At 71.9% G+C, this 55,053-nt stretch carries 57 protein-coding genes (1 of these 57 running past the window's edge); 24 read left to right on the top strand and 33 right to left on the bottom strand.

Annotation, left to right across the window (positions count from 1 at the left end):
- Window positions 1-451: the 3' portion of an SDR family oxidoreductase gene (locus ACWD0F_RS12520; protein ID WP_449874675.1), read on the top strand. The gene continues 437 nt to the left of window position 1, outside the view; the window shows 451 of its 888 coding nt (coding positions 438-888); its start codon lies off the left edge, out of view; the stop codon is at window positions 449-451.
- A 112-nt stretch (window positions 452-563) separates the two neighbouring features.
- Here ACWD0F_RS12520 and ACWD0F_RS12515 read toward each other — a convergent pair whose 3' ends face one another.
- Together ACWD0F_RS12515 and ACWD0F_RS12510 are read right to left on the bottom strand one after the other, a co-directional pair.
- Entirely contained in the window at window positions 564-2,075 is a 1,512-nt protein-coding gene (locus ACWD0F_RS12515) for an FHA domain-containing protein (protein ID WP_449874673.1), read from the bottom strand.
- A 340-nt stretch (window positions 2,076-2,415) separates the two neighbouring features.
- Entirely contained in the window at window positions 2,416-3,552 is a 1,137-nt protein-coding gene (locus ACWD0F_RS12510) for a site-2 protease family protein (RefSeq protein ID WP_449874671.1), read from the bottom strand.
- Between the two features lie 185 nt (window positions 3,553-3,737).
- On the opposite strand from ACWD0F_RS12510, the gene ACWD0F_RS12505 reads away from it, so the two are divergent.
- From ACWD0F_RS12505 to ACWD0F_RS12495, 3 genes are all read left to right on the top strand, one after another.
- On the top strand, window positions 3,738-4,598 hold the full coding sequence (locus ACWD0F_RS12505; RefSeq protein ID WP_449874669.1) for a RecB family exonuclease: 861 nt from the start codon (window positions 3,738-3,740) through the stop codon (window positions 4,596-4,598).
- Between the two features lie 80 nt (window positions 4,599-4,678).
- Window positions 4,679-5,863 (top strand): sensor histidine kinase, encoded by a 1,185-nt coding sequence (locus ACWD0F_RS12500; RefSeq protein ID WP_449874668.1) that lies wholly within the window; start codon window positions 4,679-4,681, stop codon window positions 5,861-5,863.
- Window positions 5,860-6,543 (top strand): response regulator, encoded by a 684-nt coding sequence (locus ACWD0F_RS12495; protein ID WP_449874666.1) that lies wholly within the window; start codon window positions 5,860-5,862, stop codon window positions 6,541-6,543. Before ACWD0F_RS12500 ends, ACWD0F_RS12495 begins: the two co-directional genes overlap by 4 nt.
- A 19-nt stretch (window positions 6,544-6,562) precedes the next feature.
- On the opposite strand, the gene ACWD0F_RS12490 is transcribed toward ACWD0F_RS12495, so the two are convergent.
- The 8 genes from ACWD0F_RS12490 to metH all read right to left on the bottom strand — a co-directional run bounded on the left by ACWD0F_RS12490 (window position 6,563) and on the right by metH (window position 17,680).
- Window positions 6,563-7,582, bottom strand: a complete 1,020-nt coding sequence (locus ACWD0F_RS12490) for an ABC transporter ATP-binding protein (protein WP_449874664.1) — start codon at window positions 7,580-7,582, stop codon at window positions 6,563-6,565.
- Window positions 7,579-8,607, bottom strand: a complete 1,029-nt coding sequence (locus ACWD0F_RS12485; protein WP_449874662.1) for an ABC transporter ATP-binding protein — start codon at window positions 8,605-8,607, stop codon at window positions 7,579-7,581. Before ACWD0F_RS12485 ends, ACWD0F_RS12490 begins: the two co-directional genes overlap by 4 nt.
- Window positions 8,604-9,617 (bottom strand): ABC transporter permease, encoded by a 1,014-nt coding sequence (locus ACWD0F_RS12480; RefSeq protein ID WP_449874660.1) that lies wholly within the window; start codon window positions 9,615-9,617, stop codon window positions 8,604-8,606. The genes ACWD0F_RS12485 and ACWD0F_RS12480 overlap by 4 nt, the downstream gene beginning before the upstream one ends.
- A 93-nt stretch (window positions 9,618-9,710) precedes the next feature.
- Complete coding sequence (locus ACWD0F_RS12475; protein ID WP_449874658.1) at window positions 9,711-11,483, bottom strand: ABC transporter substrate-binding protein; 1,773 nt, start codon at window positions 11,481-11,483, stop codon at window positions 9,711-9,713.
- A 57-nt stretch (window positions 11,484-11,540) separates the two neighbouring features.
- Window positions 11,541-12,539: an ABC transporter permease gene (locus ACWD0F_RS12470; RefSeq protein WP_449874656.1), complete on the bottom strand. Its 999-nt coding sequence runs from the start codon at window positions 12,537-12,539 to the stop codon at window positions 11,541-11,543.
- Window positions 12,540-12,873: 334 nt separating this feature from the next.
- Window positions 12,874-13,368, bottom strand: coding sequence for a cellulose synthase (locus tag ACWD0F_RS12465; protein WP_449874654.1), 495 nt, complete (start codon window positions 13,366-13,368; stop codon window positions 12,874-12,876).
- 95 nt (window positions 13,369-13,463) lie between these two features.
- Window positions 13,464-14,108 (bottom strand): HAD family hydrolase, encoded by a 645-nt coding sequence (locus ACWD0F_RS12460; protein ID WP_449874652.1) that lies wholly within the window; start codon window positions 14,106-14,108, stop codon window positions 13,464-13,466.
- Window positions 14,109-14,215: 107 nt separating this feature from the next.
- Window positions 14,216-17,680: a methionine synthase gene (metH, locus tag ACWD0F_RS12455; protein WP_449874650.1), complete on the bottom strand. Its 3,465-nt coding sequence runs from the start codon at window positions 17,678-17,680 to the stop codon at window positions 14,216-14,218.
- Window positions 17,681-17,781: 101 nt separating this feature from the next.
- On the opposite strand from metH, the gene ACWD0F_RS12450 reads away from it, so the two are divergent.
- From ACWD0F_RS12450 to ACWD0F_RS12440, 3 genes are all read left to right on the top strand, one after another.
- On the top strand, window positions 17,782-18,240 hold the full coding sequence (locus ACWD0F_RS12450; protein ID WP_449874648.1) for a universal stress protein: 459 nt from the start codon (window positions 17,782-17,784) through the stop codon (window positions 18,238-18,240).
- A 330-nt stretch (window positions 18,241-18,570) separates the two neighbouring features.
- Window positions 18,571-19,425 carry a PAC2 family protein gene (locus ACWD0F_RS12445; protein WP_449874646.1) on the top strand — a complete coding sequence of 285 codons (855 nt, stop codon included), beginning with the start codon at window positions 18,571-18,573 and terminating at the stop codon, window positions 19,423-19,425.
- A gap of 166 nt (window positions 19,426-19,591) precedes the next feature.
- Window positions 19,592-20,143 carry a hypothetical protein gene (locus ACWD0F_RS12440; RefSeq protein ID WP_449874644.1) on the top strand — a complete coding sequence of 184 codons (552 nt, stop codon included), beginning with the start codon at window positions 19,592-19,594 and terminating at the stop codon, window positions 20,141-20,143.
- Here the strand turns inward: ACWD0F_RS12440 and ACWD0F_RS12435 are convergent.
- Complete coding sequence (locus ACWD0F_RS12435; protein WP_449874642.1) at window positions 20,044-20,826, bottom strand: sirohydrochlorin chelatase; 783 nt, start codon at window positions 20,824-20,826, stop codon at window positions 20,044-20,046. The two genes, ACWD0F_RS12440 and ACWD0F_RS12435, sit on opposite strands and share 100 nt — an antisense overlap.
- The gene (locus ACWD0F_RS12430) at window positions 20,823-21,989 is read right to left on the bottom strand and encodes a uroporphyrinogen-III synthase (protein WP_449874640.1); all 1,167 of its coding nucleotides are present in this window, start codon (window positions 21,987-21,989) and stop codon (window positions 20,823-20,825) included. Before ACWD0F_RS12430 ends, ACWD0F_RS12435 begins: the two co-directional genes overlap by 4 nt.
- Before the next feature lie 199 nt (window positions 21,990-22,188).
- Between ACWD0F_RS12430 and ACWD0F_RS12425 the strand changes: the two genes are divergently transcribed.
- Window positions 22,189-22,704 (top strand): peptide deformylase, encoded by a 516-nt coding sequence (locus ACWD0F_RS12425; protein ID WP_449874638.1) that lies wholly within the window; start codon window positions 22,189-22,191, stop codon window positions 22,702-22,704.
- On the opposite strand, the gene ACWD0F_RS12420 is transcribed toward ACWD0F_RS12425, so the two are convergent.
- Genes ACWD0F_RS12420 through ACWD0F_RS12410 form a run of 3 tightly spaced genes read right to left on the bottom strand, consistent with a single transcriptional unit; the run spans window position 22,640 to window position 24,457 of the window.
- The gene (locus ACWD0F_RS12420) at window positions 22,640-22,921 is read right to left on the bottom strand and encodes a WhiB family transcriptional regulator (protein ID WP_449874636.1); all 282 of its coding nucleotides are present in this window, start codon (window positions 22,919-22,921) and stop codon (window positions 22,640-22,642) included. The two genes, ACWD0F_RS12425 and ACWD0F_RS12420, sit on opposite strands and share 65 nt — an antisense overlap.
- Window positions 22,922-22,949: 28 nt before the next feature.
- On the bottom strand, window positions 22,950-23,870 hold the full coding sequence (locus ACWD0F_RS12415; RefSeq protein ID WP_449874634.1) for a glycosyltransferase: 921 nt from the start codon (window positions 23,868-23,870) through the stop codon (window positions 22,950-22,952).
- Complete coding sequence (locus ACWD0F_RS12410; RefSeq protein ID WP_449874632.1) at window positions 23,867-24,457, bottom strand: D-glycero-alpha-D-manno-heptose-1,7-bisphosphate 7-phosphatase; 591 nt, start codon at window positions 24,455-24,457, stop codon at window positions 23,867-23,869. Before ACWD0F_RS12410 ends, ACWD0F_RS12415 begins: the two co-directional genes overlap by 4 nt.
- A 173-nt stretch (window positions 24,458-24,630) precedes the next feature.
- On the opposite strand from ACWD0F_RS12410, the gene ACWD0F_RS12405 reads away from it, so the two are divergent.
- The 9 genes from ACWD0F_RS12405 to ACWD0F_RS12365 are packed head-to-tail and all read left to right on the top strand — an operon-like array spanning window position 24,631 to window position 34,195.
- Window positions 24,631-26,262, top strand: a complete 1,632-nt coding sequence (locus ACWD0F_RS12405) for a carbamoyltransferase family protein (RefSeq protein ID WP_449874630.1) — start codon at window positions 24,631-24,633, stop codon at window positions 26,260-26,262.
- On the top strand, window positions 26,259-27,425 hold the full coding sequence (locus tag ACWD0F_RS12400; RefSeq protein WP_449874628.1) for a glycosyltransferase family 2 protein: 1,167 nt from the start codon (window positions 26,259-26,261) through the stop codon (window positions 27,423-27,425). Before ACWD0F_RS12405 ends, ACWD0F_RS12400 begins: the two co-directional genes overlap by 4 nt.
- Window positions 27,422-28,600: a glycosyltransferase family 9 protein gene (locus ACWD0F_RS12395; protein WP_449874626.1), complete on the top strand. Its 1,179-nt coding sequence runs from the start codon at window positions 27,422-27,424 to the stop codon at window positions 28,598-28,600. Before ACWD0F_RS12400 ends, ACWD0F_RS12395 begins: the two co-directional genes overlap by 4 nt.
- Entirely contained in the window at window positions 28,597-29,787 is a 1,191-nt protein-coding gene (locus ACWD0F_RS12390) for a glycosyltransferase (RefSeq protein WP_449874624.1), read from the top strand. The genes ACWD0F_RS12395 and ACWD0F_RS12390 overlap by 4 nt, the downstream gene beginning before the upstream one ends.
- A 5-nt stretch (window positions 29,788-29,792) precedes the next feature.
- Window positions 29,793-30,341 carry a D-sedoheptulose-7-phosphate isomerase gene (locus ACWD0F_RS12385; protein WP_449874622.1) on the top strand — a complete coding sequence of 183 codons (549 nt, stop codon included), beginning with the start codon at window positions 29,793-29,795 and terminating at the stop codon, window positions 30,339-30,341.
- Window positions 30,338-31,714, top strand: a complete 1,377-nt coding sequence (locus tag ACWD0F_RS12380; protein WP_449874620.1) for a PfkB family carbohydrate kinase — start codon at window positions 30,338-30,340, stop codon at window positions 31,712-31,714. The genes ACWD0F_RS12385 and ACWD0F_RS12380 overlap by 4 nt, the downstream gene beginning before the upstream one ends.
- A complete protein-coding gene (locus ACWD0F_RS12375; protein ID WP_449874618.1) occupies window positions 31,711-32,385 on the top strand; it encodes an SDR family oxidoreductase in 675 nt (224 codons plus the stop codon). Before ACWD0F_RS12380 ends, ACWD0F_RS12375 begins: the two co-directional genes overlap by 4 nt.
- Window positions 32,376-33,248, top strand: coding sequence for a glycosyltransferase family 9 protein (locus ACWD0F_RS12370; protein WP_449874616.1), 873 nt, complete (start codon window positions 32,376-32,378; stop codon window positions 33,246-33,248). Before ACWD0F_RS12375 ends, ACWD0F_RS12370 begins: the two co-directional genes overlap by 10 nt.
- Window positions 33,245-34,195, top strand: coding sequence for a UDP-glucuronic acid decarboxylase family protein (locus ACWD0F_RS12365; RefSeq protein ID WP_449874614.1), 951 nt, complete (start codon window positions 33,245-33,247; stop codon window positions 34,193-34,195). The genes ACWD0F_RS12370 and ACWD0F_RS12365 overlap by 4 nt, the downstream gene beginning before the upstream one ends.
- A 38-nt stretch (window positions 34,196-34,233) precedes the next feature.
- On the opposite strand, the gene ACWD0F_RS12360 is transcribed toward ACWD0F_RS12365, so the two are convergent.
- The 6 genes from ACWD0F_RS12360 to ACWD0F_RS12335 form a co-directional block, all read right to left on the bottom strand.
- Window positions 34,234-35,202, bottom strand: coding sequence for an NAD-dependent epimerase/dehydratase family protein (locus ACWD0F_RS12360; RefSeq protein WP_449874612.1), 969 nt, complete (start codon window positions 35,200-35,202; stop codon window positions 34,234-34,236).
- 176 nt (window positions 35,203-35,378) lie between these two features.
- Window positions 35,379-36,602 carry a cysteine--1-D-myo-inosityl 2-amino-2-deoxy-alpha-D-glucopyranoside ligase gene (gene mshC / locus ACWD0F_RS12355; protein WP_449874610.1) on the bottom strand — a complete coding sequence of 408 codons (1,224 nt, stop codon included), beginning with the start codon at window positions 36,600-36,602 and terminating at the stop codon, window positions 35,379-35,381.
- 10 nt (window positions 36,603-36,612) lie between these two features.
- Window positions 36,613-37,263, bottom strand: coding sequence for an NRDE family protein (locus tag ACWD0F_RS12350; protein WP_449874608.1), 651 nt, complete (start codon window positions 37,261-37,263; stop codon window positions 36,613-36,615).
- A 165-nt stretch (window positions 37,264-37,428) separates the two neighbouring features.
- Window positions 37,429-38,193, bottom strand: a complete 765-nt coding sequence (locus tag ACWD0F_RS12345) for an SCO1664 family protein (protein ID WP_449874605.1) — start codon at window positions 38,191-38,193, stop codon at window positions 37,429-37,431.
- Window positions 38,190-38,738: a DUF3090 domain-containing protein gene (locus tag ACWD0F_RS12340; RefSeq protein WP_449874603.1), complete on the bottom strand. Its 549-nt coding sequence runs from the start codon at window positions 38,736-38,738 to the stop codon at window positions 38,190-38,192. Before ACWD0F_RS12340 ends, ACWD0F_RS12345 begins: the two co-directional genes overlap by 4 nt.
- 9 nt (window positions 38,739-38,747) lie before the next feature.
- Window positions 38,748-39,434, bottom strand: coding sequence for a histidine phosphatase family protein (locus tag ACWD0F_RS12335; protein WP_449874601.1), 687 nt, complete (start codon window positions 39,432-39,434; stop codon window positions 38,748-38,750).
- A 64-nt stretch (window positions 39,435-39,498) separates the two neighbouring features.
- Between ACWD0F_RS12335 and ACWD0F_RS12330 the strand changes: the two genes are divergently transcribed.
- A complete protein-coding gene (locus tag ACWD0F_RS12330; RefSeq protein WP_449874599.1) occupies window positions 39,499-40,446 on the top strand; it encodes an aldo/keto reductase in 948 nt (315 codons plus the stop codon).
- Window positions 40,447-40,639: 193 nt separating this feature from the next.
- Window positions 40,640-41,464, top strand: a complete 825-nt coding sequence (locus tag ACWD0F_RS12325) for a hypothetical protein (protein WP_449874597.1) — start codon at window positions 40,640-40,642, stop codon at window positions 41,462-41,464.
- 128 nt (window positions 41,465-41,592) lie between these two features.
- Here the strand turns inward: ACWD0F_RS12325 and fabI are convergent, their stop codons facing one another.
- The gene (fabI, locus tag ACWD0F_RS12320; RefSeq protein WP_449874595.1) at window positions 41,593-42,357 is read right to left on the bottom strand and encodes an enoyl-ACP reductase FabI; all 765 of its coding nucleotides are present in this window, start codon (window positions 42,355-42,357) and stop codon (window positions 41,593-41,595) included.
- Window position 42,358: 1 nt separating this feature from the next.
- A complete protein-coding gene (gene fabG, locus ACWD0F_RS12315; RefSeq protein ID WP_449874593.1) occupies window positions 42,359-43,054 on the bottom strand; it encodes a 3-oxoacyl-ACP reductase FabG in 696 nt (231 codons plus the stop codon).
- Window positions 43,055-43,131: 77 nt separating this feature from the next.
- Between fabG and ACWD0F_RS12310 the strand changes: the two genes are divergently transcribed.
- Window positions 43,132-44,625 (top strand): TldD/PmbA family protein, encoded by a 1,494-nt coding sequence (locus ACWD0F_RS12310; protein ID WP_449874592.1) that lies wholly within the window; start codon window positions 43,132-43,134, stop codon window positions 44,623-44,625.
- A 47-nt stretch (window positions 44,626-44,672) separates the two neighbouring features.
- A complete protein-coding gene (locus ACWD0F_RS12305; RefSeq protein WP_449875019.1) occupies window positions 44,673-46,028 on the top strand; it encodes a metallopeptidase TldD-related protein in 1,356 nt (451 codons plus the stop codon).
- 138 nt (window positions 46,029-46,166) lie between these two features.
- Here the strand turns inward: ACWD0F_RS12305 and ACWD0F_RS12300 are convergent, their stop codons facing one another.
- On the bottom strand, window positions 46,167-46,724 hold the full coding sequence (locus tag ACWD0F_RS12300) for an arsenate reductase/protein-tyrosine-phosphatase family protein (protein WP_449874590.1): 558 nt from the start codon (window positions 46,722-46,724) through the stop codon (window positions 46,167-46,169).
- 49 nt (window positions 46,725-46,773) lie between these two features.
- Window positions 46,774-46,986: a dodecin gene (locus ACWD0F_RS12295; protein WP_449874588.1), complete on the bottom strand. Its 213-nt coding sequence runs from the start codon at window positions 46,984-46,986 to the stop codon at window positions 46,774-46,776.
- Between the two features lie 99 nt (window positions 46,987-47,085).
- Here ACWD0F_RS12295 and ACWD0F_RS12290 point away from each other — a divergent pair, with 99 nt between their 5' ends.
- Window positions 47,086-47,400: a DUF3099 domain-containing protein gene (locus ACWD0F_RS12290; protein ID WP_449874586.1), complete on the top strand. Its 315-nt coding sequence runs from the start codon at window positions 47,086-47,088 to the stop codon at window positions 47,398-47,400.
- A 313-nt stretch (window positions 47,401-47,713) separates the two neighbouring features.
- Here ACWD0F_RS12290 and ACWD0F_RS12285 read toward each other — a convergent pair whose 3' ends face one another.
- The 5 genes from ACWD0F_RS12285 to ACWD0F_RS12265 all read right to left on the bottom strand — a co-directional run bounded on the left by ACWD0F_RS12285 (window position 47,714) and on the right by ACWD0F_RS12265 (window position 50,950).
- Window positions 47,714-48,559 carry an NTP transferase domain-containing protein gene (locus ACWD0F_RS12285; protein ID WP_449874584.1) on the bottom strand — a complete coding sequence of 282 codons (846 nt, stop codon included), beginning with the start codon at window positions 48,557-48,559 and terminating at the stop codon, window positions 47,714-47,716.
- Between the two features lie 14 nt (window positions 48,560-48,573).
- Entirely contained in the window at window positions 48,574-49,563 is a 990-nt protein-coding gene (gene moaA / locus ACWD0F_RS12280) for a GTP 3',8-cyclase MoaA (RefSeq protein WP_449874582.1), read from the bottom strand.
- Between the two features lie 99 nt (window positions 49,564-49,662).
- On the bottom strand, window positions 49,663-50,205 hold the full coding sequence (locus ACWD0F_RS12275; protein ID WP_449874580.1) for an SRPBCC family protein: 543 nt from the start codon (window positions 50,203-50,205) through the stop codon (window positions 49,663-49,665).
- Window positions 50,205-50,516: an ArsR/SmtB family transcription factor gene (locus ACWD0F_RS12270; protein ID WP_449874578.1), complete on the bottom strand. Its 312-nt coding sequence runs from the start codon at window positions 50,514-50,516 to the stop codon at window positions 50,205-50,207. Before ACWD0F_RS12270 ends, ACWD0F_RS12275 begins: the two co-directional genes overlap by 1 nt.
- Before the next feature lie 65 nt (window positions 50,517-50,581).
- Window positions 50,582-50,950, bottom strand: coding sequence for a winged helix-turn-helix transcriptional regulator (locus ACWD0F_RS12265; RefSeq protein ID WP_449874576.1), 369 nt, complete (start codon window positions 50,948-50,950; stop codon window positions 50,582-50,584).
- Between the two features lie 105 nt (window positions 50,951-51,055).
- On the opposite strand from ACWD0F_RS12265, the gene ACWD0F_RS12260 reads away from it, so the two are divergent.
- A complete protein-coding gene (locus ACWD0F_RS12260; protein ID WP_449874574.1) occupies window positions 51,056-51,703 on the top strand; it encodes an NAD(P)-dependent oxidoreductase in 648 nt (215 codons plus the stop codon).
- Window positions 51,704-51,781: 78 nt separating this feature from the next.
- On the opposite strand, the gene ACWD0F_RS12255 is transcribed toward ACWD0F_RS12260, so the two are convergent.
- Together ACWD0F_RS12255 and ACWD0F_RS12250 are read right to left on the bottom strand one after the other, a co-directional pair.
- Window positions 51,782-53,110: an MFS transporter gene (locus ACWD0F_RS12255; protein WP_449874572.1), complete on the bottom strand. Its 1,329-nt coding sequence runs from the start codon at window positions 53,108-53,110 to the stop codon at window positions 51,782-51,784.
- Window positions 53,107-54,027, bottom strand: a complete 921-nt coding sequence (locus ACWD0F_RS12250; RefSeq protein ID WP_449874571.1) for an NAD(P)/FAD-dependent oxidoreductase — start codon at window positions 54,025-54,027, stop codon at window positions 53,107-53,109. The genes ACWD0F_RS12255 and ACWD0F_RS12250 overlap by 4 nt, the downstream gene beginning before the upstream one ends.
- Before the next feature lie 56 nt (window positions 54,028-54,083).
- Between ACWD0F_RS12250 and ACWD0F_RS12245 the strand changes: the two genes are divergently transcribed.
- On the top strand, window positions 54,084-54,569 hold the full coding sequence (locus ACWD0F_RS12245) for a MerR family transcriptional regulator (RefSeq protein WP_449874569.1): 486 nt from the start codon (window positions 54,084-54,086) through the stop codon (window positions 54,567-54,569).
- On the opposite strand, the gene ACWD0F_RS12240 is transcribed toward ACWD0F_RS12245, so the two are convergent.
- Window positions 54,538-55,038 carry a hypothetical protein gene (locus ACWD0F_RS12240; protein WP_449874567.1) on the bottom strand — a complete coding sequence of 167 codons (501 nt, stop codon included), beginning with the start codon at window positions 55,036-55,038 and terminating at the stop codon, window positions 54,538-54,540. The two genes, ACWD0F_RS12245 and ACWD0F_RS12240, sit on opposite strands and share 32 nt — an antisense overlap.
- Window positions 55,039-55,053 lie beyond the last annotated feature (15 nt).

Raw genomic sequence — 55,053 nt, 5'->3', positions numbered from 1 at the left:
ACGGACGTCGCTGATCCTCGGGCACGGTGACTCACCGCATGAGAGGCGGGTGCGGGCGCTGGCCACGGGAGCCGATCAGGGCGTGCTGTTCACCGACGACGTCCGGTGTCCGATCCACGTCGGCGATCTGGCGGCGGCGCTGCTGGAGCTGGCGGTCAGCGGACATCCGGGCGTGTGGCACGTCGCGGGCGCGGACGCCGTGACCCGCTACGAGCTGGGCGTGCTCATCGCCCGCCGCGACGGTCTCGACGCGGATCGCCTGCCCGCCGGCCGCCGGGCGGACACCGGTCTGGCCGGGCCGCTCGACGTACGCCTGGACTGCACGGCGACCCAGCGGCGGCTCCGGACACGACTTCGGGGCGCACGAGAGTTCCTGACCCCGAACAGCACTCCCGGCGAAGCCCCTGCCCCCGCCTCTGACCCGCGTCCCTGGCCCAGAGACAGCCTCTGATCACGGCACGCGATCATGGCGTTCCTGGGGCGTTCCTGGCCCTGCGGCGCTCCAGGAGGACGACGGACGCCCGCGCTCGTGGCCGCGGAGCGCGAGCGTCGTGGCGGGCCGGCTACCCCCGGTGGGCCTCGAAGCGGAGCGTACGTGAGACGCCGACCCGCACCGTGGTCCCCGGCGCGATGGTGACGGGCTCGTTGGGCGGGATGTCGTAGAAGTTGGGATCACCGGGCGGCTGGATCTGGGTGCCGTTGACCGAGCCCAGGTCCACCAGGTTGACGTCCCACCCGTCCAGCGCCACCCGCAGATGCCGCCGCGACACCGAGCCGTCGGGGCTGGTCACCTTGGCGGGCCTGGCGCTGCCGCCGGCCACCTCCGGCGCCCGCTCCGGGTCCCGCCCGAGCAGGTAGTCGCTCTCCAGGGGCAGGGCCGTGCCGTCGTCCAGGACGAAGACGCCGAGCGACGGGCGCGGGCCCTTGTAGGGGACGAGGGTGCGCTGCACCAGGGCGATGCCGCAGACGGCGCAGTAGGGCACCCTGGGGTCGTTGAAGTGGTCGTTCTTGCAGTCGACCCCGTAGACGAGCAACCGGTCGCCGTGGTCGGGCTGCTGGTCCTGCTGGGGCGGGCCCTGGTGGTCGTAGTGGTCGGGCGGACCGAGCAGGGGCGGCGCGGGCTGGTCGTAGTGGTCGGGCGGGCCCATGTGCTGCGGCATCGGCTGGTCGGCGCCGGGGGGCGGCTCGTCGTAGGAGGGGAACTGCTGCTGCGGCTCCAGCAGGGGCGGCGGCTCCTGGAGATAGGAGGGCTGCTCCTGGGCGTAGGAAGGCTGCTCCTGCTGCGGGTGGTAAGGCGAGGGGTCCTGCGGGGTGTGATGGTAGGGCGGCTGATCCTGCGGGGTGTGGTAGGGCGGCTGCTCGTGGGGCGCGTGGTAGGGCGGCTGCTCCTGCTGCGGGACGTAGGGCGGCGGCTGGTCCAGGGAGGGGGCGCCCTGCGGGCCCGAGGGCACGCCCTGCGGCATCGGCGGCTGGTCGGCCAGCGGATAGGGCGGGCGCTCGACCTGCGGCTGCGAGGGCGGCTGGATCAGGTCGGCCTCAAGGTGGAAGGCCGTGGCGGGCATCTCGCTGGTCAGCGGGCGGGAGACGGCGGGAGCCGAGGGCTGGCCGGCGAGGTCGCCGATGAGGCCGCCGCCGTGCACGACGCCGCCTTCGAAGCGGACCGCGGGGTGGGGACTGCCGGCGCCGGGCAGGCTGAGCTCGACGCGCTCGACGGGACCAGTGACGAGCCGGTCGGCCCAGGTCAGCGAGTCGCTGCCGGCCAGCCGCGTCTCGCCGGCGGAGCCGCCGATGATGGCCGCGGCCGAGCCGCTGACCAGGACGGCCACCCCGTCGCCGACGGGGCCGGCGACGGCGCACGTGGCCGGGTCGCCCGCCATGTTGGCCGCCAGCACCTGGGCGGCGCGCCGGGCGAGCGCCCTGCCGTCGCCACCGGAGGCGGCGGTCTCACGCAGCGCCTTGAGCAGGTCGTCGGCGGCACGCTCGCCGGCGTCGCACACGAGCAGCAGGCCGCCGATATAGGCGACGAGCCCGTTTCCGGGAAGCGGACGCACCACTCCGAAACCATGGCCGGTCATGCGTCCTCCCTCATGACGACCGTGCTGCGCTCATTGGTGCCCTCGCTGCGCTCGGTCACTCAACTCTCCTCCCCGGAAGCCGGCGATGTTTCGGCACCCGCACTGCCGTGCCGGCCCCCAGCCATACGCATACCCAGACGACGAGGCCGTGCCGCGGTCCGGTCGTCTCGATTCGGTGAACCGGTGGACCGCAACAAACCTCTTAACTGTTGCAAGTTTGGCCAAACAGCACACTATCGGCCAGTCCTCGCATCGCAGAATCGCCAGAGTGGGCTTCGGTCACCCGAAACCGCTGGACACGACCCTATCCGGGGCTCGACCGTTAAACGAGTGGGACAAATCAGACGCCGGTGAACGCCCGGTTCACGTCGGCCGTCGCGAGCACCCCGTAGATCTCGCCGCCGTCCTCCACGAGCAGGTATTCGCTGCCGGGAGACTCGCGCATGGCGTCGATGAGCGGCTCACCCGTCAAGGCGGCGGCCAGCACCATGGAGGGCTCCAGGGACTTGGCCAGGGAGCCGACGTTCACCCAGGGACGGCGGTGCTCGGGGGTGGCCTGCACGGCGGCCTCGTTGACGATGGCCAGGGGGTTGCCGTCGTGGTCGACCACCACGATGGCGCCCGCCCTGCGCTCCCCCGCCTGCCGCAGCGCCTCCGCCAGCGGCGTCTCGGCGGGCACCGGGATCGCCCTGCGGGCCAGGGCGCGCGCGTTGATCCGCGGGATCTTGGCCCGGATCTTGGCCGCGCGCAGCGACTGGCTGGCGCCGAGCCAGATGAACGAGGCCAGCACCAGCGGCCACACCAGGTCGAGCATGTCGAGCTCCTGGCCGCTCAGCAGGGCGGTGCCGACCGGCAAGGCGACCACCAGGACGGCCAGCACCCGGCCGCCCCAGGCGGCGACGACGGTGCCGGAGCTCGCGTCGCCGGTGAGCTTCCACACGCCCGCGCGCAACATCCGGCCGCCGTCGAGCGGCAGCCCCGGCAGCACGTTGAACACGCCGACGATGAGGTTGGCCACCCAGAGCTGCCAGACGAGCACTTCGAGGATGCCGCCGTTGTTGATCAGGTAGACGTCGGCGGCCTTGCCGATCCCGGCCAGTCCCAGTGAGAGCGCGGGACCGGCGGCCGCGACCAGGAACTCCTTGCCCGGCGTGGGCGGCTCCTTCTCGATCTCGGAGACGCCGCCGAGGAGGTAGAGGGTGATCCTGCGGACCGGCAGGCCGTACCCCTTGGCGAGGACGCTGTGGGCCAGCTCGTGCAGCAGCACCGAGACGTAGAGCAGCACGGCGAACACGAACGCCACCGCGTAGGCGGCGGTGCTGCTGAGCTCAGGCAGCATCTGCCCCATCTGCGGCCCGAACATGATCGTGATGAAGCCCGCCACGAGGAACCATGTCCACGAGACGTACACCGGAATGCCGAACGGCTTCCCCATCCGAAATCCGGAGAATCCCTGTCGCGGGCCCTGCTCGCTCACCGCACTCCTCGAACGTCCTTGCCAGTGGGGAACACGCTGCCCCCTCTCCTGCCCGGAGAGGCGGAACCTATGGCGGATCTCCCACCGGCACGTGCTGTTGCTGCCTTGATGCTACGCGCCGGTTCAGGTGTTCCTCGTCGTGACGGGAGCCTATTCTGTCGGGGTGTTGACCTAGAGTGCGGTGCATGACGTTGACCGAACCGGTGATCATCGGAGCCCTTTCCCCGTCCCGGGCAGGCGACTTCATGACATGTCCGCTGCTCTACCGCTTCCGGGTGATCGACCAACTGCCCGAGAAACCCTCCCAGGCGGCGGTGCGGGGCACGGTGGTGCACGCGGTTCTGGAGCGCCTCTATGACCTGCCGGCGCCGCGGCGTTCGGTGGCGGCGGCGCTGGAGCTGCTGGAGCCGCAGTGGCAGCGGCTGCTGGCCGACGACGCCCAGTATGCGGCGATGTTCGCCGACGAGACCGAGCAGGCGGAGTGGCTGGCGCAGGCGCGCGGCCTGCTGGAGCGCTACTTCACGCTGGAGGACCCGACGCGGCTGGAGCCCGCCGAGCGCGAGCTCTACGTGGAGGCGGTCCTGGACGGCGGGCTGATGTTGCGGGGCTACGTCGACCGGCTCGACGTGGCGCCGACGGGCGAGGTCCGGGTGGTCGACTACAAGACGGGCAGCGCGCCCGGGCCGGACTTCGAGGCCAAGGCGCTGTTCCAGATGAAGTTCTACGCGCTGGTGTTGTGGCGGCTGCGCGGGCAGGTGCCGCGGCTGCTGCAGCTCGTCTATCTGGGCGGCAAGGGCGAGGTGCTGCGTTACGCGCCTGACGAGTCCGACCTGCTGGCCACCGAGCGCAAGGTGATGGCGTTGTGGGCGGCCATCGAGCGGTCGCTGGAGACGGGCGAGTGGCGGGCGCGCCGGAGCCGGCTCTGCGACTGGTGCGATCACCAGGCGCTGTGCCCGGAGTTCGGCGGCACGCCGCCGCCGGTGCCCGACCGCCAGCCGGGCGACAGGGTGCGCAGCAACCGCCGCGCGGCCACCGACGAGCTCTGACCGCACCGGGCTGCCGCTCGGTCTGCTAATCCTCCCAAGGTAGGAGGTTCCAGGCTCTCACCTGGGCCTACAGTAAAGCGGTGCGCAGAGACCGGACCAGGCTCCATGACACGGTGCTCGCCGTTGTGGTGGCCGCGGCGTCGGTGGCGCTGTTCATCCTGTACAGCCCCGACCGCCTGCAGTCCGAGGGGCTGCCGGTGACCGGGATGCGGGCGCCCGACCCGCTCGGTGCGGCGCTGGTGCTGCTGGCGTGCGCCCCCGTGGCGGTGCGCCGGCGGTGGCCGCTGGCGGCGCTGTGCGCGGGGCTGGTGCCACAGACGCTGCTGGCCGCCCTCGGCTACGGCACGGGCCTGTCGGGCCTGCCAGGGCTGGTGCTGCTCTACACGGTGGGCTCCTACCGCGGGCTGGCGGTGGCGCTGGGCGCGCTGCTGCTCTCGCTGGCGGCCTACGTGCTCGGCGCCTTCACCGGCCCGGTCAGCGCGGCCGGCGCGGCCGGCTGGCGCGAGCACGTCGTGGTGGCCGTGGTGCTGGTGGCGGTCTGGGGCGGGGGCCGCAGCCTGCGGTTGCGGCGGGCGTACCTGGCGGAGTTGCGGGATCGGGCGGAGCGGCTGGAACGCGCGCACGCCTCCGACACCCGGGCGGCGCGGGCCGAGGAGCGTTCGAGGATCGCGCGGGAGCTGCACGACGTGGTCGCCCACCACGTCAGCGTGATGACCGTGCAGGCCGCGGCGGCGCGGCGGGTGCTGAGCTCCGATCCCGACCTGGCGCGCGAGGCGCTGTCGGCGATCGAGCACACCGGCCGGATGGCGATGACGGAGATGCGCAGCATCGTCGGCGTGCTGCGCGCCGACGCCCGGGCCGAGCTGGGCCCGCAGCCGAGCGTGCGGGACCTGCCGGCGCTGGCCGAGCAGATGCGCGAGGCGGGCCTGCCCACGCGGTTACTGGTCGAGGGCGAGCCGCGGCCGCTGCCCACCGGGGTGGACCTGGCGGCCTACCGGCTGGTCCAGGAGGGGCTGACGAACAGCCTGCGGCACGCGGGCGCCGGAGCCCAGGCGGTGGTGACGGTGCATCACGAGGCTCATGAGCTGAACGTGGGCGTGCGGGACGACGGGCGCGGGGCGGCGGAGGGTGCCATGCGGTCAGGGCATGGTTTGGTGGGCATTCGCGAACGCGTGGCGCTCTATGGTGGAATCCTCAGCATCGGTCCGCTGCCGGGGGGCGGTTTCGAGGTGCGGGCGAGATTCCCGTTGAAGGACGGCCAATGACGATCAGAGTGCTGCTGGTGGACGATCAGCCGCTACTGCGCACGGGGTTCCGCCTGATTCTGGAGGCCGAGCCCGACATCACGGTGGTGGGCCAGGCCGGCGACGGCAAGGACGCGCAGGAGCAGACGCGGGCGCTGCTGCCCGACGTCGTCCTGATGGACATCCGGATGCCCGGGGTCGACGGCATCGAGGCGACCCGCAGGATCGTGCGGGAGGCGGCGCCGTCGGCGCACGTGCCGAAGGTGCTGGTGCTGACGACGTTCGACCTCGACGAGTACATCGTGGAGGCGCTGCGGTCGGGGGCGTCGGGGTTCCTGCTGAAGGACGTGCCGCCCGACGAGCTGGTGCAGGCCATCCGGGTGGTGGCGGCCGGCGACGCGATCGTGGCGCCGAGCGTCACGCGCCGGCTGCTGGACCGGTTCGCCAAGCGGCTGCCGTCGGCGTACGAGCAGGCCACTCCCGCCCGGCTCGACCGGCTGACCGAGCGGGAGCTCGAGGTGCTGCGGCTGATCGCCAAGGGCATGTCCAACGCGGAGATCGCGGCCAAGCTCGTGGTGAGCGAGACGACCGTGAAGACGCACGTGGGCAACGTGCTGACCAAGCTCGGCCTGCGCGACCGCGTGCAGGCCGTGGTCCTCTCCTACGAGGTCGGGCTGATCACGCCGGGCGCCTTATCCTGACGTGCTCAGCCAGACGTGCTCATTCGGACGTCGCCTCGGCGGGGGCGGGGGTGGGGGCGTTCTCCGGGAAGTGGCAGGCCACGCGGTGGCCGCCGGCCAGCTCTTCCAGGGGCGGCTCGACGGTCTTGCAGATCTCCTGCGCCTTCCAGCAGCGCGTGTGGAAGCGGCAGGCGGGCGGCGGGTTCAGCGGGCTGGGCACGTCGCCGGTGAGCCGGATGCGGTCGCGGTCCCGGCGCGTCTTGGGGTCGGGCACCGGCACGGCCGACAACAGCGCGTTGGTGTAGGGGTGCATCGGCGCGCTGTAGAGCTGCTTGCGCTCCGCGACCTCGACGATCTTGCCCAGGTACATGACGGCCACCCGGTCGCTGATGTGCCGCACCACCGACAGGTCGTGGGCGATCACGACGTAGGTCAGGTCCAGCTCGTTCTGCAGATCTTCGAGCAGGTTGACGACCTGGGCCTGGATCGACACGTCGAGCGCGGAGACCGGCTCGTCGGCGATGATCAGCTTGGGCTTGAGCGCGAGCGTGCGGGCGATGCCGATGCGCTGCCGCTGCCCGCCGGAGAACTCGTGCGGATAGCGGTTGTAGTGCTCGGGATTGAGCCCGACCAGGGCGAGGATGTCCTGGACGGCCTTCTTGACGCCGTGCTCGGTCTCGACGCCCTGGATCCGGAACGGGGCGCCGACGATGGCGCCGACCGTGTGACGGGGGTTGAGCGACGAGTAGGGGTCCTGGAAGATCATCTGCATGTCGCGGCGGAGCGGCCTGAGCCGGCCCTGCTTCATGTGCGTGATGTCCTGGCCCTCGAAGATCACCTTGCCGGCGGTCGGCTCCAGCAGGCGGGTGACGAGGCGGCCGGTGGTGGACTTGCCGCAGCCGGACTCGCCCACCAGGCCGAGCGTCTCGCCCTTGAACACGTCGAAGCTGATCCCGTCGACCGCCTTGACGGCCCCGATCTGCCGCTTGAGCAGGCCCTTGGTGACGGGGAAGTGCTTCTCCAGGTTCTGCACGGAAAGAAGCGGCTCGTTGTCGGTCACTGAGTCTCCAGCACAGGCTTGATCTCGTTCTCCCACAGTGCCCGCCGCTCGGCCCGCTCCAGATGGCAGCGCACCAGGTGGCCGCCCTCGGTCTCGGCCAGGGCTGGCACCTCGGTCTTGGCCTTGCCCTCGGTCTTGTCGGCGTAGGGGCAGCGGGGGTGGAAGGCGCAGCCCGGCGGCACGTTGATCAGGGACGGCGGGGAGCCCTTGATCGGCAGGAGCCGCTCGGTGGGCTCCCGGTCGAGGCGGGGCATCGATCCCAGCAAACCCCACGTGTAGGGGTGCTCGGGACGGTAGAAGATGTCGTCGGCGGTGCCGTACTCGATGCACTTGCCGCCGTACATGACGAGGATGTCGTCGGACAGCTCGGCCACCACGCCCAGGTCGTGGGTGATGATGATCAGCGCGGAGTTGAACTCGCGCTGCAGGTCGCGCATGAGGTCGAGGATCTGGGCCTGCACGGTGACGTCGAGCGCCGTGGTGGGCTCGTCGGCGATGAGCAGCTCGGGGTCGTTGGACAGGGCCATGGCGATCATGGCGCGCTGCCGCATGCCCCCGGAGAACTGGTGGGGGTAGTCGTCGACCCGGCGGGCGGGCTCGGGGATGCCGACGCGGCCCAGCATGTCGACCGCGTGCTTGCGCGCGACCTTCTTGCTGACGTCGTGGTGGATGCGGTACGCCTCGATGATCTGGTCGCCGACCGTGTAGTACGGGTGCATGGACGACAGCGGATCCTGGAAGATCATCGCCATCTTCTTGCCGCGGAGCCGCCGTACGTACTCGTTGCTCGCGCCGACCAGCTCGGTGCCGTCGAGCCAGATCTCGCCCGAGATGCGGGCGTTGCCGCCCTTGTGCAGGCCGAGGATGCCGAGGCTGGTGACGCTCTTGCCGGAGCCGGACTCGCCGACGATCCCGAGCGTCTTGCCCCGCTCCAGCCCGAACGACAACCCGTCGACGGACTTGACCAGGCCGTCCTCGGTCGGGAAGTGGATGCGCAGGTCCTTGACGTCGAGGTAGGAACTCACGACAGCCTCACTCTCGGGTCGACCACCGCGTAGAGGAGGTCCACGACCAGGTTGGCCACGACCACGAACAGGGCGGCGAGCAGCGTCACGCCCATGACCGCCGGCAGGTCGTTGTTGGAGATCGCGTCGACGGCGTACTTGCCGAGCCCGTTGAGCGAGAACGTGGTCTCGGTCAGCACGGCGCCGCCCATCAGCAGGCCGAAGTCCAGGCCGAAGACGGTGAGCAGGGGGGTCAGCGCGGCGCGCAGGCCGTGCTTGACCACGACCTTCCGCTCGACCAGGCCCTTGGCCCTGGCGGTGCGGATGTAGTCCTCGCCCATGGTCTCCAGCATGCCGGCCCTGGTGAGCCGCGCGTAGGTGGCGGCGAACAGCAGGGCCAGCGTTATCCAGGGCAATATCAGGTTGTAAGCCCATTGCGCGGGATTGATGGTGATGTCGGTCCAGGCGCCGCCCGGGGCCGTCCAGCCCAGGCCGTAACTGAAGATCGTCAGCGCGATCATGCCGGTGAAGAAGATCGGCAGGGAGACTCCGGCCAGGGCGATGCCCATGGCCGATCTGTCGAAGAAACTGCCGCGGCGCAGAGCCGACAGCACGCCCGTCGCCACGCCGCCGAGCGCCCACAGGATGGCCGCGCCGATGCCGAGCGATAGGGTCACCCTGGCGCGGTCGAGCAGGTTGGGCCAGACCGGCTGCTGGGTGATGAAGGAGTAACCCAGGCAGGGCGCGGGGCACCGCTCCACCGACGTGCCGGTGTCGTAGTCGGCCCCGGCCACGATGCCCTTGACGAACCGCCCGTACTGCACGGCCAGGGGGTCGTAGAAGCCGAGCCGCTGCGCGACCAGTTTGATGGTCTCGTCACTGGCCGTCCTGCCGACGTACCGGGCCGCGAACCCTTCGGGGGTCGCGCCGGCCAGGCGCGGCACCAAGAAGAAGATCGCGAAGGTGACCATGCTGACGATGAGCAGCATCGCCGCGGCGCCGATCACGCGCCTGATGATGTATGTGACCACTGTGCCCGGCTCCAGCCGCCGGCCCGGTGCGGGATTCGCCCGTACCGGGCCGGCGGCCTGCTGCCTTCACCTGCCAATCTCAGTGTGTTCCAGTTACTGCTGGACGCCCAGGCCGACGTAGTCGTACATCTGCTGGGAGTCACTGATGAACACGTTCGTCAGACCCTTGCCGCGCAGGAAGAGGGCCTTGCCGTACGTGCTGGGCATCGTGACGGCCTCCTCCATGACGCGCTGGTCCACCTGGGCCCACATGTCGCTGCGCTTGGCGGCGTCGGGCTCGGCCTTGATCTGGTCGATCATCTTGTCGACCTCGGGGATCTTGACGCTCAGGTTGTAGTTACCCGCCGCCCTGATGTCCCGGCTGTCGACGATGGCCTGCAGGAAGCCGTAGGTGTCGGGGTAGTCGGAGCCCCAGCCGTTGATGGCCAGGCCGATCTTGTTCTCCTTGACGTAGGCCGGCTTGCCGGCGTACAGCGCGAAGTAGTCGTCCTGCGGGTACGGCTTGAGCGTCAGCTTGATGCCGACCTTGGCGAGCGACTGCTGCAGCGACTCGGCCGCGGCCTTCTCCTTGGGCCGCTCGGTGCGGTAGGAGATGTTGGTCTCGAAGCCGTTGGGCTGACCGCACTTGGTCAGGGCTTCCTTGGCCTTGGTCACGTCGCCCTTGTCCTCGGGCGTCTTGTAGAGCGTGATGTCCTTGTGGCCGGCCATGCTCGGCGGGATCATGCCGGTGGCCAGGATGCCGCCGGTCTCGCCGCCGTAGGCGCGCAGGAGGCTCGTACGGTCGGCGGCGAACTGGACGGCCTTGCGGCACTCGATGTTGTCCAGCGGCGCCACGTCGGGAATGACCGAGGTGTACCAGGTGCGCTGCTGGCTCGGGTTGTCCGTGCGGGCCTGCAGCGCGGGGTCGCCGAGCACCTTGGGCAGCGCGGCGGCGCTGATGCCCAGGGCGTCGACGGCGACCTGGATGTCACCGGAGATGATCCGGTTGTCCAGGTCGTCGGCGTTGACCTTGGTCTGGACCTCGATGCGGTCGGGCAGCGCCGGCCGGTTCGGGTCGGTCGCCGCGTCCCACTGGTCGTTGCGGACCAGGGTGAAGCCCTTGCCGACCTCGTTCTTCTCGAACTTGTAGGGGCCCGTCGAGACGACGTGCTCCTGGTACTTGGTGCCGGTGTCCTTGGCCTGCGGGACCGGCATCGTCATCGGCATCTGCATGATGTAGTCGAACAGGCCGAAGGGCTGGTTGAGGTGGAAGACGATCGTCTGGTCGTCCGGCGTCTCGATCGCCGAGGAGAGGTCGGCGTCCTTGTCCTTCAGCGCGCCCTTGTAGTCCTTGGGCCAGGCGAGCAGCGCGTTGAGGTAGGTCGGCCCGTTCGGGAAGACCTCCTTGTCGAACTGGCGCGCCACGGCGTAGGCGACGTCCTTGGAGGTGACCGGAGTGCCGTCCTCGAACTTGACGCCCTTGCGCAGGGTGTAGGTCCAGGTCTTGGCGTCGTCGCTGGACTTGCCCAGGCTCTCGGCCAGGTCAGGGACGAGGGTGTTGCCGTCCTCGCCGGGGGCGGCCTTGAACATCAGCAGCGCACGGCCGTACAGGCGGGCGAAGTTGAGCGCGTAGCCGTAGTAGGTGTTGCCCGGGTCGAGGCTGTCCCAGTCGGCCGTGTTCGCCATCTTGAGCGTGCCGCCCTTCTTGTCAGAAGGGTTCCAGATCTTGCCGATCGCGGCGTCGAGCTCGTCCTTGGCGCCCGCGCCCGCCGCCTGCGAGCTGCCGCCTTGACCGGGGGTCTGGGTGGCGTTGCCACCGCAGGCCGACAGGCCCAGGGCCAGGGCCGCGCCGATGGCGGCGGTAATGATGGTGGATCTTCTTCTCATCAAGGTGTCGCACCCCTTTGGATATGGAAGCTGAGAAAGGGAGACGGGGGGAACTGCTCAGCGCTTGCCGCGCGGGTCGAGCGCGTCGCGCAGGCCGTCACCGAAGAGGTTGAAGGCCAGCACGGTGATGAAGATGGCCAGGCCGGGGAAAATCATGAAGTGCGGGATCGTGTAATAACGCGCCGCGTCGGAGAGCATGCCGCCCCAGGTGGGGGTCGGCGGGCGCACGCCCACGCCGAGGAACGACAGCGCCGCCTCGAACAGGATGTTCGACGGGATCAGCAGCGTCGAGTAGATCAGGATCGGCGCGATCAGGTTGGGCAGCAGCTCGCGGAAGATGATGTACGGCCCGCGGGCGCCCAGGCTCCTGGCGGCGTCCACGAACTCGCGCTCACGCAGCGAGAGCGTCTGCCCTCGGATGATCCGGCCCAGATAGGGCCAGTTGAAGAATCCGATGATGAAGATCAGCAGAGCGACTCTGAGCGTGTCGCCCGTCAGGCCGAACGCCTGGTCGGGAATGACGCCGGCCAGCGCGATGGCGAACACCAGGATCGGGAAGGCGAGGAAGACGTCCATCGCCCGGCCGATCAGCGTGTCGACCCAGCCGCCGAAGTAGCCGGCGATCACACCGAGGAGGGTGCCGATCACGACCGACAACAGCGTGGCCAGGAAGGCGATGAGCAACGAGATCCGCGCGCCGTAGAGCACCCGGCTGAAGATGTCGCGGCCGTTGGACGGCTCGACGCCGAACAGGAAGTCGGAGTTGATGCCGCCGAGGGCCTCCTTGGGCGCCATCGACCGGCCGTCGACCAGGTCCTCGTGGTATTCCAGCGGGTCATGGCCCAGCCACTTGACGATCAGCGGGGCGAAGACGGCCACCAGGATCAAGAAGATGATCACACAGGCCCCGGCGATGGCCACCTTGTCGCGCTTCAGCCGGCGCCAGGCGATCTGGCCGAGGGAGCGGCCCTCGATGGCCTTGAGGTCGGTTCCGGCGAGCAGCGTGTCGGACGGGGCCGTCGCCGCCGACTCCGGAACGTCCAGCGGAGCGGTCACGCGATCCCCTCCACCCCTGCCAGCGGCCGCATGAAGCCATGCACCCGCGCGACCAAGGTAGTGCGCATACTTTCCTGGCCCCCTGGATTCCAGACGACGTCTGCCAGCCGGGCGACTGCCCGGATCAGGGTATGACGCCCGTGCTCAGTGAGACCGTATGTCACGGCCCCAGGACGCAGAATGTATGCGCTGAACTGCTATGACCAGCCCTTCGCCCCCTGATGTGGCTCAACTGTGATTGACGCGAAACTCATTCGTATCGATCTTGAGGGGATTGTCTCCCCGTCGTCCCGGTTGCGTCTCGGAACTGTGACAGAGCTCTCGAACACCCGGATCAACTGATGCCGCGGCGCTTGAGGAGGTCCTCGATGTCGGAGAAGTCGTCCTCACCCTTGCCGGCCTTCGGCGCCGTCACGGCAGGCCGCGTCTGGCCGGCGGCGGCCGGCTTGTTCGCCGAAGGCTGAACGGGCCGCTGCTGCTCGGAGTCGCCGGAAGGCGCCTTCTTCTTCTTGCCGCCGGCCAGTTTCCGGCCCCGCAGCACGCCTGAGACGACGAACAGCACCGCCGACAACCCCGCGACGGCCACGCCGATCCACACGGTCGGGTTGAACACCAGGCTCGTCACGAAGCCCACCAGGGTGGCGCCGACGGTCCACAGCGCCTGCAGCGCGCCGGTCAGATAGGCCGCCGCCGGGAGCAGCGCCCACGCCGTCATCCGCAACCCGGCGGTCGCTCCCCTGCGCCTGAAGGCCAGGAAGGCGAGCACCAGCCCGGCGATGCTCACTCCGGCGCACAACGGCAGCCAAGCGATCGTGTTGAAGGTGTCCATGTTGCCGCCCCCTCGTCGTGGCTCCTGCTTTCATCCTGGCACGCGAAGGCGCGTTCGCCTCCTCCGCGAGAACCAGTTCTCCCCTAGGGGAACGCTCAGGAGCGCAGAAGGTTCCTCAGGTCCCCGACCCCGATCTCCGCGAGCGAGGAGATCACCAGGCGCCCTGGCGCCGGCTCGATGGGCAGCAGGCTGGGCACGGCGACCACGGCGCAACCGGCCGCGGTGGCGGCGGCCACGCCGTTCGGGGAGTCCTCCAGGACGACGCAGCGGACCGGCTCCACCCCGAGCAGCCCCGCCGCCGTCAGATAGGGCTCGGGGTCCGGCTTGGTGTGGCTGACGTCGTCGGCGGTCACGATCACGTCGAAGCGGTCCCTGCCGACGCTCTTGAGCGCCGCGTCGGCGATCTCCCTGAGCGACGAGGTGACCAGCCCCACGGGCACCCCCGCCTCCCGCAGGGCGTCGAGCAGCTCGGAGGCGCCCGGCATGACGCGCACGCCCTCGGACAGGCGGGCCACCATGCCAGCGACCAGCCACTCCCGCACCGTCTCCGCGCTCACCGCGGAGCCGGACACGGCCAGCATGTAGTGCACCGTGCGCCCCATCGAACCGCCGACCAGATGCGCCTGGTGCTCGGCCGTCCACGCGCCGCCGAGTTCGGCCATCACCTTGGTCTCGATCTCCAGCCAGACCCGCTCGCTGTCGATGAGCAGCCCGTCCATGTCGAAGAAGACCGCTTCCATGCCTTGCCCCCGTATCCGTAGTGCGTTCCGCCATTGTCGCCGCCCAGCGGTGAACGGCGGGCGGCGGGGGCCTGGTCGTGACGCTTCGGACAGCGGGCGCCGAGGTGTCAGACGTTGAAGTATTTGGCCTCGGGGTGGTGGGCGACCAGCGCGGACGTGGCCTGCTCGGGGTGGAGCTGGAACTCCTCCGACAGCGTCACCCCGATGCGCTCGGGGTCGAGGAGCTGGAAGAGCTGCACCTGGTCCTCCAGGTTGGGGCAGGCCGGGTAGCCGAAGGAGTAGCGGCAGCCCTGGATGTTGACCTTGAGCATGTCGTCGAGCGACTCATCGCCGCCGATGCCCCACTCCGAGCGCACCCGGGCGTGCCAGTATTCGGCCAGCGCCTCGGTGAGCTGCACCGACAGGCCGTGCAGCTCCAGGTAGTCGCGGTAGGCGTCCTTGGCGAACAGCTCGGCCGTGGCGTCGGAGATCTTGGAGCCCATGGTGGCCACCTGGAAGCCGACCATGTCGACCTCGCCGGAGTCCTTGCCGCGGAAGAAGTCGGACAGGCACAGGTGACGGTCGCGGCGCTGGCGCGGGAAGGTGAAGCGGGTGCGCTCGTTGCCACCGTCGTCGAGGATGATCAGCGAGTCGCCGTCGGCGACGCACGGGAAGTAGCCGTAGACGACGGCCGCCTCCAGCAGGCCCTCGGTCTGCATGCGCTCAAGCCACATGCGCAGCCGGGGCCGCCCCTCGGTCTCGACCAGCTCGTCGTAGCCGGGCCCGTCGCCGCCCCTGGTGGGCTTGAGGCCCCACTGGCCGAGGAAGAGCGCGCGCTCGTCGAGGAAGGCGGAGTAGTCGGCCAGCGAGATGCCCTTGACGACGCGGTCGCCGGAGAACGGCGCGGCCGGCAGCGGGTTGTCGGCGGCCACGTCGGAGCGGGACGGCAGCTCCTCGACGGGGGTGCGCTCCAGCACCGCGCCGGTCTTGACCCGCCGCTCGCGCAGCGGCGGCAGCGTCGCGCCCGCCACGCCGCGCTTGACGGCCATGAACGCGTCCATCAGCCGCAGCCCCTCGAACGCGTCGCGGGCGTAGCGCACCTCGCCCCCGAACAGCCCGGCGAGGTCCTGCTCGACGTAGGCGCGGGTGAGGGCGGCGCCGCCGAGCAGCACCGGGTAGCGCTCCGACAGGCCCCTGGAGTTCATCTCCTCCAGGTTCTCCTTCATGATGACCGTCGACTTGACCAGCAGGCCGGACATGCCGATGACGTCGGCCTTCTGCTCGTCGGCGGCCTCCAGGATGGCCGAGACGGGCTGCTTGATGCCGAGGTTGACGACCTGGTAGCCGTTGTTGGACAGGATGATGTCCACGAGGTTCTTGCCGATGTCGTGCACGTCGCCCTTGACGGTGGCCAGCACGATGCGGCCCTTCGTCTCGCCCTCGACGCGGTCCATGTGGGGTTCGAGGTAGGCCACGGCGGTCTTCATGACCTCGGCCGACTGCAGCACGAACGGAAGCTGCATCTGACCGGAGCCGAACAGCTCGCCGACCGTCTTCATGCCGTCGAGCAGCACCTCGTTGATGATCTCCAGGGCGGGGCGCTGGGCGAGTGCGGCGTCGAGGTCGGCCTCCAGGCCCTTCTTCTCGCCGTCGATGATGCGCCGCTTGAGCCGCTCCCACAGCGGCAGCGCGGCCAGCTCCTCGGCCCGGCCCGCGCGCACGGCGGCGGCGTCGACGCCCTCGAAGAGGTCCATGAACTTCTGCAGCGGGTCGTAACCCTCGCGGCGGCGGTCGTAGACCATGTCGAGCGCGACCTGGCGCTGCTCGTCGGGGATGCGGGCCATCGGCACGATCTTGGAGGCGTGCACGATCGCGGAGTCGAGCCCCGCGTTGACGCACTCGTTGAGGAAGACCGAGTTGAGCACCATGCGGGCGGCCGGGTTGAGGCCGAAGCTGATGTTGGACAGGCCCAGCGTGGTCTGCACGCTCGGGTGGCGGCGCTTGAGATCGCGGATGGCCTCGATGGTCTCCAGGCCGTCGCGCCTGGTCTCCTCCTGGCCGGTGGCGATGGGGAAGGTCAGGCAGTCGACGATGATGTCCTCGACCCGCATGCCCCAGTTGCCGACCAGGTCGTCGATGAGGCGGGAGGCCACCCGCACCTTCCACTCGGCGGTGCGGGCCTGGCCCTCCTCGTCGATGGTCAGCGCGACCACGGCCGAGCCGTGCTCGCGGACCAGGCGCATGATCTTCTGGAAGCGGGAGTCGGGGCCGTCGCCGTCCTCGTAGTTGACGGAGTTGACGGCGGCGCGCCCGCCGAGCATCTCCAGGCCCGCCTGCAGCACCGCCGGCTCGGTCGAGTCGAGCATGATCGGCAGCGTGGAGGCGGTGGCGAAGCGGAAGGCCAGCTCCTTCATGTCGGCCACGCCGTCGCGGCCGACGTAGTCGACGCACAGGTCGAGCATGTGGGCGCCGTCGCGGGCCTGGTCGCGGGCCGTCTCGACGCAGTCGTCCCAGCGGCCCGCCAGCATGGCCTCGCGGAAGGCCTTGGAGCCGTTGGTGTTGCAGCGCTCGCCGATGGCCAGGTAGGAGGTGTCCTGCCGGAACGGGACCGTCTGGTAGAGCGAGGACGCGCCGGGCTCCGGACGCGGCCGGCGGTGCGCGACCTCCTTGTCGCGGACCTGCTCGACCACCTGGCGCAGGTGCTCGGGCGTGGTGCCGCAGCAGCCGCCGACCAGGGACAGGCCGTAGTCGCGGGTGAACGTCTCGTGCGCGCCGGCCAGCTCCTGCGGCGAGAGCGGGTAGTAGGCGCCGTCGGAGGTCAGCACCGGCAGGCCGGCGTTGGGCATGCAGGACAGCTTGAGGCGCGAGTGGCGGGCGAGGTAGCGCAGGTGCTCGCTCATCTCGGCCGGGCCGGTCGCGCAGTTGAGGCCGACGATGTCGACGCCGAGGGGCTCGATCGCGGTCAGGGCGGCGCCGATCTCGGAGCCGAGCAACATCGCGCCGTTGGTCTCGATCGTCACCTGCGCGATGATCACGATGTCGCGGCCGGCGGCCTCGATGGCCCGCCTGGCGCCGACGACGGCGGCCTTGACCTGCAGCAGGTCCTGGCAGGTCTCGATGATCAGGGCGTCCGCGCCGCCCGCGATCAGGCCGGCCGCGTTGTCGCGGTAGGAGTCGCGCAGGCTCGCGTAGGGCAGGTGACCCAGCGTGGGCAGCTTGGTGCCCGGGCCCATCGAGCCGAGCACGAACCGCGGGTGCTCGGGCGTGGACCACTGGTCGGCCGACTCGCGGGCGATCCTGGCTCCGGCCTCCGAGTATTCGAACACGCGATCGGAGATGTCGTATTCGCCGAGGGCGGCGAAGTTGGCGCCGAAGGTGTTGGTCTCCACGCAGTCGACGCCGACGGCGAAGTAGGCGTCGTGCACGCCGCGCACGATGTCGGGCCGGGTGACGTTGAGCACCTCGTTGCAGCCCTCGTGACCGTGGAAGTCGTCGAGGGTCGGGTCCTGAGCCTGGAGCATCGTGCCCATGGCGCCGTCGGCGACGATCACGCGCTGGGACAACACTTCTCGCAAGGACGGGGAGATGCTCATGGGGCAAAGCTTATCCGGTGCTTCCAGGGCGCCGATCTGGGCGTCGCCCGAGCGCTATTCTGCCGACTGTCAATTGAACTCTCCGTCCAATTGGGGTCGCCATGACCTACCGCACCGTGCTCGTCGGCACCGACGGCTCGCCCTCCTCCTTCCGCGCCGTCTCCACGGCCGCCTCCCTGGCCGCCGCGACCGGCGCCACCCTCGTCCTGGCCTGCGCGTATCTGCCCATGCGCGAGAGCGAGCGGGCCGCGGCCGCCGACCGGCTGGGTGATCTGGCGTACAAGGTGGGCGGCTCCACGCCCGCCGACGACGCCCTGCGGGCGGCGCGCGGGCACGCCGCGGCGGCGGGCGCCGCCGACATCGTCCTGGCCGCCGAGCAGGGCGAGGCCGTGGACGTGCTGGTCGCGCTGGCCGGCCGGCACCGCGCCGACCTGCTCGTGGTGGGCAACAGGGGGCTCAACAGCCTGGCCGGGCGGCTGCTCGGCTCCGTGCCCTCCAGCGTCACCCACCGGGCCTCGTGCGACGTCCTGGTCGTGCACACGACGGACGGCAAGTGCTGACCCTGCCGTGACCGGCGGCCGAGCGTCCCGTGACCGGTGGGTTGGAGCGTGCCGTAGTCGCTGGTTGAGCGTGCCGTGACGAGGCGGCGAGCGTGGTGTGACGGGGCGATGAGCCGGACGCCGGCTCGGGGCGCGCGTTTCGCCACGGGCGTACGCGCGGCGTGCACGCGTGCGCGCGCACATCCGCGCACGTGGGACCGCGGGCGGAGACGCGCTGCTGAGCACCGGCACGGCGGGACGGCGCGGCGTGGGCGATCAAGGAGAGATCAGTGACGCCGACGCCTCCTTACCGCATAGGCTTAGCGGGACGATGGAGAGAGGAGGCGACACGTGATAGAGCTCGAAGGGCTCCCCGAGCTCGTAGACCCGGTGCTCATTGCCGCGTTCGAAGGGTGGAACGACGCGGGCGAGGCCTCCAGCGGTGTGATCGCCCATCTCGAGTCCGCCTGGAAGGCCGAGCCGCTGATCGCGCTCGACCCCGACGACTACTACGACTTCCAGGTCACCCGGCCCGTGGTGGAGATGAACGACGGGCTGAGCCGCTCGATCGTGTGGCCCACCACCCGGCTGCTGCGCGCCCGCCCGCCGGGCGTCGAGCGCGACGTCGTGCTGCTGCGCGGCATCGAGCCCAACATGCGCTGGCGCTCCTTCTGCGCCGACATCATCGAGGCCTGCCGCGAGCTCGGCATCGAGCTGGCCGTCATGCTCGGCGCGCTGCTCAACGACTCGCCGCACACGCGGCCCGTGCCCATCCTCGGCGGCGCGACCGACGAGACGCTGGCCCGCTCGACCAACCTGGAGCTGAGCCGCTACGAAGGGCCGACGGGCATCGTCGGGGTGCTGCAGCACGAGTTCGGCGAGGCGGGGCTGGACGCGATCTCGTTGTGGGCGTCGGTGCCGCACTACGTGGCCCAGCCGCCCAACCCGAAGGCCACGCTGGCGCTGCTGCGCCGGCTGGAGGACGTGCTGGAGATCCCGATGCCGCTGGGCGACCTCGACGAGGAGGCCAGGGCGTGGGAGCACGGCGTCGACGAGCTGGCCTCCCAGGACACCGAGGTGGCCGAATACGTCAAGGAGCTCGAGGAGCGCAAGGACGCGGCCGAGCTGCCGGAGGCGAGCGGAGACGCGATCGCGGCCGAGTTCGAGCGCTATCTGCGGCGGCGCGACCGCGACACTGACGGCTGATTTTGAGGATTAAATCCAACAATTGGCCATCTTTTCCGCAATAATCAGGGACAGTAGAAACTTGCACGAAGCTCGGACTCCTGACCCCGCACGCTGATCGATAGGTGAAACCCTCCGGCTTCGCGCCGTGTTGCCTGCTCGACTGACCGCGCACGTTAGGCACGCCATGGCGACGTCTCACATTGATCCGCACCAGAGCCAGGACACCAGGCGGCGCATCCTGGAGATGGCCGTCTCGCTCAGGGACGACCATTCCGGCGGCCCGGTGGACCACTTCCTCGTGCTGCTGCAGGACCGGCTCCCGCTCTGGCTCAGCATCCTGCACGATCTCTCCCGCCGTATCGGGAAGGGGAAGGTGTCGGACAACCTGCTGCCGGTGGCGCGAGCGGGCATCGACTACTACATGGAGGTGCAGGGGGCGGCCCTGCCCGCCTTCACCTCACCCAGCGTGACAGTCCGCTTCCGCCAGGCCATCCGCGACACCGGGCTCGGACCCCCCACGGAGGTCGCGCCGCTGGCCGCCTACCTGGCGGCCGAGCAGCGGCTGGGGCGGGTGGGGGCGAGCGTGGACCCGGAGGCGAGCGCGCGGCTGCTGATCGCCGGGTGCTTCCACCGGGCCTACATCGAGATGTTCGTCGGCGCCGACGCCGGACCCACGCGGGAGACCAGCGCACGGGAGATCGTGCGCGAGTTGCGGCTCGAACCGCTCGCCGCCTGACCGCGCCGGGTGCGCAGGGCTTCGTCGTAGCGGTGCCAGATCAGCGCCGCGACGTCCGGATCGGCCCCCAGCGGCTCGCTGACCAGCCCTGCCCCGGCCGCGCTCAGCCGCTGGTGGAAGAAGCCGGGAGCGAGCACGTACGAGGCGACGGCCACGCGGGCGGCCGGGGTGGAGCCGAGCCGCTCCATGGCCTCCTCCAGCGACGGCGTGCCGGCCGAGGCGAAGGCGGCCGTGACCGGGCGAGCGAGGCGTACCGCGAGCCGGTGGGCGGCGGCGCGCACGTCGGCGAGGGCGGCGGGGTCGGAGGAGCCCGCCGCGCCGAGCACGACCGCGTCCGTGGCGCGCAGTCCCGCCCGCGCCAGCTTGCGGGCCAGCGCGGACGTCAGGAGCCCGTGCGGCCCGAGCCAGCCGGCCACCACCGCGTCCGGGCGGCACCCGGCGATCACTTCCGGCAGGTCGATGTGCACGTGGTAGCCGCCCGCCAGCAGCAGCGGGACGACGACCACCGGGCCGGCCACGGCGGGCAGCACCTCCGACAGCAGCGGCGAGCTGATCTCCAGGTAGCTCAGCTCGACCCGCTGTCCTGGACGGGATCGGCGGACCGTCTCCGCCAGGGCGGACAGGGTCCGCTCCCCCGCGGCGCTGCGCGTGCCGTGCGCGGCCAGGACGAGCGTGGGCGTCACAGACCCGCCTCGTAGCGGCAGGCCAGCCGATAGCCGCGTTTGACCACGGTCTCCACGATGCCGCCCGGCCCGAGGGCGCGGCGCAGCCGGGTGATGGCCATCTCCACGGCGTGCTCGGCGGAGTCGCGGGCGACGCTGCCCGGCAGCACGGTACGCAGGTCGGCCCGGGACACCACGTGCCCCGGCTTCTCGGCCAGGCGCTTGAGCACCGCCATCGGCGCGGGCGGCAGCGGCCGCAACTCGCCGTCCACGACCACCGCGTGACCGCGGATCTCCAGCCGGTGATCGCCGGCCTCAAGACGGGTGACGCCGTGCTCGGGCAGGTGCCGGGCCAGCGCGCGGGCCAGCGCGCCGAGCCGCGAGCGGTCGGGCTGCAGCGTCGGCACGCCGCGCGAGGTCAGCGGGTCGGCGGTGACGGAGCCCACGCAGGCGGCCACGACGGGCCCGCCGAACGCGGCCAGCAGCGCGTCCTCCAGCCCCTCCGCGCGGGCGGCGCCGAGCATGGCGTGCACGGCGGGCGCGCTGGTGAAGGCGACGGCGTCCACGGAGCCGGAGATCGTCTGGCTGATCAGCCGGCGCAGGGGTGAGATGTCACGGTAGGGGAGCCAGCGGTAGACCGGGATCTCGATCACCTCGGCCCCGGCCTGGCGCAGGTCGGCCACGAAGTCGCTGAGCGGCTCGCCGTGCTGCTGCACCGCGATGCGCCGGCCGTGCAGGTCCTGGGCCAGGAGATACTCCTTGACCTCCTGGCACGACTCGGTGGCGGGGGTCCAGTGGTCGTTCAGCCCGGCGGCGCGTACCGCTCCCCTGGCCTTGGGGCCGCGGGTGAGCAGGCGGGCGGCGGCCAGGTGCTCGCCGAGGTCGCCGGACAGCCCCCAGCCCTCGGCCGCGGCCATCCAGCCCCGGAAGCCGACTCCGGTGGTGACGACCACGTCGTCGATCGGCCGCTCCAGGCTGCTCCTGGTCGCGGCGAGCAGGTCGGTGTCCTCGGCCAGGGGGACGAGCCGGATGGCGGGGGCGCTGACCACGCGGGCGCCGCGCCGCTCCAGCAACGCGCCGAACTCCTCGCGCCGCCTCGTCGCGGTGACGCCGACGGTGAACCCGGACAGGGCGTCGGGCGCCGTCTCCGGGGAGAAGCCGCCCTCCAGGGGAAGCGCGCTCATACCCATACCTCCAGGTAGTCAAAGATGCCTGGCCGGGCCCCGAGCACCCGGCCAGGCATCACAGGCGCGTGTGACGCAAGTGAGAACACCCTCCGATACTGCTTTCAGGGGGTTTCGCTCCTGGGTCTCTTCTGTTACCGCTGTGCTACAAGGCAGAGGCTTCTGGGTTGGCGGCGTGCGGTCCTGGGAAACCTTCAGCATGACCAGGCTGCCAATCGGGGAGTTGCGGGTGACGGTCCGGCCTATTCGCATGTTCGACGATCCGGTGCTCCGCTCAGTGGCGGAGCCGGTCCATGACTTCGACCGCGACCTCCGGCGGCTGGTCAAGTCGCTGACGGCGACGATGCGGGCGGGAGCGGGGCGGGCCGGGCTGGCCGCGCCGCAGGTGGGCGAGCCGGTCCGGGTGGTGGTCTACTCCTACGACGGCAAGTCCGGCCATCTGGTCAATCCGCGGCTGGAGCTGTCGGAGCGGCGGATCACGGCCGACGAGGCGTGCCTGTCGGCGCCCGGCCTGTGGTGGCCGCTGGAACGTTCTTACCTGGTGACGGCGCGCGGCCGCGACATGTTCGGCAAGCCCGTGACCGTGCGGGCGCTCGGCGTGCTGGCGCGCGTGCTGCAGCACGAGGCCGACCACCTGGACGGCGTGCTGTTCAGCGATCACCTCGAAGCGGCGGAGCGGGAACGTTTTCTCGCGGAGGTTCTGGCGACGAGCTGAGCTCCCGGCGCTGCGCGGCGTCGGTGCCGCCCCACACGCCGTAGGCCTGCCGGGTGTCCAGCGCGTACGACAGGCACGGCTCTCGCACGGGGCAGCCGCCGCACACCTGTTTGGCCTGCTGGACCTGCGACTGGCTCGGCCCATCCATGGAGATGGGGAAGAACAGTTCCGGGTCCAGGTCGAGGCAGGCGGCCCTGCGGGTCCAGTCGAGCATCATCTTGACCGCCTACCCATGACTCGTTGTGTCATACCTCGTCGAGCAGCCGATCCCAGTCCGTCAGGAACCTGCCGAGCCCGTACCGCGCCAGGGCCGCGGCCCGCGCGGCCTTGCCCGCCTGGGCGGCGCTCTCGGGATCGGCCACGTACGCGTGCAGCGCGTCGGCCAGCACGCCGACCTTGGTGGACAGGACTCCGGCCTCCGGCGGGACGGCCTCGACGGCCTCGGTGGCGGCCAGCGCGACGACCGGCAGGCCGAGCGCCATGGCCTCGATGAGGGCCAGGCCGAGCGAGGTCCAGCGGTAAGGGTGCAGGTAGACGCGGCGCCGGGCCAGCTCGGCGTGCATGACGTGCTGGGGCAGGTCCTCGTAGGTGCCGTACGGCAGCCCGGCCACCTTCATCCCGAACACGTCGAGCGGCACCCGCTCGGCGAAGCGCGGCAGCAGGTCGGTGCCGGCCACCCTGGCGCGGCGCACCGGCTCGTTGACCACGACGCCGGCCCTGGGCAACTCCCCCGTGTAGAGGTGGCCGGGGTCGGGCACGCCGTGCTCGATCACCCGGGTGCGCGCCGTGCCGTTGTCCCAGTAGAGCTCGTTGAAGTGGGTGACGTGCACCAGCGTGACGCTGCTCTGATCGGCCAGCGGATGCCGGGTGCGGGGCACGTCCCCCGCCGGGGTGTTGTGCTCGACGTACACGCCGGGCACCTCGCGGCCGAGCCATTCGCGGGCCAGGGCGGCCTCGTTCGGGCGCTGGTAGACGGCCACGTCGATGTCCTCGTGGCGCAGCCGGTCCCAGGGCACCTCACGGGCGGCGGCGGGCCAGTCGAAGGTCCGCGCGCGTCCCCGGCCGTCGGGACCACGACCGGGGACGAGCGGCAGCACGTACTCGTGATCCCCCCGGATGAACGAGCTCGTCCACGAGCCGTGCACGTGCCAGAGGAGGATCCTCACCAGCGGCTCCAGCCCATCGCCCGCGCCCAGGGCGCCGCGACGGCCGGCACGGGCCCGTCGGCGTCGCTGAGCACGCGGTCCACCACGTCGGTCAGGTCCTCGGCGACCTCGGCGGCCTGCTGGATCTCCTCCCGCAGCGTCTCCTGGGTCGGGACCAGGATGCCCCGGGCGCCGGCGGCCCTGGCGGCCTCCATGTCCCTGCCGATGTCGCCCACGACCACGCAGTCACGCGGGCTGACGTCGAGGACGGCGGCGGCCCTGATCACGAGTCCGGGGGCGGGCTTGCGGCAGGTGCAGCCGTCGGCGTCGTCGTGCACGCAGATCGCCCACGCGTCGAACGGCCCGAGCAGCTCCTCCACCTTGGCGTTCACCTGGTCCATCTCGTCCGGGGAGACCAGGCCCTTGGCCACGCCCGACTGGTTGGTGACCACGGCCACCGGCACGTCGGCGCGCCGCAGCCGGCCCAGTGCCTCCATCGCGCCCGGCATGGGCTCCACGAGCCGGGGATCGCCGTTGTAGGGCACATCCCTGATCAAGGTCCCGTCCCGGTCGAAGAGCACCGCGCCGGGACGTCGCTTTTCGAACACCTTTCACCTCCGTCGCGTGTCCGGCAGCTACCCGGGGGCAATCCCGACAAACAACTACTTACAGTGATCAATCCCTGACGAGAAAGCAGGTTCTCGCAGTTCAGGAAGGTGCCGGATGTTTGAGAAGCGCTCCTCTCGGTAGCGGTTCCCGACATCTGCTGGGGGAGGAACCGATGAAGTTTCTGGGCATCAACGCGATCTTCCACGACCCGGCCGCCGCGCTCGTGGTCGATGGCAAGGTCGTCGCCGCGGCGGAGGAGGAGCGCTTCAGCCGCCGCAAGCACGGCAAGCGCCCGCTGGCCTTCTCCGCGTGGGAGCTGCCCGAGCAGGCCGCCGCGTGGTGCCTGCGCGAGGCGGGCCTCTCCCCCGAGGACCTCGACGCCGTGGCCTACTCCTACGACCCGTCGCTGGTCGTGCGGCGGCCGGAGGGCGACTGGGAGGACCTGCGCACCCGGTACGCGGTGCGCGCCCCCGCGTTCCTGGCCACGGCGTTGCCGGGGCTGGATCCCGGGCAGGTCCGCTACGTGCCGCACCACGTGGCGCACGCGGCCTCGGCGGGGCTGGCCTCGCCGTGGCGCGACTGCGCGGTGCTGGTGTGCGACGGCCGCGGCGAGAACGTCTCCCACCTGGCGGGCCGCTACCGCGACGGCGAGCTGGAGGTGCTGGCGGAGCAGGAGCTGCCGCACTCGCTCGGCCTCCTGTACGAGGACGTCACCGAGCACCTCGGCTTCCTGCGCTCCTGCGACGAGTACAAGGTGATGGCGCTGGCCTCCTACGGCCGGCCGCGGCACCTGGAGGCGCTGCGCGAGGTGATCTACCCGACCGGGGACGGCGGTTTCCACGTCCAGCCGGTCGACTGGAACGGCTACGCCAAGCGCCTGAAGAGGGACGAACCCTGGACCTCCGACCACGCCGACCTGGCCGCCAGCGTGCAGGCGCGGCTGGAGGAGGTGCTCCTGGAGCTGGCGGCCTGGTTGCACGAGCGGACCGGGGAGCGGCGGCTGGCGCTGGCCGGCGGGGTGGCGCTGAACTGCGTGGCCAACACCAGGCTGCTGGCCGAGGGGCCGTTCGACGAGGTGTGGGTGCAGCCGGCCGCGGGTGACTCGGGCACGGCGCTCGGCGGGGCGCTGCACCTCGCGCAGGCCCATGGCGAGCCGGCCGCGCCCATGCCGGGGGCCGCGCTCGGGCGCGGGTTCACCGACGAGGAGCTGGCGGCCTGGCTGGAGGTGGCCCGCGTGCCGCACACCCGGCCCGCCGACCTGGCCGCCGCCGTGGCGGCCGAGCTGGCCGCCGACCGGATCGTGGCGTGGTTCCAGGGACGCTCGGAGTTCGGGCCGCGCGCGCTCGGGCGGCGCTCGCTGCTGGCGCATCCGGGGCACGCGCGCAACACCGAGCGGCTCAACGACGTCAAGGGGCGCGAGCAGTTCCGGCCGATCGCGCCGATGGTGCTGGAGTCGCGGGCCGGGGACATCTTCGGGCGCGGCCCGCTGCCCTCGCCGTACATGCTGTTCGTCCACGACGTGCGGCCCGGCTGGGTGGCGCGGATTCCCGCGGTGGTGCACGTGGACGGGACGGCGCGGGTCCAGACCGTGTCGCCGCTGACCGAGCCGCTGATGGCGCGGGTGCTGAGCGAGTTCGAGGCGCGGACGGGACTGCCCGTGGTGGTCAACACCAGCCTCAACACGGCGGGGCGGCCCATGGTCGACGATCCGCGCGACGCGCTGGAGTGTTTCGGGTCCTCGCCGGTGGACGTGCTGGCGCTGGGGCCGTACCTGGTGCGGCGCGGGGAGGTGTTCGCCTCGTGATCACCGTGGTGATCCCCACCATCGGACGGCGCACGCTCGCCGGCACGCTGGCGGCCGTCGGCGCGGGCGTGCCGGTGATCGTGGTCGACGATCGGAAAGTCGGTGCTCCCACCAGGGCGGACGGCTCAGGAACGGGTATGCCCTTCGTGGGCGGCGGCGCTCGCACGAAGGAGCACGATGTGCGGCTGCCTGTCTTCTCCGACGACGTGCCCGGGCACGTGCGGATCGTCCCGTCCGGGGGCCGGGGGCCCGCGGCGGCGCGCAACGCCGGCTGGCGGGCGGCGGACACGCCCTGGGTGGTGTTCCTCGACGACGACGTGATCCCGTCGCGGGGGTGGGCCGAAGCGCTCTGGAAGGACCTGGCGGACCTGCCCGCCGACGTGGCCGGCAGCCAGGGGCGCATCGAGGTGCCGCTGCCCCCGGGGCGGCGGCCCACCGACGGTGAGCGGCACACGGCGGGGCTCGCGGACGCGTCGTGGGTGACGGCCGACATGGCCTACCGGCGCGGGGTGCTGGAGTCGATCGGCGGGTTCGACGAGCGGTTTCCGCGCGCGTACCGGGAGGATGCGGACCTGGCGCTGCGGGTGACGCGGGCGGGGCACCGGCTCGTCAGGGGCGAGCGGGTGACGACGCATCCGGTGCGCGCGGACGGGTTCTGGGCGAGCGTGCGCTTCCAGCGCGGCAACGCGGACGACGCGCTGATGCGGCGGCTGTACGGGGCGGGGTGGCGGGCGGCCATCGGGGGCGCGCGGGGGCGGTTGCGGGCGCACGCGGCGACGACGGGCACGGGACTGGCGGGGGTCGCGCTGACGGCCGCCGCACTCGGCACCCGCGCACTCGGCACCCGCGCGCTGGGCTGCCGCGCGCTGGGCTGCCGCGCGACCGGCACTCGAACAACGGGCTCCCGCGCGCGAGGTGCCCGCGCCGTGGGCGCGCGGGTTCGCGCACGGCCCGGCGGGGCGGCCGGCGGGCCGGCGCTGCCCGTGCTGGCGGTGCTCGCCGGGGCCGTGTGGGCGGCGATGACCGCCGAGTTCGCGTGGCGGCGCATCGTGCCGGGGCCGCGGACCCCGGCCGAGGTGTTGCGGATGGTCGTCACCAGCGTGGTGATCCCGCCGGTCGCCTGCGTGCACCGGCTGCGGGGGGAATGGAGGGTGCGGCGATGAGTGGTCGCCTGCGGAAAGCGGTGGAGTGCGGCGAGGGCCCGCGCAGACCGGCGGGCCGCGTCTCCGCCGGCCGGACCGCCGGGAAAGGGGCCGGCCAGACCGCCGGGAAGGACGCAGGCCGGACCGCCGGGAAGGACGCCGGAGGCCGCGGCCGGGTGCTGGTGGCGCGCCTGGACGACGCCGGCGACGTGCTGCTGGCCGGGCCCGCCGTCCGCGCCGTGCGCACACTGGCCGCGGAGGTCGTCTTCCTGGCGGGCCCGAACGGCGCCGCCGCCGCCGCGCTGCTGCCCGGCGTGGACCGGGTGGCCGAGTGGCGGGCCCCGTGGATCGACCACACCCCGCCGCCCTTCTCCACGAGCCAGGCCGCCGGCCTGGTGAGCAGGGTCCGGGGCGTCGACGAGGCGATCATCCTGACGTCCTTCCACCAGTCCGCGCTCCCCCTGGCGCTCCTGCTCAGGCTGGCCGGGGTCGGCCGGATCAGCGCGATCAGCAACGACTACCCGGGCTCCCTGCTCGACGTCCGCCACGTCGTGGACGAGAGCGTCGACGTGCCGGAGGCCGAGCGGATGCTGGCCGTGGCGCGGGCGGCCGGGTTCGAGCTGCCGGCCGGCGATGACGGCACACTCGCTGTTCAGCGGCCACTGCCGGATATCGGCGCGATTTGCGGGCATTTCCTTAAAGCTGGCGCTGGAGCCGGCAAAGGCGCGTATGTCGTGGTGCACCCCGGGACGTCAGCCCCCGCCCGCACCTGGCCTGCCGAGCGGCATCGGCAGGCCGTGCGGGAGCTGGCCGAAGACGGGCACCAGGTCGTCGTGACCGGCACCGAGCGAGACCTCACCGCCTATGTGGCCGGCGACGTCGCGGCCGACCTCGGCGGCGAGACCACGTTCGCCGAACTGGCCGCCGTCATCGAGGGCGCCAGCGTCCTCGTGGCCGGCAACACCGGCCCCGGGCACCTGGCGGCGGCGGTCGGGACACCGGTCGTGAGCCTGTTCGCCCCCGTCGTCCCGGCGGCGCGGTGGGCCCCGTACGGCGTGCCCGCGGTGCTGCTGGGCGACCAGGAGGCGCCCTGCCAGGGGAGCAGGGCGCGCACCTGTCCGGTGCCCGGACACCCGTGCCTGTCCCAAGTGACAAGTGAGCAGGTGGTCAAGGCAGTGAGGGAGCTGACTCAGTGAAGGTCGATCTCATCTCCGAGCACGCGGATCCGCTGGCGGCGGTCGGCGGCGTCGACTCAGGCGGCCAGAACGTGTACGTCGCCGCGCTCGCCGTCGCGCTGGCCGGACGCGGCCACACGGTCGTCGTCCACACCCGGCGCTCTTGCGAGTCCCAGCCCGACTCCGTGGCCATGGCGCCGGGCGTCACGATCGAGTACGTCCGGGCGGGCCCCGCGGCCCGGGTCCCCAAGGACGAGCTGCCACCGTACATGCCGGAGTTCACCGAACGGCTGGCCGACCGCTGGGCCGTGCGCCCGCCGGACATCGTGCACGCGCACTTCTGGATGAGCGGGCAGGCGGCGCTGCAGGCGGCCGAAGGGGTGCCGGTGGTGCAGACCTTCCACGCGCTCGGCACGGTCAAGCGGCGCTGGCAGGGCGAGGCGGACACCAGCCCCGCGCACCGGATCGACACCGAGCGGGAGGTCGGCAAGCGGGCCGACGCCGTGCTGGCCACCTGCAGCGACGAGGTGAGCGAGCTGTGCGCGATGGGGATTCCCGAGCAGCGCATCGCGGTCGTGCCGTGCGGCGTGGACCTGGCGGCGTTCTGCCCCGAGGGCCCTTCCGGGCCGCGCCGGGCGGGTCAGACGATCCTCAGCATCGGCCGGATGGTGCCGCGCAAGGGCGTCGACACCGTGATCAGGGCGCTGCGCCAGCTCCCCGGCGCCGAGCTGGTGATCGCGGGCGGCAGCGCGGACGACGCCGAGGAGAGCGCCCGGCTGCGCGAGCTGGCCGGGGCGTACGGGCTCGACCACCGGGTGCACGTGATCGGCGGCGTGCCGCGCCACCAGGTGCCCGCGCTGATGCGCTCGGCCGACGTCGTGGTGACGGTGCCGTGGTACGAGCCGTTCGGCATGGTGCCGGTGGAGGCCATGGCGTGCGGCGTGCCGGTGGTGGCCTCGGCGGTCGGCGGGCACCTGGACACGGTGGCCGGCGCCGGCCTGCTGGTGCCGCCGCGCCGGCCGCGCGCGCTGGCGAGGGCGCTGAAGGATGTGCTCGGCAGCCCGGAGAGGCGGGCGGCGCTCGGCGCCGCGGGCGCGCTCCGGGCCCGGGAGCGGTACGGCTGGCCACGCGTGGCCGAGCGTACCGAGGCCGTGTACACGCAGGTCATCGACGGCAAGGTGTGCCGTCTGGCCGCTCTGGGGGGCTGATCAGCATGGATGCTCATCTCGAAAAGCTCTGGAACACCTTGGAGAAGGTCGACGACCACGCGGTCACCGTCCGCGCCTGGGGCGGGCGGCTGGCCTGCGTGCTGGCCGCCGGTGGCAGGCTGCTGGCCTGCGGCAACGGTGGCTCCGCCGCCGAGGCCCAGCATCTGACGGCGGAGCTGGTCGGCCGCTTCAGGGACGACCGCCGGCCCTACGCGGCGATCCCGCTGCACGGCGACGTGTCGTCCCTGACCGCGATCGGCAACGACTACGGCGCCGACGAGGTCTACGCCCGCCAGGTGCGGGCGCACGGCCGCCCCGGCGACGTGCTGCTGTGCCTGTCGACGAGCGGCGGCAGCCCGAACGTGCTGGCCGCCGCCGCGGCGGCGCGGGAGGCCGGGCTGCTGGCCTGGGCCATGACGGGCCCGGCGCCGAATCCGCTGGCGGAGTTGTGCGACGACGCCATCGCGGTGCCGGCGGCGGAGGCGGCCACCGTGCAGGAGGTGCATCTCACGATGCTCCACTTGTTGTGCGACGCGGTCGAGGGGGCGCTGTGACCGACCGCGCCGGCCGCGCCTCGGGCGGAGCCGGGCGGCCCGGGGGCCCGCTGGTCGTCATCGGCGACACCTTGCTCGACGTGGACGTCGAAGGGGAGGCCGAACGGCTCTGCCCCGACGCGCCCGTGCCGGTGATCGACGTGGCCTGGGAGCAGGCCCGTCCCGGCGGAGCCGGGCTGGCGGCGCTGCTGGCCGCCCGCGACGGCGCCGACGTGGTGCTGATCACGGCGGTCGGCGACGATCCCGACGGCCACCGCTTGTGCGGGCTCCTGTCGGAGGAGCTCGACCTGGTACGCCTGCCGCTGCGCGGCGGCACCGTCCGCAAGACCAGGATCAGGTCCAGGGGCCAGACCCTGGTCCGGCTGGACACCGGCGACGGCACGGCCAGGTACGCCCCGAGCGAGGCGGCGGCGCGGGCGATCGGTCAGGCCGGCGCGGTGCTGGTCTCCGACTACGGCAGAGGCGTGGCCAAGATGGCCCGCGAGCTGCTGCGCGAGGCCGCCGTACCGGTGGTGTGGGACCCGCATCCCCGGGGCGAGCGGCCGATCCCCGGCTGCGCGCTGCTGACGCCGAGCGAGGCGGAGGCCAGGCTGCTGTGCCCTGCGGGGTACCACGGCCCCGATCAGGCGGCCCGCCGCCTGGTGCGGGAGTTGCGGGCCAAGGCGGTGGCGGTCACGACGGGCGAGCGCGGAGCCGCGCTGGCCGTCCAGGGCGGCCCGCTCACCCGGGTGCCGCCGCCGGTGCGGACCGGCGGCCAGGACGCCTGCGGCGCGGGCGACCGGCTCGCCGCCGCCGCGGCGCTCGCGCTGCGGGACGGCGCGGACACCGAGGACGCGGTCACGATCGGCGTCGGCGAGGCCTCGCGCTTCGTCGAGCGCGGCGGGGCCGCCTCGATCAAGGTTCAGGAGCAGCGGCTGGGCGACCGGCCGCGCACGGCGCTGGAGGTGGCCGAGCTCACCCGCGCGGTGGGCGGCCGGCTGATCGCCACCGGCGGCTGCTTCGACCTGCTGCACGCCGGGCACGTGAGCCTGCTGCGGCGGGCCAGGGCGCTGGGCGACGCGCTCGTGGTCTGCGTCAACTCCGACGACTCGGTACGCCGGCTGAAGGGCCCGTCGCGGCCCATCGTGGACGTGCGCGACCGGGTCGAGGTGTTGCGGGCACTGAGCTGCGTGGACGCGGTCCTGGTGTTCGACGAGGACACCCCCGCGAGCTCCATCGAGCGCCTGCGTCCCGACGTCTGGGTCAAGGGCGGCGACTACGAGGGGGAGATGTTGCCCGAATCCGGGGTCCTGAGCGGCATCGGCGCGGAAACGGTCGTGCTGAGCACCCTGCCGGGACGTTCGACCACCCATCTGATCAGGGAGATCCAATGAACATTTTGATCACGGGCGGAGCCTCCGGGCTCGGCCTGGCCACCGCCGAGGCCGTGGAGAAGGAGGGCTGGCGGGCGCTGGTCGTCGACGTGCGCGAGCCCGACCAGCGTTTCGAGCACGTCACGGCCGACCTGGCGGACCGGGGGCAGGCCGAGCGGGCGGTGCGCGAGCTGGCCGAGCGGGCCGGTGGCCTGGACGGCGTGGTGACGGCCGCCGGCATCGACGCCTGCGGGCGGCTGGAGGACGTCCCGGCCGACGACTGGGAGCGGGTCATCCAGGTGAACCTGCTGGGCACGGCCGCGGTCGTGCGGGCGGCGCTGCCGTACCTGAAGCACACCCGCGGCACGATCGTCACCTGCGCCTCGACGCTCGGGTTGCGGCCGCTGAGCGACGCGTCGGCGTACTCGGCGTCGAAGTTCGGCGTCGTGGGGCTCAGCAGGGCGCTGGCGGTGGAGCTGCGCGGCGAGGTCGGGGTGACGCTGCTCGTTCCCGGCGGCATGCGGACGGGCTTCTTCGACGGCCGTCCCGAGCAGTACAAGCCAGGACCGGAGGCCGGGCTGAACGATCCGGCGCACGTCGCGCAGACCGTGATCTTCGCGCTGCGGCAGCCGGCCGGATGCGAGGTGAGAGAGCTCGTCGTGTGCCCCTCGACGGAAACGTCATGGCCCTAGAGCTGCTGGCGCTGCGCGGGCTCGGCCTGGGCGACCTGCTCACGGCCGTGCCCGCCCTGCGCGCCCTGCGCCAGGCCTTTCCGCGGCACCGGATCACGCTGGCGGCGCCGCGACCGCTGGCGGCGCTGCTGCCGCTGACCGGCGCGGTGGACGACCAGATCGACGTGTCGGGGCCGGGGCCGGTGCCGTTCGAGCGGCCGGACATCGCGGTCAATCTGCACGGGAAGGGGCCGCAGAGCGTCGACGCGCTGCGGCGTACCGATCCGGGCCGGCTGATCAGCTTCGGCACCGGGCCGCCCTGGCCGCGGGACGTGCACGAGGTGCGCCGCTGGTGCGGCCTGCTGGAGTGGCACGGCATCCAGGCCGATCCGGCCGATCTGACGCTCGGCGTCTCCGACCGGACGGGGCCCGCGATCGTGCATCCGGGCGCCGCCTATCCCGCGCGGCGCTGGCCGCCGGAGCGGTTCGCCGAGGTGGCGGCCGCGCTGGACGACGTGGTCGTCACCGGGAGCGCGGCCGAGGTGCCGCTGGCCAGGAAGGTCGCGGAGCTGGCCGGGCTGCCGCCCGAGCGCATGCTGGCCGGGCAGACCGGCCTGGCCGACCTGATCGACCTGATCAGCAGGTCCAGGCTGGTGGTCTGCGGCGACACCGGCGTCGCGCACCTGGCGACGGCGTTCTGCGTGCCGTCGGTGGTGCTGTTCGGGCCGGTCTCGCCCGCGTTGTGGGGGCCGCCGCCCGGCTGGCGTCATGTGGCGTTGTGGGCCGGGCGCAGCGGGGACCCGCACGGCGCGCGGCCCGACCCGGGCCTGCTGCGCATCGAAGTGTCCGAAGTCGTCGACGCTGCCTTGGAGGTCACATCATGAGGGCTCTGATCACCGGGGGCGCCGGGTTCCTCGGCTCCTATCTGTGCGAGCGGCTGCTGGAGGAGGGTTCGGAGGTGGTCTGCATGGACAACTTCCTGACCGGCGGGCCGCGCAACGTGGAGCACCTGATCGACCGGCCCGAGTTCCGGATCATCGAGTGCGACCTCACCGGGTACGTGCACGTGCCGGGCCGGCTGGACCTCGTGCTGCACTTCGCCTCGGCCGCCTCGCCGGCCGACTATCTGCGCTATCCGATCGAGACCCTGCGGGTCGGCAGCGTCGGCACGTTGCACGCGCTGGGCCTGGCCAGGGAGAAGGGCGCCCGGTTCGTGCTGGCCTCGACCAGCGAGGTGTACGGCGACCCGCTTGAGCATCCGCAGCGCGAGACCTACTGGGGAAACGTGAACCCGGTCGGCCCGCGCAGCGTCTACGACGAGGCCAAGCGCTTCGCCGAGTCGCTGACCACCGCGTACCGCCATTCGCGGGGCACCGACACCGGCATCGTGCGGATCTTCAACACCTACGGCCCGCGCATGCGTCCCTACGACGGCCGGGCGATCCCGACGTTCATCCGGCAGGCGCTGACCGGCGATCCGATCACGATCACCGGCGACGGCTCGCAGACGCGCTCGATCTGCTACGTCGACGACACCGTCTCCGGCATCCTGGCCATGGCCGGCAGCGACTTCGCCGGGCCCGTGAACATCGGCAACCCGGACGAGCTGACCATGCTGGAGCTGGCCACGATGATCAAGGAGCTGACCGGGTCGTCGTCGGAGATCCAGTTCATCGACCGTCCCGCCGACGATCCCAGGGTCCGGCGGCCCGACACGACGCTGGCGGCCGAGCGGCTCGGCTGGCGGGCGCGGGTGCCCGCGGCCGAGGGGCTCGCCCGGACGATCGAGTGGTTCGCCGCGGAGCTGGCCGTCGTGCCCGAGCTCGTGTGAGGGTGCCGAGCCGGCCGGCTCGGCACCCTGCGGACGTCCTAGCGCTCGTTCCCGTCGCGCAGCCAGCCGACGTACTCGGCGACCGCGCGCTCGGCGTCGTAGGCCGGCTCGTAACCGGTGTCCTCGCGCAGGCGCGTGATGTCGAGCCAGGTGTCCTGCGCGGGGCCCTTGGGGTCGCGGCCCTCGGGCAGGTCCACGCGGGCGCCGGGAACGACCTTCTTGATCGCGGCGATCACCTCGCCGTGGGTCGTCAGCCGGCCGGAGGCCACGTTGTAGGTACGGTGGCGCAGCCGGTCGGCCAGTTGCAGCAGGGCGATGGCCCGGCCGCAGTCCTTGACGTAGATCATGTCGATGCCGTTGCCCGTGTAGGCGCCGGCGCGCAGCGTGGACAGGTCGGGGTCGGTGCCGCGGGCGGCGGCGTGGACGAGCTGCGGAGCGGCGAAGAACGGTGACGGCGTGTGGCCGCGCGGGCCCCAGACGGCGGCGATGCGGTAGCCGGCCACCGGAATGTCCAGGACGCCGCCGAGGTGGTCGGACATCAGCTCGCCGATCTTCTTGAACGTCTGGATCGGGTGGGTGGCGGCTATCGGCAGCGGCACGTCCTCGCGGTGCGCGCCCGCCCCGGCAGCGCCGTTGTACACGCCGATCGTGCTGGCCAGGCCGACGCGCGAGACCTGCCACTCGCGGGCGGCCTGGAAGACGTTGAGCAGGCTGGTGACCGCCTTGCGGGCGCCGTCGAGCGGCTCGTACGCGCCGGGCGGCCACGGCACGGAACCGGCGAGGTGCACGATGCTGGTGATCTTGTGGCGGGTGCCGATCTCCAGGAGCGACTCCACGTCGGTGATGTCGGCCCGCTCGACGAAGAGCCGCCTACCCGCCTCCTCCGCGAAGGCGGCCGGGACGTCGGCGGGACGGCGCTGCACGAGCACGCAGGACTCTCCCAGATCGAGCAGGGCCCGGGTGGTCGACGCGCCGATGAAGCCGAGGCCGCCCGTGATCAGAATCATGATCGCCATCCATCAGTTAGATAAATCATCAGCTATACTGATAATCAGACTAAACTCTACTCTTGGTGGTTGTCCAATCGAGTCGGTCCCGCCCCGGCGGACGGGGCCGGACATGACGAAGCCCCGCAACTCGCGGTGGGCGAGGTGCGGGGCTTCGGCAGGGTGGCGCTGAGCGGCTAGAGCGCGACGCCGAGCAGGGCGTCGGCCAGGTCCCTGACCAGCGCGGGGGCCGCCAGGTCGGAGCCGGGGTGGGCGAGCGCCTGCTCGGCCCAGGCGTCGATCGCGGCCAGCGCGGCCGGGGTGTCGAGGTCGTCGGCCAGGCGCTCGCGCACGGTGGCCAGCAGCCCGTCGGCGTCCGGCCCCGAGGAGAGCGCGGCGGCCCGGCGCCACAGCGCCAGCCGGCGCTCGCCCTCGGCGATCAGCCCGGGGACGTATTCCCAGTCGGCGCGGTAGTGGTGGGCCAGCAGCACGAGCCGGACCGCCATCGGATCGTGCTGACGGCGCAGCTTCGACACGAACACCAGGTTGCCCTTGGACTTCGACATCTTCTCGCCGTCGAGCCCGACCATGCCCGCGTGCGCGTAGAACTTGGCGAACGGCCACTCCCCCGTGGCGGCGTGACCCTCGGAGGCCCCGCACTCGTGATGCGGGAAGATCAGGTCGGAGCCGCCGCCCGCCACGTCGTAACCGGCGCCGAGGTGGTCGAGGGCGATCGCGGTGCACTCGATGTGCCAGCCGGGGCGCCCCCGGCCCAGCCGCGACTCCCAGGCCGGCTCGCCGGGCCGCTCGGCCCGCCACAGCAGCCAGTCGAGCGGGTGGCGCTTGCCCGGCCGGTCGGGGTCGCCGCCGCGCTCGGCGAACAGCGCCAGCATCTCGCCCTCGTCGTAGCCGGAGACCTGGCCGAACTTGGGCGCGTCGGCGGCGTTGAAGTAGACGTCGCCGTCGAGGACGTAGGTGACGCCCTTGGCCGCGAGCTTGACGATCAGGTCTGCCACCTGGCCGACGACCTCGGTCACGCCGACGTACTCGCGGGGCGGCAGGATCCGCAGCGCCTCCATGTCACCGCGGTAGAGCTCGATCTCCCGGTCGGCCAGGGCCTGCCAGTCGATGCCGGTCTGGGCGGCCCGCTCCAGCAACGGGTCGTCCACGTCCGTCGCGTTCTGGGTGTAGTGGACGTCGTGCCCCGCGTCGCGCCATATCCGGCCGACGAGATCGAAGGCGTGGTAGGTGTTGGCGTGGCCGAGGTGGGTGGCGTCGTAGGGGGTGATGCCGCAGACGTACATCCTGGCGGTGGGCCCCGGATCGCTCTGCCGCACCTGCTTGGCCGACGTGTCGTAGAGACGCAGCGGAATGCTCTCACCTGGGAGCTTGGGGACGTTCGGGGCAGACCACGATCTCATGTCTTTAAGCCTATCCGTCCCGATCGGCGGTCAGGTCGGTGAACTCGTACGTCACACCACCGGGCGTGAGCGTGACCTCCATCACCGACAAAGAGGCGAAGACGCGGCCGTCGGGCAGCTCGTGCCGGACGATGAGCGCGTCCGGTTCGGCGGAGGGCCGCACCGCGACGAGCTCGCGCCACGCGTCGGTGCCCGCGAACCTCGGCAGGTGGGTGACGACCCGATCGCTCGCCGGGTCCAGGCCCGTGTTGACGACCATGCTGACACCGCCGGGCAACTCCGCGGTGGTGCGGCGCGCGCCGTCCCAGCCGTACAACCTGACCGCGGACAGGTCCGCGACGACCAGGTGGAACGGGTCATAGCGGGTGAGGTCGTCGCCCGGCGGCTCCCCCGTGTACGCCGCCCGCAGCGCCAGGTCGCCCCGGGAGATCTTCGTCGTCTCCCTGGCGGCGTGACCGCGCCCGTTGAGCAGGGCCGCGGCGCGGCGGGCCGCCGGGTTGACGGCCAGCCAGGTGCCGCCGGCCTTGAGGTCGCGCCCGCCGATCACGCCCGGATAGTCCGGCCAGTGCTCTCCCGGTGCCTCCCAGGGGCGGTCGGCGAACTCGTCTCTCACGCCCATGAGGGTCAGCGTCCGCCCGGTTCTCACGATCAGCGTGCACATGGGGCAAAGGGTAATAAACGAGCGCCGACCTCTGAACGCGGGGGCCTGTCATAAGAAGAGGCCCCCGCGTCCGGAGATCGGGGGGCCGGTCAGATCAGGGGCCGGTTGAATCGAGACCGGTTAGATCGGGGCCGGTCAGATCGGGGGCGGTCAGATCGGGGGCGGTCAGATCGGGGGCCAGGGGATGGCGGGCCAGCCCTCCGACGGGTACGGGTGCACGCCGGTGTCCAGCAACCGCCTGACCCGGTGCCAGGTGGCCTCCACCTCCGCCAGCGTCAGCAGCTCGCGCAGCCGGCGTCCCAGCGAGCCCGACTCGATGTCGCGCTCCAGCTTGGCCAGCACCGCCACCGCCTCGCGGGCCAGCGGCTTACCGCGCCACTGCCACAACACCGTGCGCAGTTTGTCCTCGGCGGAGAAGCAGACCCCGTGGTCGACCCCGTAGACGTGGCCGGTCGGCAGCGGCAGCAGGTGCCCGCCCTTGCGGTCGGCGTTGTTGACCACCGCGTCGAACACCGCCATCCGGCGTACGACCGGATTGCGGCTCTTGACCAGCCGCATGAGATCGACCTCGCGCTCGGTGTCGATCCAGAGCTGGCACATGCCGGGCCCGAACGGGCCGTCGCGGTAGACCGTGGGCGGCACGATGCGCCAGCCGGTCGCCTGCGAGACCTCGAACGCGGCCACCTCCCGCGCCGCCAGCGTGCCGTCGGGGAAGTCCCACAGGGGCCGCTCCCCCCGCACCGGCTTGTAGACGCAGGCGGCCGTGCGCGAGCCCAGCTTGACCGAGCAGTAGAGCGTCATGTTGGTGGCCTCGACGAGCCTGCCGGCCACCTCAAGGCGCCCGTCGCGCAGCAGCGTGAGCGCTTCCTCGTCACGGGTGGCCGGCGGTTGGGACGGCTTGATGGCCGGTTCGCTCTCCGGAGCGGTCATGAAGCCGCCTCACCCCCGCGATAGCCGTTGAGGCGTACGCAGACGTGCCCGGCGGCGTCGAGGGGCTGCGCGCACAGGGGACACGGCGGGCGGCCCGCCGAGACGATCTGAAGAGCCCGCTGGGTGAAGGCGCGAGCGGCGCCGGCGCTGATGCGCACGCGCAGCACGGCGGGGTCGGGGCCCTCCAGGTCGTCCTCGTCGACGACCTCCTGCGCCTCGATCACCACCTGCGCCTTTTCCGCGTCCCAGGCCAGCGCCATGGTGCCCACGCGGAAGTCCTCCGCGAGCGGCGCGTCGAGCGGGGCGTCGTCGGCCAGGTCGGCGGGAGGAAGTGCGGGCACCTGGGCGGCGCCCCCGCTCAGCCGCAGCACCTCGTCGAGCAGCTCGTCGAGCCTGCCCGCGAGTGCGGCGACCTGCAACTTCTCCAGTGCCACCGTGGTCAGTCTGCCCTCGGCCCTGGCCTGCAGAAAAAAGGCCCGCGCGCCCGGCTGCCCCAGGGCGCCGGCGACGAATCTCTCTGGTGGGTCGTAGTCGAAGACCGGCATAGCCTGACCTTACGTGGTTCCGGGTCCACCGCCGACGGCGGCATCGCTCCCGGTGATGTTTTCTCCCCCGTCTTTCTCCTCCGAATCCTCGGGAAGCCTCAATTCCCCCATATCGTTAAGCCTGAGAACAAAGGGTCGCACGGGGGTATAGCGAATGACGGTGAGAGCCGCCGGATCAGCCGCAATCCGTTGAAAGTGATCGAGATGGAGGCCCAGGGCATCGGCCACGATGGCCTTGATCACGTCGCCGTGACTGCAGGCCAGGTAGACTCCCTTCTCCCCCAGGCGTTGATTCCACCCCCTGATCGCCGCGACCGCGCGATGTTGCATTTCGGCCAGCGATTCGCCTTCCGGAAATGTCGCCGCGCTGGGGTGCGCCTGCACGACCTGCCACAACGGCTCCTTCGCCAGCTCCTTGAGCGGCCGGCCGGTCCAGGTGCCGTAGCCGCACTCGATGAGGCGCTCCTCGGTCCGCACCTCCAGATCCCGTCCTTCGGCGACGGCCTGGGCCGTTTCCTGGCACCGTTCGAGCGGGCTGGAGACGATCGCGTCGAGCCGGACGCCCGCGACGCGCCTGCCGAGCGCGGCGGCCTGCGCCCGGCCCGCCTCGCTCAGATGCACTCCGGGAGTACGGCCGGCCAGCACGGGGCCGGTCAGGTCGGTCAGCCCGTGCCGGGCCAGAAGCAGCGTGGTCACCCGGCAAGTGTCGCAGGCGTCGATCACGACGTTTCATCCGCCCGGACGGTAACCTGGCGGGATCATGGAGCAGCGCTATGTCGGCCGCAGTGGCCTGTCGGTCTCCCGTCTGGGGCTCGGCACAATGACCTGGGGGCGTGACACCGACGCGGACGAGGCGGCCGCCCAGCTCCGCACGTTCCTCGACGCCGGCGGCAATCTCGTCGACACGGCCGACGTCTACACCGGCGGCGACGCCGAGCGGCTGCTGGGGCGGATGCTGCGCGACTCGGTGCCGCGCTCGGAGCTGGTGATCTCCACCAAGGCCGTGGTGACGCCGGCCGGGCGCCGGCCGCGCGACGCCTCCCGCCGCCACCTGATCGCCGCGGTCGACGACTCCCTCAACCGGCTCGGGCTCGACTACGTGGATCTGTGGCAGTTGCACACCTACGACGGGGAGGTGCCGCTGGAGGAGACGCTGGCGGCGGTGGACGCGATCGTCTCCTCGGGGCGCGCCGTCTACGCGGGCGTGTGCGACTACGCGGGCTGGCAGCTCGCCGCCGCCGCCGTCACCCAGAAGATGGTCCCGGGCCGCATCCCGATCACCTCGGCGCAGGTCGAATACTCCCTGCTGGCCCGCGAGCCCGAGCGCGAGGTGCTGCCCGCCGCGGCGCAGCTCGGTGTGGGCGTGCTGGCCTGGTCGCCGCTGGGGCGCGGGGTGCTGACCGGCAAATACCGCACCGGGATCCCGGCCGACTCGCGGGCCGCGACACCCCACTTCGCCGACTTCGTCCGCCCCTACCTGGACGAACGCAGCCGCAGCGTCGTCGAGTCGGTCATGACCGCGGCCGACGGGCTCGGCGTCTCGCCGCTGGCCGTCGCCCTGTCGTGGGTGCGCGACCAGCCGGGGGTGGCCTCCGCCATCGTCGGAGCCCGTACGCACGCGCAGCTCACGGGGGCCTTGCCGGCCGAGGACGTGGTGCTGCCCAGAGAGATCCGAGAGGCCCTCGATGACGTGTCGTCACTCGACTGATCCGGAGCGGCCGCGGGACGCGGCGCCGGCGGGCCGGTGCCCGGATGAGCCGTGCCGTCCGCCCAGGCCGGAACAAGAGACCCACTCGCGTATCACTAGTCGATACCGAATCGCAACTTTACCCGGAAAACACCTGCGTCCGGTGAGCGATGTCCACCAAGATTTCCCCCGGAAGCGACGCAGGAGGGGACGGATGGGGAGCAGGACCGCGATCTCGGTTGGAGTTCTCGCCGTGGCGCTGGTGACCGCCCCGATCTCGGCGCCCGCCGCCGCGGCCACCGTCCAGGACTGCACCGGTGGGGGAGGTCTGCTCTCCGGGGTGACCAACACCCTGTGCGACGTCGTCAGTGTGGTCACGGGGACGGTGTCCACCCTGACGGGAGGCGTGACCGACCCGGTGACGGACGGCGTGGAGAAGACGACCGACGAGGTGCTGGGAAAGGTCGGCGAGGTGGTGCCGACCGGCAAGCCGACGCCGGCCGGGTCCGCCAAGGGCACCTCGCCCACGCCGGACAGCACGGGGCTGGTGCCCAAGACGCTGGACGAGGTGTGCCCGCCGGAGGCGACATGCACGGACCAGGGGGTGCTCGGCACGCTGTCGCCGCGGCCCACGCCGTCGCCCGGCCGCACGAAGCAGCCGCGGGAGGGCCGGAGCAGCGCGAAGGCCACCGCCATGGCCACGGCCGCCCCCGTGCCGCCGCAGAGCCACCCGCAGCAGCTCGACACCCAGCGGCCGGTCGGGAAGAAGGAGACCGTGAACGCCGAGGAGCCGCGCGTCGATCTGCTGTGGCCCAATCCGTTCGCGCACGAGCTGACGGCGCCGATGCAGGATCGGCGGGTGGTGCGGCCCAGCCCGCCCGCCTCTGACGTGCTGGGGACGGCGCTGACGATCGTGCTGCTCGGGTCGGCGGTGCTGGCCACCCGCATCGTGCAGCAGCGCCGCCACCGTGCCGAGCCCCCGGAGTCGATCCCGTTCGAGCCCGCCCGCGCCGGCAACGGCCGGCACCGGCTCGCCTGACACCGGGGCTGTCCCGCGAACCGGACAGCGGCCCGGTGCGGAAAGGAACGGCCCGAGCCGGAAGGGCTCGGGCCGGGCGTCACGCCTCAGGGGCGTCCCGCGTCAACGGTCAGGGCGGCAGGCGGGGGTCAAGAGCCGATGGCGTGGACGCCGCCGTCCACATGGACGATCTCGCCCGTCGTGGCGGGGAACCAGTCGGACATGAGCGCCACGCAGGCCTTGGCCGCCGGCAGCGTGTCCGTCAGGTCCCAGCCCAGCGGGGCCTTGGCCGGCCAGCTCTCCTCGAACTCGGCGAACCCCGGGATCGACTTGGCCGCCATCGTGCGCAGCGGGCCCGCCGCCACCAGGTTGACCCTGATGTTCTGCTTGCCCAGGTCACGGGCGAGGTAGCGGCTGCACGACTCCAGACCGGCCTTGGCCACGCCCATCCAGTCGTAGACCGGCCACGCCTTGCTGGCGTCGAAGTCGAGGCCCACGACCGAGCCGCCGGCCTTCATCAGCGGCAGGCAGGCCACGGCGAGGGACTTGAAGGAGTAGGTGGACACCTGCAGCGCGGTGGCGACGTCCTCCCACGGGGTGTTGAGGAAGTTGCCGCCGAGCGCGGTCTGCGGCGCGAAGCCGATCGAGTGGACCACGCCGTCGAGGGAGTCCACGTGCTCGCCGACCCGGTCCGCCAGCGTGTCGAGGTGCTCGGTGTTCTGGACGTCGAGCTCCAGCACCGGCGGCAGCTCGGGCAGGCGCTTGGCGATGCGCTCCACCAGGCTCAGCCGGCCGAACCCGGTGAGCACCACCGTGGCGCCCTCCTCCTGGGCCAGCTTGGCCACCGAGAACGCGATCGAGGCGTCGGTGAGCACGCCGGTCACAAGGATGCGCTTGCCTTCGAGAATTCCCACGTCAGTGCCCCATTCCGAGTCCGCCGTCGACCGGGATCACGGCGCCGGTGATGTAAGAGGCGTCGTCGCTGGCCAGGAACCGCACGACGCGCGCGATCTCCTCGGGAGCCGCCTGCCTGCCGAGCGGGATGTTGGCGATGATCGCCTCGTGGTCGAGATCGGCCGTCATCGCGGTGGCGACGAAGCCGGGCGAGACCACGTTGACGGTGATGTTACGCGAGCCGTACTCGCGGGCCATAGAGCGGGCGAACCCGACCAGGCCCGCCTTGGAGGCGGCGTAGTTGGTCTGTCCCGCCTGGCCGGACAGGCCGATGACGGAGGAGATGAGGATGACCCGGCCGCGCTTGAGCCGCATCATCGGCCTGATGGCCCGCTTGGCCACGCGGAAGGCGCCGGTGAGGTTGGTGTCGATGACGTCGGTGAAGGTCTCCTCCTTCATCATCGCCAGCAGCGTGTCCTTGGTCATGCCCGCGTTGGAGACCAGGACCTCGACCGGGCCGTGCTCGGCCTCGACCTTGTCGAAGGCGGCCTCCACCTCGGCCATGCTGGTGACGTCGCAGCGGACGCCGAACAGCCCCTCGGGTGGCTCCCCCGATCGGTAAGTGACCGCGACGGCGTCGCCTGCCGCGGCGAGTTCGCGGGCAATCGCCAGGCCTATGCCGCGATTGCCCCCGGTGACGAGTACAGAGCGTCCCATGGCATACGACGGTATCTCGTAACCGCTGGTATCCGGTTGTCCGGGACGGACAAGATCGCAGGGTTAGGATCGTGGACATGCGCCAGATCGATCCCGATTTCCTGGAGCTGCCGCTGCGGCAGCTCGCGGACGCCGCCTTGCAACGCGCTCGCGACCTGGGCGCCGAGCACGCCGACTTCCGGCTCGAACGCGTGAGGGCGGAGACGCTCCGCCTCTACGACACCCGGCTCGAAGGCGCCATGGACGCCGACGACCTGGGCTACGCCGTGCGCGTCGTCAAGGGCGGCACCTGGGGGTTCGCCGCGGGCGTCCACCTGACGCCCGAGGCCGCCGCGAGAGTGGCCGAGCAGGCGGTGCGGGTGGCCGAGGTGAGCGCGCCGATCAACCGCGAGCCCGTCGAGCTGGCCCCCGAGCCGGTCTACGCCGACGCCGTGTGGGTGTCGGCGTACGACGTGGATCCGTTCGAGGTGGCCTCGGCCGACAAGGTGAGCCTGCTGGCGGACTGGTCGGCCGGGCTGCTGAAGGGCGCCGACCACGTCTCGGCGCGGCTGCTGCAGGTCAAGGAGCAGAAGTTCTACGCCGACACGGCCGGCACCGTGACGACGCAACAGCGCGTGCGGGTGTATCCCAAGCTCAACGCGATGAAGGCGGCGCCGGGCGGCTTCGACGACATGTCGACTCTCGCGCCGCCGGTCGGGCGCGGGTACGAATACCTGACCGGCACGGGGTGGGACTGGCCGGCCGAGCTGGAGAGACTGCCCGAGCTGCTGGCAGAGAAGCTGGCGGCGCCGTCGGTCGAGGCGGGCGACTACGACCTGGTGATCGATCCGTCCAACCTGTGGCTGACGATCCACGAGTCGGTCGGCCACGCCACCGAGCTGGACCGGGCGCTCGGCTACGAGGCGGCCTACGCGGGCACCAGCTTCGCCACGTTCGACCAGCTCGGCGAGCTCGTCTACGGCTCGCCCGCGATGAACGTGACGGGCGACCGCACGATCACGCACGGCCTGTCCACCATCGGCTACGACGACGAGGGCGTGGCCGGGCAGAGCTTCGACGTCGTCAAGGACGGCATCCTGGTCGGCTACCAGCTCGACCGGCGGATGGCGCGGCTGCAGGAGCTCGGGCGGTCCAACGGCTGCGCGTTCGCCGACTCGCCCGGGCACACGCCGATCCAGCGGATGGCCAACGTGTCGCTGGCGCCGGCGCCCGGCGGGCCCTCGACCGAGGAGCTGATCTCGCGGGTGGAGCGCGGCGTCTACATCGTCGGTGACAAGAGCTGGTCGATCGACATGCAGCGCTACAATTTTCAGTTCACCGGGCAGCGGGCGTACAAGATCTCGCAGGGGAAGCTGGCCGGGCAGGTGCGCGACTTCGCCTACCAGGCGACGACGACGGACTTCTGGCAGTCGATGGAGGCGGTCGGCGGGCCCGGGACGTACGTGCTGGGCGGCGCGTTCAACTGCGGCAAGGGCCAGCCGGGACAGGTCGCGCCGGTCAGCCACGGTTGCCCCTCGGCGCTGTTCAGGGGCGTGCGGATCCTCAACACGGTGCAGGAGGGCGGGAAGTGAACGAGCCGATCAGGGACGGTCTGGCGGTCCGGACGTCCCCCCAGGACATGGTGGAGCGGGCGCTTCGGCTCTCTCGCGCCGACGGCTGCGTGGTGCTGGTGGACGAGAGCTCCACGGCCAATCTGCGCTTCGCCGGCAACACGCTGACCACGAACGGCGTGGCCCGCACCGCGCGGCTGACCGTGATCTCGATCGCGGGGCAGGGCGTGGGGGTCGTGTCGCGGGCCGCCGTCCGCGAGGATCAGCTCGCCGGCGTGGTGGCGGCGGCCGACGCCGCGGCCAGGGACGCGCGACCGGCCGAGGACGCGCGCCCGCTGGTCGAGGGCGTGCCCGCGTCCCCCGATTGGGACGCTCCGGTGCGGCCGACCGACATCGAGGTGTTCGAGAGGTTCGCCCCGGCGCTCGGCGACGCGTTCGCGGCGGCGGAGGCGGGCGGCAGGAAGCTGTACGGCTTCGCCGAGCACACGCACACCTCGACCTTCCTCGGCACGTCCACGGGCCTGCGGCTGCGGCACGACCAGCCCGCCGGGCGGCTGGAGCTGAACGCCAAGTCCGCCGACCTGAAGCGCTCGGCGTGGACCGGCGTGTCCACGCGGGACTTCGCCGACGTCGACGTCGACGCGCTCGGCTCCTCGCTGGCGCAGCGCCTTGAGTGGGCCAAGAACCGGGTGGACCTGCCGGCCGGGCGCTACGAGACGCTGCTGCCGCCCAACGCGGTGGCCGACCTGATGATCTATCTGTACTGGTCGGCGGGCGTCAGGGACGCGCTCGACGGGCGCTCGGTGTTCGCCAGGCAGGGCGGCGGCACCCGCGTGGGCGAGCAACTCGCCACGCTGCCGGTGTCGTTGTCGAGCGACCCGGGGGCCGAGGGCATCGGGTGCGCGCCGTTCGTGATCGCGCACGCCTCCGGCAGGGACAGCTCGGTCTTCGACAACGGGCTGCCGCTGGCGCCGACCGACTGGGTCAAGGACGGGCGGCTGGAGTCCCTGCTGCAGACCCGCTACTCGGCGGAGCTGAGCGGGCTGCCGGTGACGCCCGGGATCGACAACCTGATCGTGTCGGGGCCCTCGGGCGGGCCGTCCCTGGCGGACATGATCGCCTCGACCACGCGCGGGCTGCTCGTCACCTGCCTGTGGTACATCCGTGAGGTCGACCCGCAGACCCTGCTCGTCACCGGGCTGACCCGGGACGGGGTCTACCTGGTGGAGCACGGGGAGGTCGTGGGCGAGGTGAACAACTTCCGGTTCAACGAGAGCCCGGTGGACCTGCTCGGGCGGGTCACCGAGGTGAGCGCCGGCGAGCGCACGCTGGCGCGCGAGTGGGGCGACTACTTCCAGCGGACGATCATGCCGGCGGTCCGGGTGCCCGACTTCAACATGTCGACGGTCAGCCAGGCGAGCTGACGCGCGCCACGGCCGGCCGGGCCCGCCCCGCCGGGGCGGGCCGGCCACGGCCGGCCGGGTGTGCGGCGTCGTGGCGGGACGGGCACGGCCGTGTGCGGCGTCGTTGCGGTGGGACCCGGACTCAGGAGGGCCGCTCGCTCAGCGAGGGCCCAGGAGGGCTCCCAGGGCGTGGCTGAGGCACTCGCCGAGTGTCTTGGCGCACGTCTCATAACCCTGCGGCGGGCCGCCGTACGGGTCGTGCACCTCCGGCGCCCGCCGGGGGTCGCGGCGGCGCGCGGCCGACTGGACGATCGCCCGCGCCCGCTCCGCCGTGTCCGAGCGGTAGCGGCGGTGCCCCGCGCCGGCGGCCAGCTCGGCGAACTCCGGCAGCGTGAACGTCTTGTGCGCCGCCCCGGGATCGAGGCCGGCGGCGGCCGTCCGGTGCCCCGCCTCCATCGTCAGCAGCAGGTCGGCCGACCCGATGAGGCCCGACTCCAGCATGCGGGCCCGATGCGCCCGGCCGTCGAGGCCCAGCCGGTCGAGGGCGGTGACGGCGTGCGGCGCCATCGGCAGGCCGACCAGCGCCCGCACACCCGCGCTCTCCGTGGCCACGGGGAAGGCCGCGGAGCGCAACATCCGCTCGGCGATCACCTCTGCCATGGCGGAACGGCAGATGTTGGCCGTGCACACCAGCAGGATGCGGAACTCACCCCTCACGCGGCCAATCTAGCCGCTCAGGCAGGCAAGGGAGCGGCGAACTGCGACGTCAGGAGTCTTCGAGGCGGAATCCCACCTTCATCCCCACCTGGAAGTGCGCCACCTCCCCCGCGTCGAGATGCCCGCGAATCTCCGTCACCTCGAACCAGTCGAGGTGACGCAGTGTCTCCGAGGCCCGCCTGAGGCCGTTGCGGATGGCATGGTCGACGCTCTCCCCCGACGTGCCGACAATCTCCGTGACCCGGTACGTGCGATCCGTCATCTCCACATCCTCCTAACTCGAAGGCCATGATCGCATGACCCCGGATCCCGGACGGGGCCGCCGTCGCACCCGGAGCGTCAGAGGTCTAACGTGGAAGATATGAAGGGGTGGCGCAGGAAAGCGGACGTCCACCAGGTCACGGACGCCAAGCCGTCGCTGACGGACGACATCGGCAGGCGCGAGGTCAGCTATCTCGTGAAGATGGGCATCAGGACGATCTGCCTGATCCTGGCGGTCGTGCTCCCGGTGCCGATGCCGGTCCGGCTGCTCTTCATCGCTGGGGCCGTCTTTTTGCCATACATAGCGGTAATCGGGGCCAATGAGAGGGGCAAGCCTGCACCTCCCCCTACCTTTCAGTCCCCTGAAGCTAACCAAACCGAGATACCGCTGCATCGACGCGAGATCGGGTCGTGACTAAGTCTTGACGCATCCCACGGGTTGTAGGTGTACGCTTTAGCCAAGCGCTCCGGTCCCCCGTCGGAGTGCTGGTGCCGGCGTTCCGGGCCCCCGTCGGAACGCCGATGAAGCGACGCCGGGTGGTTTGCCCCCGTAACCACCCGGCGTCGCCCTTTTCCTGGTGAAACCCTTGCCCCGGACGATCTACCCGGCGTGGCGAGTCCCGTCCGATAGGGCCGCTTTCCCGAAATCGTTTACATCCCCTCCCGCCTCGTTATTCACAGGAAATCTTCAGGCGAGCGGGGCCTGACTTCAAGAGTTCGTTCGAGTGTCAGCCGTCTGTCAGCGTCTCACTGGTTGCCTGCTCCCACTTTTTCGCCAATGTGACCAGTCTGGCCACAGCGTCCTCAGGCGCCGTCCCGGCCCCCTCGGCGAGGCCGAGCAGGTAGGCCGTCAGTGGCGCGGCCGGTCTGGCGACGCCGTGCGCGACCTCCTTGGTGAGGTCGAGGATCTGGTCGCGGTCCACGCGGGCCGGGTCGATGCCCAGCTCCTCGCAGGCCAGGATGGTCCATTCGTTGAGCACGTTCATACGAGCCTCCTCCAGGTCCTCCATTGTGTCGCAGTCGAACCACGGCCGCCCGGGCGGCGTCGAACGCACGCGTACCAGCGGGCCGAGAAGTCCCTTGAGCGACCGGCCGGCGTACGCGGCAAGGGCGTCCTTGAGCGCGGGCGCCGGCCAGGCGCCGGCCAGCCACTGCTCGCGCCCGTCCCGGTCGGCCATGACGGCCCCGCCGGACGACGTGCGCGCCGCGTCGAGGAGGTCGGCGACGTGGGCGGCCGTCATGAACGGCAGGTCGCCGGCCAGGAGCACCACCCACGGGGCCGTGACCTCGGCGAGGCCGGCCGCGAGCGCGGGCACCGGGCCGCCGCGCGGCGGGTCCTCGCGGGCGAAGACGACGCCGGGGATCGGGCGTTCCGGGCCGACCACGATCACCCGTGCGGCGCTCGGGACCGCCGCCACGACGTGCTCGACCAGGGATTTGCCGCCGACGGCCAGGGCGGGCTTGTCGGCTCCGCCCAGCCGGCGGGCCTCTCCCCCGGCCAGGATCACCGCGTCGTGAGCCGGCGGGACGGACGCCTGCGGGACGGACGCCTGCGGGACGGGTGCCTGCGGCATGCCGCGCGCCGCCGTCAGCCGCCGATGGCGGACATGGGCCTGGACGGCTGCAGGAAGGACGGGTCGTCGATGCCGTGGCCGGCGCGCTTGCGCGACACCGCCGCGATCCACCGCTCGGCCAGCTCGCCGTCGGACGCGCCCGCGCGCATGGCGCTCTTCAGGTCGGACTCCTCCGTGGCGAACAGGCAGTTGCGGACCTGGCCGTCGGCGGTGAGCCTGACCCGGTCGCAGGAGCCGCAGAACGGGCGGGTCACCGAGCCGATCACGCCCACCCTGGCCGGGCCGCCGTCCACGAGGAAGCGCTCGGCGGGAGCGCTCCCGCGCTCCTCCAGGTCATCGGCCGTGAGATCGAACGAGGCTGACAGCAGGTCGAGGATCTCGTCGGCGGTGACCATGCCCTCGCGGCTCCAGCCGTGCTGGGCGTCGAGCGGCATCTGCTCGATGAAGCGCAGCTCGTAGCCCTGGTCGAGGGACCAGCGCAGCAGGGCGACGGCCTCATGGTCGTTGACGCCGCGCATGAGGACGGCGTTGACCTTGACGGGGCGCAGGCCCGCGCGGTCGGCGGCGGCCAGGCCGGCGATCACGTCGGCGTGCCTGTCGCGGTGCGCGAGCCGCTTGAACGTGCCGGGGTCGAGCGTGTCGAGCGAGACGTTGACCCGGTCGAGTCCCGCCGCCGCCAGCGGCTCGGCCACGCGGGCCAGGCCGATGCCGTTGGTCGTCAGCGACACCTGCGGCCGTGGTGCGAGCGCGGTGGTGCGGGTGACGATGTCGACCAGCTCGCGCCTGAGCAGCGGCTCACCGCCGGTGTAGCGCACCTCGGTGACGCCGAGGCGCTCGACGCCGATCGTCACGAGCCGGACGATCTCCTCAGCGGTGAGGAGCTGGGGGTTGGGCAGCCAGTCAAGGCCCTCCGGGGGCATGCAGTACGTACAGCGCAGATTGCACTTGTCCGTGAGGGACACCCGCAGATCTGTCGCCACCCGTCCGAACGAGTCTCGCAACACGGGGCGTCACCTCCTGTTCGTTCGTCAGAGGGCCAGACTACGGTGAGTGCCGCCACACGCCCAAAAGCCCCTCTTCACGGCACGACAACACTTCTGTCGCTAGATCGATTCCGCGCCGGGGTCGAGGTGGGCCGTGTAGGCGTCGTTGAGAGCCTGCCAGCCGTACGCGAGAGCGTCCTCGCCGCGGATCGGGGCGACCGGGCGGCCGTCGAGAAGGAGCTCGGCGACCCGCAGGCACAGGTGCCAGCCGGCGGCCATCTTGGGCGCCGCGGCGCGCTCCTGAACGGTGTGCAGCAGCGTCAGCCGGGTGCCCTGGCCGGTCGGCGCGAGCTCCCAGCGCAGCCGGTCGGGGCCCCAGGTGTGCTCCAGCAGCGTGGGCGGCTCCGACGTGAGCACCGACTCGGCCATGTCCACGGTCGTGTCGCCGTCGATCATCAGCAGCGTCACCTCGCCGGTGGCGGCGAGGTCACGAGCCGCGGTGTAGGGGGCCCACTGACCGAGCTGCCCCGGCTCGGTCAGGGCGGCCCACACCTTCTCCGGCGGGTGGCGCAGGTCACGGACGAAGACCAGCGTCCATCCGCCGGCCGCGGGCCGGCAGCCGACGTCGGCGAGGGGGCCGGGGTCGAAGGTCGCGTTCATCATCACTCCATCGTGTCGAGGTGACGCTCCAAAGCGTCGAGGTGGGTGTCCCACAGGCGCCGGTACGGCGTGAGCCAGGCGTCCACGGCCCGCAGGGGTGCGGGCTCGATCCGGTAGATCCGCCGCTGTGCCGCCGTGCGGCTGATGACGAAACCGGCCTCGCGCAGCACCTTGAGGTGCTTGGACACGGTGGGCTGGCTGATGGCCAGCTCCTCGGCCAGCTCGCCGACACTGCGCTCGGCCCCCACGAGCCGGTCGAGGATCCTGCGCCTGGTCGGCTCGGCGAGTACGGCGAACGACGCATCCACGCTCATACGCGCTAATATGCCGCGATCAGCATATGCCGGTCAAGGCATATATCCAGGCCGACACGCACATGTCAGGGGGTGGCGGCGTGCCAGGACTCGCGGGCGTCGATCAGCTCGGACAGGTGCCTCCGGGACCACTCGCAGCCGGCGTTCATGGGCTCGATGAGGCTGCGGCCGAGGTCGGTGAGCGTGTACTCGACGCGCGGCGGGATCTCGGCGTAGGCGGCGCGGGTGAGCAGGCCGTCGCGTTCCATGGCGCGCAGGGACTCGGTGAGCACCTTCGGGGTGATGCCGCGCAGGGTGGTCTGGAGCTCCGTGAAGCGCCGCGGCGCCGACTCCAGGCAGCGGATGATCTTCGCGGTCCACTTGTCGCCGATGCGGATGGGCGCGGCGACCGGCGGGCATCCGGCGAACATGTCGGGATCAAGCGGCTGGGACATCCCGACATCGTAGGTAACTATCGTTGCGGAAAGCGATGGGTCGCCCTCTACCGTCTGCGGGGTACGGCCGTCCGGCCGTCGTAGGTACACGGATCTGGGGTGGCGATGAGCTCGATCGTGGTGTTCGGGGCCGGTGGGCGAGCCGGGAGACGAGTGGTCGCGGAGGCCGCCGAGCGCGGGCTTGAGGTGACGGCCGTGGTGCGGGACCCCGGCAAATATGGCGATTTGTCGGGCGAGAGAGTGCGCGTGGTCGCCGGGGACGTCACCGACGCCGCCGGCGTGGCGGAGGTCGCGGCGGGCCACGACGCGGCGGTGCAGGTGACGGCGCGGCTGGACGTGCCGTCGGCGGAGTTCTACACCGCGGCGGCCCGCGCCCTCACCGGCGGGCTGGCGCGAGCGGGGGTGCCGCGGCTGGTGGCGCTCGGCATCGGCACCCTGCTGGAGGTCTCCCCCGGGGTCCGGCTCGCCGACACACCCGGCTTCCCGGCCGACGCGCGGGCGTTCTCGCTGGGGCACGCGGCGGAGCTGGAGGTGTTCGAGGAGGCGGAGCTCGACTGGGTGGTGCTCGCGCCGCCGCCCGTCATGCTCGACGCCGAGGCGGCCAGGACGGGGCGGTACCGGATCGGGGGCGGGCAGGTGCCGTCGTCCGCCGAGGGGGATCCGGCCTTCTCCTACGCCGATCTGGCGGTGGCGGTGGTGGACGAGGCCGTCCGCCCCGGGCACCACCGCTGCCAGGTCGCCGTGTCGTACTGAACCGTTGTCGCACTGAACCGTTGTCGTACTGAACCGTTGTCGCACTGAAGGGTGACGTACTGAAGGGTGACGTGCCGGTCAGGTGTCCTTGGGCAGGGTGGCCAGCAGGGCGATGAGGGCGGCGGCCGGGATGAGGGCCCACAGGAGGACGCCGGGGACCGCCGCGGCGATCGCCTCCGGGGGCCCGCCGCCCGCCGCCCGGCCGGCCAGCGCCACGCCCGCGGCCATGCCGAGCCCGCGCGCCGACACCACGGCCGAGGTGACGGCGGCGAGGTCGGCCGGACCGGCGGCGTTCTGGGCGACGGTGAGCAGGTTCTGCATGATGAGGCCGAAGCCGGCGGCGAGCACCACCATTCCCGCCGCCACGTACGCGTACGGGCTGTCCGGTCCCGCCCGGCCGAGCAGCAGCAGACCGGGGACGATCAGGACCGCCCCGGCCAGCAGGAACCTGCGGAACCTGCCGTTCACGAGGGCACCCGCGACGGCGGAGACGACGATGAAGGTGACGAAGTACGGGGTGCCCGCCAGCCCCGCCTGGGTCGCGTTGAGGTCGAAGGCGACCTGGAGGTAGGTGGGCATGAACACGAGCGACCCGTACAGCAGGCCGCCCAGGAGCACCGTGGCCGGGAACACCGCCCGCGCCACCCGGCCCTCGAACAGCCGGGGCGGGATGATCGGGGCGGCGGCCCGCCGCTCCCGCCACCAGAACGCCGCCGGCAGCGCCACGGCCAGGATGATCAGCCCCGGCGCGGCCGGCCACTCGGTGACCAGCATCAGGCTCACCGCGGCGGCGGCCAGCAGGGCCGCCCCGGGAAGGTCCAGCCGGGGATCGGCCGCCGTGCCGGGCAGCCGCAGCGAGGAGGCGACCAGCAGGATCGACAGCAGGCCGATCGGCACGTTCACGAAGAAGATCCACCGCCAGCCCGCCGCGTCGGTGAGTACTCCGCCGACCAGCGGGCCGCCCACGCTGGCCAGGGCGAACACGGCTCCCACCGCCCCCTGTACCCGGGCCCGCAACCGCTCGGGATACAGCTCGGCCAGGGCGATGGCTGGCACCGCGAACAGGGCACCCGCGCCGATGCCCTGCAGGGCGCGGGCGGCGATGAGCTGCGGCAGGGTCTGGGCGAGCCCGCACAGCGCGGACGCGGCCGTGAAGGCGATGACGGCTGCGAGGTAGACCTCGCGCCGGCCGTAGCGGTCGCTCAGCCTGCCGTAGAGGGTGGCGGTGGCGGTGGAGGCGAGCACGTACGCGGTCACGATCCAGCCGATCGGGCCGCCGGCCCCCAGGTCGCGCGCGATGTCGCGCAGCGCGACGGCCACCACCGTCTGGTCGAGCACGGACATGAGCACGCCCAGCACCAGCCCCGTCGTCGCGAGCGGGACGTTGGACGCCGTTCTGACGCTCATGGGCGGACCAGGCCGGCGAGACCGAAGTCCGCGGCGAGCAGGTCCTGGTCGAGCGCGCCCGCCGCGATGGTGCCGCTCGCCGCGGCGGCGATCACCGCCGCGAACGGCATCGGCACGCTCGCCCGGCGCGCCATGTCGCCGGCCGCCCACACGCCGGGCACGCTCGTACGGCCGAAGTCGTCGACCTCCACCAGCCCGTCGGGCAGCAGGGCGCAGCCCAGGTCCCCGGCGATCGGCGAGCGCTGGGACAGGGTCGTCCTGACGAACACCGCCCGCGCCGGCTCCGGCGGGCCACCCTCGAACACGATCTGATCGAGCCTCCTCTCCTTCCCTTCCAGGCGGGTGATGGGCTCACAGCGCACGGGGATCGCCCTGGCCGCCAGCAGGGCGCGGTCCGCCTCGGCCGGGCGGGCGCCGTCGCCGCACAGCGTCACGCCGGGGGTGAAGCGGCTGAGGTGCAGCGCCAGGCGTACCCGATCGGGGCTCGCGCCGATCACGGCGACGCGGCTGCCGGTGAGCTCGTATCCGTGGCAATAGGGGCAGTGGAACGCCGCTCGGCCCCACAACGCGCGCACACCCGAGATGTCCGGCAGTTCGTCGGCCAGGCCGGTGGCCAGCAGCAGCCTGCGGGACTCCCGCCCGTGGACGGTGAAGGCACCCGTGGAGCTGCGCGCCACCGTCGTTACCGGCCCGTCCTGAATATCTACGGACTTGTACGGCTTGAGCGCCTCGCGTCCGATGCGGCGCAGCTCGGCCGGCGGGGTGCCTTCGAGGCCGAGAAGGTTGTGCACCGCCTCCGCCGCTGCGTTGCGGGGCTCCCCCGCGTCCAGCAGCAGCACGGACCGGTGCGCCCGGCCCAGCATCAGTGCCGCCGACAATCCGGCGGGGCCGCCGCCGATGACGATCGCGTCTCGCATGTCGTTCTCCCTGGTCGTCCTTGACACCGGGAACAACTCTGCAAGTTAATGTGAACATGAAGTCAAGCCCGGAGATGACCATCGGAGAGCTGGCCGGCCGGTTCGGCCTGGCCACGCACGTGCTGCGGCATTGGGAGGCGATGGGTCTCATCGCGCCGGCGCGGCGGGCCAACGGGCGGCGGCGGTACACCGAGGATCAGGTGTCGCGGGTGACGATGATCGTCCGGGGCAAGGCCGGCGGGCTCGGGCTGGAGCAGTTGCGGGAGATGTTCGACGCGCCCGCGGCCGGGGATCGGCGGGAGCTGCTGCGGCGGCACCGGGCCGAGCTGGAGTGGCGGATCCGGCAGGCGGAGCTGTCCAAGACGCTGGTCGAGCACGCGCTGGAGTGCTCGGCGCCGGACTTCACGCTGTGCCCCAACTTCCAGCGCATGTGCGCCGACGACCCGGTGATCGGGATCCCGCCGGCGGACGGCGAACGCCCGGCCGTGGTGGCCGGGCGTTCGGGTGGTGCTAGTGGTGGCGGCGGCCGCCGACGACCTTGACCCAGTCCCTGCCCTCCGCGGGGGACAGCCACCGGGCGCCCTCGAAGACGGCGCGCCAGGTGCCGGACGTGCGGGCGCGCACCTTCGTGGCGAAGGAGCCCGAGCCGCTGGTCTTGATGGTGTCCACGTACTCCCACCGGTGGCCGCCGTCAGGCTGGAAGAGGATCGTGATCCGCTTCCAGCCGAGACGGTGCCAGTTCTCCCGGTCCTTGCAGTAGTCGGCGTTGTGCACCGAGACGAGGCCACTGATGTAGTCCTCGTCGCACTGCACGGACAGCTTGCCCGACAACGTGATGGGCCGGCCACGCCAGGCGGGCTCAGGGCTCGCGTCGAACTGCAGGCTGGTGTAGCCCGCGGTATCGGGGTCCAGGCCCGGGTCGTCCGCGAGGGCGGGCGAAGCAGCCGTGGCCACGATCGTGGCGCCCAGGGCAGCGGCCGCCAGACCGGCGGCGAGACGTCGCATTCTCAATGGAAATTCCTTCCC

It is taken from the genome of Nonomuraea sp. NPDC002799, assembly GCF_053592075.1.
This window is presented reverse-complemented; position numbering and strand designations above follow the sequence as displayed.

Coding starts and splice junctions, on each gene's coding strand:
- ACWD0F_RS12275 (WP_449874580.1), bottom strand. CDS start 50,205: ATGATGAACGCGACCTTCGACCCCGGCCCCCTCGCCGACGTCGGCTGC.
- ACWD0F_RS12370 (WP_449874616.1), top strand. CDS start 32,376: ATGGCCCTAGAGCTGCTGGCGCTGCGCGGGCTCGGCCTGGGCGACCTG.
- ACWD0F_RS12350 (WP_449874608.1), bottom strand. CDS start 37,263: ATGTGCACGCTGATCGTGAGAACCGGGCGGACGCTGACCCTCATGGGC.
- ACWD0F_RS12330 (WP_449874599.1), top strand. CDS start 39,499: ATGGAGCAGCGCTATGTCGGCCGCAGTGGCCTGTCGGTCTCCCGTCTG.
- ACWD0F_RS12495 (WP_449874666.1), top strand. CDS start 5,860: ATGACGATCAGAGTGCTGCTGGTGGACGATCAGCCGCTACTGCGCACG.
- ACWD0F_RS12325 (WP_449874597.1), top strand. CDS start 40,640: ATGGGGAGCAGGACCGCGATCTCGGTTGGAGTTCTCGCCGTGGCGCTG.
- ACWD0F_RS12440 (WP_449874644.1), top strand. CDS start 19,592: ATGGCGACGTCTCACATTGATCCGCACCAGAGCCAGGACACCAGGCGG.
- ACWD0F_RS12270 (WP_449874578.1), bottom strand. CDS start 50,516: ATGAGCGTGGATGCGTCGTTCGCCGTACTCGCCGAGCCGACCAGGCGC.
- ACWD0F_RS12425 (WP_449874638.1), top strand. CDS start 22,189: ATGACCAGGCTGCCAATCGGGGAGTTGCGGGTGACGGTCCGGCCTATT.
- ACWD0F_RS12430 (WP_449874640.1), bottom strand. CDS start 21,989: ATGAGCGCGCTTCCCCTGGAGGGCGGCTTCTCCCCGGAGACGGCGCCC.
- ACWD0F_RS12295 (WP_449874588.1), bottom strand. CDS start 46,986: ATGACGGATCGCACGTACCGGGTCACGGAGATTGTCGGCACGTCGGGG.
- ACWD0F_RS12245 (WP_449874569.1), top strand. CDS start 54,084: ATGAAGTCAAGCCCGGAGATGACCATCGGAGAGCTGGCCGGCCGGTTC.
- ACWD0F_RS12450 (WP_449874648.1), top strand. CDS start 17,782: ATGACCTACCGCACCGTGCTCGTCGGCACCGACGGCTCGCCCTCCTCC.
- ACWD0F_RS12305 (WP_449875019.1), top strand. CDS start 44,673: ATGGTGGAGCGGGCGCTTCGGCTCTCTCGCGCCGACGGCTGCGTGGTG.
- ACWD0F_RS12340 (WP_449874603.1), bottom strand. CDS start 38,738: ATGCCGGTCTTCGACTACGACCCACCAGAGAGATTCGTCGCCGGCGCC.
- ACWD0F_RS12395 (WP_449874626.1), top strand. CDS start 27,422: ATGAGTGGTCGCCTGCGGAAAGCGGTGGAGTGCGGCGAGGGCCCGCGC.
- fabG (WP_449874593.1), bottom strand. CDS start 43,054: ATGGGACGCTCTGTACTCGTCACCGGGGGCAATCGCGGCATAGGCCTG.
- metH (WP_449874650.1), bottom strand. CDS start 17,680: ATGAGCATCTCCCCGTCCTTGCGAGAAGTGTTGTCCCAGCGCGTGATC.
- ACWD0F_RS12290 (WP_449874586.1), top strand. CDS start 47,086: ATGAAGGGGTGGCGCAGGAAAGCGGACGTCCACCAGGTCACGGACGCC.
- ACWD0F_RS12465 (WP_449874654.1), bottom strand. CDS start 13,368: ATGGACACCTTCAACACGATCGCTTGGCTGCCGTTGTGCGCCGGAGTG.
- ACWD0F_RS12360 (WP_449874612.1), bottom strand. CDS start 35,202: ATGATTCTGATCACGGGCGGCCTCGGCTTCATCGGCGCGTCGACCACC.
- ACWD0F_RS12385 (WP_449874622.1), top strand. CDS start 29,793: ATGGATGCTCATCTCGAAAAGCTCTGGAACACCTTGGAGAAGGTCGAC.
- ACWD0F_RS12405 (WP_449874630.1), top strand. CDS start 24,631: ATGAAGTTTCTGGGCATCAACGCGATCTTCCACGACCCGGCCGCCGCG.
- ACWD0F_RS12505 (WP_449874669.1), top strand. CDS start 3,738: ATGACGTTGACCGAACCGGTGATCATCGGAGCCCTTTCCCCGTCCCGG.
- mshC (WP_449874610.1), bottom strand. CDS start 36,602: ATGAGATCGTGGTCTGCCCCGAACGTCCCCAAGCTCCCAGGTGAGAGC.
- ACWD0F_RS12365 (WP_449874614.1), top strand. CDS start 33,245: ATGAGGGCTCTGATCACCGGGGGCGCCGGGTTCCTCGGCTCCTATCTG.
- ACWD0F_RS12515 (WP_449874673.1), bottom strand. CDS start 2,075: ATGACCGGCCATGGTTTCGGAGTGGTGCGTCCGCTTCCCGGAAACGGG.
- ACWD0F_RS12420 (WP_449874636.1), bottom strand. CDS start 22,921: ATGATGCTCGACTGGACCCGCAGGGCCGCCTGCCTCGACCTGGACCCG.
- ACWD0F_RS12345 (WP_449874605.1), bottom strand. CDS start 38,193: ATGACCGCTCCGGAGAGCGAACCGGCCATCAAGCCGTCCCAACCGCCG.
- ACWD0F_RS12250 (WP_449874571.1), bottom strand. CDS start 54,027: ATGCGAGACGCGATCGTCATCGGCGGCGGCCCCGCCGGATTGTCGGCG.
- ACWD0F_RS12285 (WP_449874584.1), bottom strand. CDS start 48,559: ATGCCGCAGGCACCCGTCCCGCAGGCGTCCGTCCCGCAGGCGTCCGTC.
- ACWD0F_RS12375 (WP_449874618.1), top strand. CDS start 31,711: ATGAACATTTTGATCACGGGCGGAGCCTCCGGGCTCGGCCTGGCCACC.
- ACWD0F_RS12310 (WP_449874592.1), top strand. CDS start 43,132: ATGCGCCAGATCGATCCCGATTTCCTGGAGCTGCCGCTGCGGCAGCTC.
- ACWD0F_RS12475 (WP_449874658.1), bottom strand. CDS start 11,483: ATGAGAAGAAGATCCACCATCATTACCGCCGCCATCGGCGCGGCCCTG.
- ACWD0F_RS12265 (WP_449874576.1), bottom strand. CDS start 50,950: ATGTCCCAGCCGCTTGATCCCGACATGTTCGCCGGATGCCCGCCGGTC.
- ACWD0F_RS12460 (WP_449874652.1), bottom strand. CDS start 14,108: ATGGAAGCGGTCTTCTTCGACATGGACGGGCTGCTCATCGACAGCGAG.
- ACWD0F_RS12255 (WP_449874572.1), bottom strand. CDS start 53,110: ATGAGCGTCAGAACGGCGTCCAACGTCCCGCTCGCGACGACGGGGCTG.
- ACWD0F_RS12260 (WP_449874574.1), top strand. CDS start 51,056: ATGAGCTCGATCGTGGTGTTCGGGGCCGGTGGGCGAGCCGGGAGACGA.